The 57,671-nt window shown below is 59.3% G+C and carries 51 protein-coding genes and 2 tRNA genes (2 of these 53 running past the window's edge); 23 read left to right on the top strand and 30 right to left on the bottom strand.

Features of this window, described 5'->3' with window-relative positions:
* From EKH80_RS05220 to EKH80_RS23755, 5 genes are all read left to right on the top strand, one after another.
* Window positions 1-456, top strand: the end of a protein-coding gene (locus tag EKH80_RS05220; RefSeq protein WP_230473435.1) for a fimbria/pilus outer membrane usher protein. Its footprint begins 2,481 nt before the window's first position; 456 of the gene's 2,937 nt are visible here — the last part of the coding sequence; its start codon lies off the left edge, out of view; its stop codon occupies window positions 454-456.
* Window positions 457-473: 17 nt separating this feature from the next.
* Window positions 474-1,544, top strand: a complete 1,071-nt coding sequence (locus tag EKH80_RS05215) for a fimbrial protein (protein WP_126683674.1) — start codon at window positions 474-476, stop codon at window positions 1,542-1,544.
* 41 nt (window positions 1,545-1,585) lie between these two features.
* Window positions 1,586-2,122 (top strand): fimbrial protein, encoded by a 537-nt coding sequence (locus EKH80_RS05210; protein WP_158628756.1) that lies wholly within the window; start codon window positions 1,586-1,588, stop codon window positions 2,120-2,122.
* Between the two features lie 13 nt (window positions 2,123-2,135).
* A complete protein-coding gene (locus tag EKH80_RS05205; RefSeq protein ID WP_158628755.1) occupies window positions 2,136-2,705 on the top strand; it encodes a fimbrial protein in 570 nt (189 codons plus the stop codon).
* Window positions 2,706-3,456: 751 nt separating this feature from the next.
* Window positions 3,457-3,921 carry a fimbrial protein gene (locus tag EKH80_RS23755; protein ID WP_158628754.1) on the top strand — a complete coding sequence of 155 codons (465 nt, stop codon included), beginning with the start codon at window positions 3,457-3,459 and terminating at the stop codon, window positions 3,919-3,921.
* 282 nt (window positions 3,922-4,203) lie between these two features.
* Here the strand turns inward: EKH80_RS23755 and EKH80_RS05195 are convergent, their stop codons facing one another.
* The 6 genes from EKH80_RS05195 to pilV form a co-directional block, all read right to left on the bottom strand.
* Window positions 4,204-5,022 carry an arylamine N-acetyltransferase family protein gene (locus tag EKH80_RS05195; protein WP_126683670.1) on the bottom strand — a complete coding sequence of 273 codons (819 nt, stop codon included), beginning with the start codon at window positions 5,020-5,022 and terminating at the stop codon, window positions 4,204-4,206.
* A 116-nt stretch (window positions 5,023-5,138) separates the two neighbouring features.
* Window positions 5,139-5,558 (bottom strand): type IV pilin protein, encoded by a 420-nt coding sequence (locus EKH80_RS05190; RefSeq protein WP_126683862.1) that lies wholly within the window; start codon window positions 5,556-5,558, stop codon window positions 5,139-5,141.
* 13 nt (window positions 5,559-5,571) lie between these two features.
* Window positions 5,572-7,716 carry a pilus assembly protein gene (locus tag EKH80_RS05185; RefSeq protein WP_158628753.1) on the bottom strand — a complete coding sequence of 715 codons (2,145 nt, stop codon included), beginning with the start codon at window positions 7,714-7,716 and terminating at the stop codon, window positions 5,572-5,574.
* Window positions 7,717-7,762: 46 nt separating this feature from the next.
* On the bottom strand, window positions 7,763-8,383 hold the full coding sequence (locus EKH80_RS05180; RefSeq protein ID WP_126683668.1) for a pilus assembly PilX family protein: 621 nt from the start codon (window positions 8,381-8,383) through the stop codon (window positions 7,763-7,765).
* 14 nt (window positions 8,384-8,397) lie between these two features.
* Window positions 8,398-9,750, bottom strand: coding sequence for a PilW family protein (locus EKH80_RS05175; RefSeq protein ID WP_158628752.1), 1,353 nt, complete (start codon window positions 9,748-9,750; stop codon window positions 8,398-8,400).
* A complete protein-coding gene (pilV, locus tag EKH80_RS05170; RefSeq protein ID WP_126683666.1) occupies window positions 9,747-10,259 on the bottom strand; it encodes a type IV pilus modification protein PilV in 513 nt (170 codons plus the stop codon). Before pilV ends, EKH80_RS05175 begins: the two co-directional genes overlap by 4 nt.
* Before the next feature lie 148 nt (window positions 10,260-10,407).
* Here pilV and EKH80_RS05165 point away from each other — a divergent pair.
* Together EKH80_RS05165 and EKH80_RS24380 are read left to right on the top strand one after the other, a co-directional pair.
* Window positions 10,408-10,483, top strand: a tRNA-Thr gene (locus tag EKH80_RS05165).
* 629 nt (window positions 10,484-11,112) lie between these two features.
* A complete protein-coding gene (locus EKH80_RS24380) occupies window positions 11,113-12,585 on the top strand; it encodes a hypothetical protein (RefSeq protein ID WP_196240342.1) in 1,473 nt (490 codons plus the stop codon).
* A 138-nt stretch (window positions 12,586-12,723) separates the two neighbouring features.
* Here EKH80_RS24380 and EKH80_RS05155 read toward each other — a convergent pair whose 3' ends face one another.
* The 3 genes from EKH80_RS05155 to EKH80_RS05145 all read right to left on the bottom strand — a co-directional run bounded on the left by EKH80_RS05155 (window position 12,724) and on the right by EKH80_RS05145 (window position 13,891).
* Window positions 12,724-12,975 carry a hypothetical protein gene (locus EKH80_RS05155; protein WP_126683665.1) on the bottom strand — a complete coding sequence of 84 codons (252 nt, stop codon included), beginning with the start codon at window positions 12,973-12,975 and terminating at the stop codon, window positions 12,724-12,726.
* Window positions 12,976-13,046: 71 nt separating this feature from the next.
* On the bottom strand, window positions 13,047-13,280 hold the full coding sequence (locus EKH80_RS05150) for a hypothetical protein (RefSeq protein WP_126683664.1): 234 nt from the start codon (window positions 13,278-13,280) through the stop codon (window positions 13,047-13,049).
* 311 nt (window positions 13,281-13,591) lie between these two features.
* Window positions 13,592-13,891, bottom strand: coding sequence for a helix-turn-helix domain-containing protein (locus EKH80_RS05145; protein WP_126683663.1), 300 nt, complete (start codon window positions 13,889-13,891; stop codon window positions 13,592-13,594).
* 738 nt (window positions 13,892-14,629) lie between these two features.
* On the opposite strand from EKH80_RS05145, the gene EKH80_RS23750 reads away from it, so the two are divergent.
* Both EKH80_RS23750 and EKH80_RS05135 read left to right on the top strand, forming a co-directional pair.
* On the top strand, window positions 14,630-15,199 hold the full coding sequence (locus tag EKH80_RS23750) for an Hpt domain-containing protein (protein ID WP_158628751.1): 570 nt from the start codon (window positions 14,630-14,632) through the stop codon (window positions 15,197-15,199).
* A 65-nt stretch (window positions 15,200-15,264) separates the two neighbouring features.
* Window positions 15,265-15,945 carry a response regulator transcription factor gene (locus tag EKH80_RS05135; protein ID WP_126683661.1) on the top strand — a complete coding sequence of 227 codons (681 nt, stop codon included), beginning with the start codon at window positions 15,265-15,267 and terminating at the stop codon, window positions 15,943-15,945.
* A gap of 571 nt (window positions 15,946-16,516) precedes the next feature.
* Here EKH80_RS05135 and EKH80_RS05130 read toward each other — a convergent pair.
* The 7 genes from EKH80_RS05130 to EKH80_RS05095 all read right to left on the bottom strand — a co-directional run bounded on the left by EKH80_RS05130 (window position 16,517) and on the right by EKH80_RS05095 (window position 27,417).
* Complete coding sequence (locus EKH80_RS05130; protein WP_126683660.1) at window positions 16,517-17,185, bottom strand: hypothetical protein; 669 nt, start codon at window positions 17,183-17,185, stop codon at window positions 16,517-16,519.
* 123 nt (window positions 17,186-17,308) lie between these two features.
* The gene (locus EKH80_RS05125) at window positions 17,309-17,845 is read right to left on the bottom strand and encodes a hypothetical protein (RefSeq protein WP_126683659.1); all 537 of its coding nucleotides are present in this window, start codon (window positions 17,843-17,845) and stop codon (window positions 17,309-17,311) included.
* A gap of 572 nt (window positions 17,846-18,417) precedes the next feature.
* On the bottom strand, window positions 18,418-18,822 hold the full coding sequence (locus EKH80_RS05120) for a hypothetical protein (RefSeq protein WP_126683658.1): 405 nt from the start codon (window positions 18,820-18,822) through the stop codon (window positions 18,418-18,420).
* 9 nt (window positions 18,823-18,831) lie between these two features.
* Entirely contained in the window at window positions 18,832-23,799 is a 4,968-nt protein-coding gene (locus EKH80_RS05115) for an RHS repeat-associated core domain-containing protein (protein WP_158628749.1), read from the bottom strand.
* Between the two features lie 1,163 nt (window positions 23,800-24,962).
* Window positions 24,963-25,934: a DMT family transporter gene (locus tag EKH80_RS05105; protein ID WP_126683655.1), complete on the bottom strand. Its 972-nt coding sequence runs from the start codon at window positions 25,932-25,934 to the stop codon at window positions 24,963-24,965.
* A 47-nt stretch (window positions 25,935-25,981) separates the two neighbouring features.
* Window positions 25,982-26,806: an AraC family transcriptional regulator gene (locus EKH80_RS05100; RefSeq protein WP_126683654.1), complete on the bottom strand. Its 825-nt coding sequence runs from the start codon at window positions 26,804-26,806 to the stop codon at window positions 25,982-25,984.
* Between the two features lie 185 nt (window positions 26,807-26,991).
* The gene (locus EKH80_RS05095; RefSeq protein WP_126683653.1) at window positions 26,992-27,417 is read right to left on the bottom strand and encodes a PXPV repeat protein; all 426 of its coding nucleotides are present in this window, start codon (window positions 27,415-27,417) and stop codon (window positions 26,992-26,994) included.
* A gap of 309 nt (window positions 27,418-27,726) precedes the next feature.
* On the opposite strand from EKH80_RS05095, the gene EKH80_RS05090 reads away from it, so the two are divergent.
* Window positions 27,727-28,299 (top strand): glycine zipper 2TM domain-containing protein, encoded by a 573-nt coding sequence (locus tag EKH80_RS05090; RefSeq protein ID WP_126683652.1) that lies wholly within the window; start codon window positions 27,727-27,729, stop codon window positions 28,297-28,299.
* 119 nt (window positions 28,300-28,418) lie between these two features.
* Window positions 28,419-28,883 carry an AAC(3)-I family aminoglycoside N-acetyltransferase gene (locus tag EKH80_RS05085; protein ID WP_126683651.1) on the top strand — a complete coding sequence of 155 codons (465 nt, stop codon included), beginning with the start codon at window positions 28,419-28,421 and terminating at the stop codon, window positions 28,881-28,883.
* Window positions 28,884-29,036: 153 nt separating this feature from the next.
* Here EKH80_RS05085 and EKH80_RS05080 read toward each other — a convergent pair whose 3' ends face one another.
* The 5 genes from EKH80_RS05080 to EKH80_RS05060 form a co-directional block, all read right to left on the bottom strand.
* A complete protein-coding gene (locus tag EKH80_RS05080) occupies window positions 29,037-29,375 on the bottom strand; it encodes a hypothetical protein (protein WP_126683650.1) in 339 nt (112 codons plus the stop codon).
* 271 nt (window positions 29,376-29,646) lie between these two features.
* The gene (locus tag EKH80_RS05075) at window positions 29,647-30,252 is read right to left on the bottom strand and encodes a glutathione S-transferase family protein (protein WP_126683649.1); all 606 of its coding nucleotides are present in this window, start codon (window positions 30,250-30,252) and stop codon (window positions 29,647-29,649) included.
* Window positions 30,253-30,268: 16 nt separating this feature from the next.
* Complete coding sequence (locus EKH80_RS05070) at window positions 30,269-30,682, bottom strand: hypothetical protein (RefSeq protein WP_126683648.1); 414 nt, start codon at window positions 30,680-30,682, stop codon at window positions 30,269-30,271.
* Window positions 30,679-31,191, bottom strand: a complete 513-nt coding sequence (locus EKH80_RS05065; RefSeq protein WP_126683647.1) for an SRPBCC family protein — start codon at window positions 31,189-31,191, stop codon at window positions 30,679-30,681. The genes EKH80_RS05070 and EKH80_RS05065 overlap by 4 nt, the downstream gene beginning before the upstream one ends.
* Window positions 31,191-31,520 (bottom strand): ArsR/SmtB family transcription factor, encoded by a 330-nt coding sequence (locus EKH80_RS05060; protein WP_230473434.1) that lies wholly within the window; start codon window positions 31,518-31,520, stop codon window positions 31,191-31,193. The genes EKH80_RS05065 and EKH80_RS05060 overlap by 1 nt, the downstream gene beginning before the upstream one ends.
* A gap of 154 nt (window positions 31,521-31,674) precedes the next feature.
* Here EKH80_RS05060 and EKH80_RS05055 point away from each other — a divergent pair.
* The 6 genes from EKH80_RS05055 (at window position 31,675) to murB (ending at window position 37,595) form a co-directional block, all read left to right on the top strand.
* Window positions 31,675-31,751 (top strand) — tRNA-Arg (locus EKH80_RS05055).
* 375 nt (window positions 31,752-32,126) lie between these two features.
* Window positions 32,127-33,662, top strand: coding sequence for an L-piperidine-6-carboxylate dehydrogenase (gene amaB / locus EKH80_RS05050; RefSeq protein WP_126683645.1), 1,536 nt, complete (start codon window positions 32,127-32,129; stop codon window positions 33,660-33,662).
* 293 nt (window positions 33,663-33,955) lie between these two features.
* Complete coding sequence (locus EKH80_RS05045) at window positions 33,956-34,729, top strand: SDR family NAD(P)-dependent oxidoreductase (RefSeq protein WP_126683644.1); 774 nt, start codon at window positions 33,956-33,958, stop codon at window positions 34,727-34,729.
* Window positions 34,730-34,751: 22 nt separating this feature from the next.
* Complete coding sequence (locus EKH80_RS05040) at window positions 34,752-35,519, top strand: class I SAM-dependent methyltransferase (protein ID WP_126683643.1); 768 nt, start codon at window positions 34,752-34,754, stop codon at window positions 35,517-35,519.
* Window positions 35,519-36,556 (top strand): quinone-dependent dihydroorotate dehydrogenase, encoded by a 1,038-nt coding sequence (locus EKH80_RS05035; protein ID WP_126683642.1) that lies wholly within the window; start codon window positions 35,519-35,521, stop codon window positions 36,554-36,556. The genes EKH80_RS05040 and EKH80_RS05035 overlap by 1 nt, the downstream gene beginning before the upstream one ends.
* A gap of 10 nt (window positions 36,557-36,566) precedes the next feature.
* On the top strand, window positions 36,567-37,595 hold the full coding sequence (gene murB, locus EKH80_RS05030; protein ID WP_126683861.1) for a UDP-N-acetylmuramate dehydrogenase: 1,029 nt from the start codon (window positions 36,567-36,569) through the stop codon (window positions 37,593-37,595).
* A gap of 174 nt (window positions 37,596-37,769) precedes the next feature.
* Here murB and EKH80_RS05025 read toward each other — a convergent pair whose 3' ends face one another.
* From EKH80_RS05025 to EKH80_RS04995, 7 genes are all read right to left on the bottom strand, one after another.
* Complete coding sequence (locus EKH80_RS05025; protein ID WP_126683641.1) at window positions 37,770-38,528, bottom strand: hypothetical protein; 759 nt, start codon at window positions 38,526-38,528, stop codon at window positions 37,770-37,772.
* Between the two features lie 399 nt (window positions 38,529-38,927).
* A complete protein-coding gene (locus tag EKH80_RS05020) occupies window positions 38,928-41,087 on the bottom strand; it encodes a peptidase domain-containing ABC transporter (RefSeq protein WP_126683640.1) in 2,160 nt (719 codons plus the stop codon).
* On the bottom strand, window positions 41,080-42,114 hold the full coding sequence (locus EKH80_RS05015; protein WP_230473433.1) for a beta-barrel domain-containing protein: 1,035 nt from the start codon (window positions 42,112-42,114) through the stop codon (window positions 41,080-41,082). The genes EKH80_RS05020 and EKH80_RS05015 overlap by 8 nt, the downstream gene beginning before the upstream one ends.
* Window positions 42,115-42,678: 564 nt before the next feature.
* Window positions 42,679-43,605 carry a zinc metalloprotease gene (locus tag EKH80_RS05010; RefSeq protein ID WP_126683639.1) on the bottom strand — a complete coding sequence of 309 codons (927 nt, stop codon included), beginning with the start codon at window positions 43,603-43,605 and terminating at the stop codon, window positions 42,679-42,681.
* 301 nt (window positions 43,606-43,906) lie between these two features.
* Window positions 43,907-45,487 (bottom strand): murein biosynthesis integral membrane protein MurJ, encoded by a 1,581-nt coding sequence (gene murJ, locus EKH80_RS05005; RefSeq protein ID WP_196240341.1) that lies wholly within the window; start codon window positions 45,485-45,487, stop codon window positions 43,907-43,909.
* Window positions 45,488-45,621: 134 nt separating this feature from the next.
* Window positions 45,622-45,930 (bottom strand): hypothetical protein, encoded by a 309-nt coding sequence (locus tag EKH80_RS05000; RefSeq protein WP_126683638.1) that lies wholly within the window; start codon window positions 45,928-45,930, stop codon window positions 45,622-45,624.
* A 3-nt stretch (window positions 45,931-45,933) separates the two neighbouring features.
* Window positions 45,934-46,257 carry a YbjQ family protein gene (locus EKH80_RS04995; RefSeq protein WP_126683637.1) on the bottom strand — a complete coding sequence of 108 codons (324 nt, stop codon included), beginning with the start codon at window positions 46,255-46,257 and terminating at the stop codon, window positions 45,934-45,936.
* 141 nt (window positions 46,258-46,398) lie between these two features.
* Between EKH80_RS04995 and EKH80_RS04990 the strand changes: the two genes are divergently transcribed.
* The 3 genes from EKH80_RS04990 to EKH80_RS04980 all read left to right on the top strand — a co-directional run bounded on the left by EKH80_RS04990 (window position 46,399) and on the right by EKH80_RS04980 (window position 52,149).
* Entirely contained in the window at window positions 46,399-49,113 is a 2,715-nt protein-coding gene (locus tag EKH80_RS04990) for a M16 family metallopeptidase (protein ID WP_126683636.1), read from the top strand.
* A gap of 296 nt (window positions 49,114-49,409) precedes the next feature.
* Complete coding sequence (locus EKH80_RS04985) at window positions 49,410-50,360, top strand: glycosyltransferase family 2 protein (RefSeq protein WP_126683635.1); 951 nt, start codon at window positions 49,410-49,412, stop codon at window positions 50,358-50,360.
* A 7-nt stretch (window positions 50,361-50,367) separates the two neighbouring features.
* Complete coding sequence (locus tag EKH80_RS04980; protein WP_126683634.1) at window positions 50,368-52,149, top strand: ABC transporter ATP-binding protein; 1,782 nt, start codon at window positions 50,368-50,370, stop codon at window positions 52,147-52,149.
* A 40-nt stretch (window positions 52,150-52,189) separates the two neighbouring features.
* Here EKH80_RS04980 and EKH80_RS04975 read toward each other — a convergent pair whose 3' ends face one another.
* Window positions 52,190-53,401, bottom strand: a complete 1,212-nt coding sequence (locus tag EKH80_RS04975) for an MFS transporter (protein WP_126683633.1) — start codon at window positions 53,399-53,401, stop codon at window positions 52,190-52,192.
* 119 nt (window positions 53,402-53,520) lie between these two features.
* Between EKH80_RS04975 and EKH80_RS04970 the strand changes: the two genes are divergently transcribed.
* Both EKH80_RS04970 and ppk1 read left to right on the top strand, forming a co-directional pair.
* Window positions 53,521-54,306, top strand: coding sequence for an AraC family transcriptional regulator (locus tag EKH80_RS04970; RefSeq protein ID WP_126683632.1), 786 nt, complete (start codon window positions 53,521-53,523; stop codon window positions 54,304-54,306).
* Between the two features lie 145 nt (window positions 54,307-54,451).
* Window positions 54,452-56,584 (top strand): polyphosphate kinase 1, encoded by a 2,133-nt coding sequence (ppk1, locus tag EKH80_RS04965; protein ID WP_126683631.1) that lies wholly within the window; start codon window positions 54,452-54,454, stop codon window positions 56,582-56,584.
* Between the two features lie 111 nt (window positions 56,585-56,695).
* On the opposite strand, the gene EKH80_RS04960 is transcribed toward ppk1, so the two are convergent.
* Window positions 56,696-57,253, bottom strand: a complete 558-nt coding sequence (locus EKH80_RS04960; protein ID WP_126683630.1) for an NADPH-dependent FMN reductase — start codon at window positions 57,251-57,253, stop codon at window positions 56,696-56,698.
* 354 nt (window positions 57,254-57,607) lie between these two features.
* Here EKH80_RS04960 and EKH80_RS04955 point away from each other — a divergent pair, with 354 nt between their 5' ends.
* Window positions 57,608-57,671 carry the 5' portion of a sensor domain-containing diguanylate cyclase gene (locus EKH80_RS04955; RefSeq protein WP_230473432.1) on the top strand. Its footprint extends 1,637 nt past the window's final position, so only the first 64 of its 1,701 coding nucleotides appear in the window; it begins with the start codon at window positions 57,608-57,610; its stop codon lies beyond the right edge, outside the window.

The raw sequence follows: 57,671 nt of genomic DNA, 5'->3' as shown, positions 1-57,671 counted from the left end.
ATGTTGCGCAATCTCACTGCCGACCAGGGTACGTATACCATTCGCTGGGGCGATCAGCCCGATCAGCGCTGTGGCTTGGCCGTCGATCTGCCGTCACCCAAGCCTGGCGACAAGGGCTGGGTGCGGACGGCAGGAACTTGCCGTATCGAAGGGCCACTGGTGCAAACGAAATCTGCGCCGGATATGCCCTCCACCGAAGGCGAAGATTCGCAAAACGCGCCGCCAGAAGCCCAGCAGACATCGCCTGTTCGCCAAACGCCTGCGCCCATGGGCGCGAACAGTCCTTCTGCGAGTATCCAGCGAGTCAATGCCAGATTCGATGCGATCGGTGCCTTGCCGATGGTTACCCGGGACGATGTAACACACCGCCCTCTTCGCCGTACCAACTTGCCAACAGCCGATGCCATGGCGATGCCTTTGGCTCATCGCCCTCAGCAGGGCGTGCGGCTGTGGTGAACGACTTCAAATCGACCATGAAATGCTTCCACGCAAACCAGCCAACCCGTTTCGGCATCGCTTTTCAGTTGATGGCGCTAGTGTTGTTCTACGTTGGCTCAAAAGGCGCCTGGGCCGCAGCCTCGTGCGTCGGCGAAGCGAGAGTGTACGAAATCTACTTCCCTACCAGCATCTCGGTGCCGCGTGATGCGCCCGTTGGAACCCTGCTGACACCGTGGAAGACTACCGCGGGCTCAGTCCAGTGGACATGCACGGTGACCAATGCTTACTTAGGAGCGGCAGCGACAACGTCAGCCTATAACCAGGCTTCGGGAGTCACCACGACTTATAACGGCGCAACGGTCTCAGTCTATAAAACCAATGTCGCGGGCGTGGGTATTGCCCTTGCGCACAGAGATCTCATGGGGGTGAGCTGGAAAGGTTGGCTTGACCTGAAGAATTACTGGTATGGCGGGTGGTGGGGCAATTGGACCACCGGCATCAACTGGGGCGTGCAAGTAGTATCCGCCCTGGTCAAAACAGATGCCATTGCGGCAACAGGCAGGATACCGGCGGTTACGGTTGCACAGACGGCCGTAGTTACGACAAGGGAAGGCGGAGGGCCAGCAGACCCAGCATCGCCCGTGCCGAACACGTTGAGCTATCACAACATAGCAGCCCCCATCAGCATCGTCCCCCTCTCCTGCACCGTCCCCGATGTCGCCGTGGACCTGGGCGAAGTCGCCACCGCGGGTTTCAAGGGTGTCGGCTCAAGCGCCGGCAACCGAAATTTCAACTTCAACCTCAACAACTGCCCCGCCGGCATGCGTTCGGTGAGCCTGCAGGTGCACCCCACCAACGGCATCCTCGCCGGCACCGTTGACGTCGCCAAGCTCAACGCCAACAGCAGCGCCAAGGGCGTGGGCGTGAAACTGCAGTGGGCCAATGGCAATCCACTGACACTGGATGCCAAGAGCCAAGTCGCCGACTACCAAGGTCAGGCGATCAGTATTCCCCTCAAGTGGAATGCGGCTTACTACCAAGCGGACAAGATCATCCAACCCGGCACCGCCAATGCCAGCTTCGAAGTCACCCTGTTCTACGAATGATTCTCCGCCGCTCCCCGCGGCTTGGTCGAGGAATGGCCTGCATGCGTTCGTTTACTTTTACTGGTCTGGTCCTGGTCATGGCGATCTGCATCACGCCCGTGGCTGCCATCGCGACCGATGCCCGTATCGAAGTCACCGGCAAGATTGCAGCCTCGCCCTGCAAGGTCAGTGTAGGCCAGATCCAACTGGGCAATGTCCCGATGTCCAGCTTCCAAGGACCTGGCCAAGTGGCGGATGGGGGCGGTCAAAGCACTCAGTTGCGCTTGACGAATTGCCCGTACGGTCTGTCCCGGATCATCTACCAGATCGTGCCCAGCAATGGCGCATTCGATGCGCCGCACGGCATTGCGAAACTGGATGCGCGCAGCACCGCCACCGGTGTCGCGGTGCAGTTGACGCGCCATCCCAGCGGCGTGGTGCCGCTCAACCAGGATACCGCGTGGAACGAATACAAGCCCGATGATCCCAACAGCGGCGACAACTACATCACGCTGCGGGGTTACTACTACCAAACGGCTGACACGATCCGCGAGGGCTCGGCCAACGCTTCCTTCACCATCACTTTCAGCTTTCAATAGAGGAGTGCTGCGCATGTCGACTGCATTCATGTCGCGTCGCCATCGTTGCATCGTGCTGCGCATGCTCTGTCGTCTTGGATGGCCGCTAGGCCTGGCATGGGCCGGGATCGCTTGCGCCCAAAATCAGGCCACCCTGGATGTCACCGGCAACATCAAGGGCGCGCCATGCAGGATCAAGAACAGCGCCATACCGGTCGACCTGGGCGAGGTGAAAAGCTCCGATTTCAAGGGCCAGGGCCAGCGCCTGGCGCCGGTGAGCTATCGCATCGAGCTGCTGGGTTGTCCCCGCTACGCCACGATCACGTATCAGATCGATCCGCAGACCACCATCGTCGATGCATCCCAAAGCGTCATTGCCATGCAAGGCGGGCAAGGAAGCGCCGCCAAGGTGGGCTTGCAGTTGCTGACGGATCAGGAAAAGGCGCTGCCGTTGCGACAGGCGATACCTGTGCCAGGCTATGACCCCAGCCACGGCGGCGATCTGTCGATTCCGCTGAAAGTGGCCTTTTATCAGACCGAAGCAGGCCACGTTGGCGGCGGTACGGCCAAGGCATCGGCCACCTTCACCCTGAGCTATCCATGACTGCGTGGCAATGATGAGTAGCAAACCAACTCTCCTGCGCCTGCGTGATCGCCATCCATGTTCTGATGTGCGTAGTGCGCCCGCTATCGGGTTGCTCCCATCAAAACGTGGCGCTGTGGTGAATGATTTCAAAGCGCCGGTGGAATGCTTCAAAAGAAATAGAACGGCAGCTTGCGTTATCGCTGTTCGGCTGATGGCGCTGATGCTGTTCTCCGTTGGCGCAAAAGGCGCCTGGGCCACAGCCTCATGCACCGGCGGTGGGAGAACGTACGCAATTTACTTCCCTACCAGCATCTCGGTGCCGCGTGATGCGCCCGTTGGAACCCTGCTGACATCGTGGGTGACCACCGCGGGCTCAATCGAGGGGTCATGCACAGTGACTAATGCTTGGTCTGGGCCGGCAGCGACAACGTCAACCTATAACCAAGCCTCGGGAGTCACCACGACTTATTACGGTGCAACGGTCCCAGTCTATAAAACCAATGTCGAGGGTGTGGGTGTTGCCCTTGCGCACAGAGAACTCTATTGGCTGACATGGACAGGTTGGTATGACCTAAGGAATTACTGGTATGGCGGGTGGTGGTTCCCTAGTCCTAGCGTCAACAATGCCAACTGGGGCGTGCAAGTAGTATCCGCCCTGGTCAAAACAGGCACCATTGCGGCAATAGGTAAGATACCGGCGGTTACGGTTGCACAGACGGCCGTAGTTACGACAAGGGAAGGCGGAGGGCCGGCAGACCCAGCATCGCCTGTGTCGAACACATTGAGCTATCACAACATAGCAGCCCCCATCAACATCGTCCCCCTCTCCTGCACCGTCCCCGATGTCGCCGTGGACCTGGGTGAAGTCGCCACCGCAGGTTTCAAGGGCGTCGGCTCCAGCGCCGGCGGCAGAAATTTCAATCTCGACCTCAACAACTGCCCCGCCGGCATGCGTTCGGTGAGCCTGCAGGTGCATCCCACCAACGGCATCCTTGCCGGCACCGTTGACGTCGCCAAGCTCAATGCCAACAGCACCGCCAAGGGCGTGGGCGTGAAACTGCAGTGGGCCAATGGCGGCACTCTGAAACTGGATGCCAAGACCCTGGCCACCGACTACCAAGGTCAGGCGATCAGTGTTCCGCTCAATTGGAATGCGGGTTACTACCAAGCGGACAAGATCGTCCAGCCCGGCACCGCCAACGCCAGCTTCGAAGTCACCTTGTTCTATGAATGACGCGATATCAGTGCAGGAGCATGCCGCTTTGGATGAGCCATATCGCGATACTGAAAACCCTTGCTCATGTTGCCTGCCTTCCCGATCGAAGAAATACGACGACTCCATGCTAGCGAGAGGAAAGCGGACGCGGCGGTACTCGGGCCTGGCGCAGGGGCTCTCGTCCCAGCCTGCCTAGTACGTAAGCTGGGATAACCATCGTAGGCTGGGTTGCAAAACCCAGCATTGCCATGCAGCAGCACGCGCGATGCTGGGATTTTCATCCCAGCCTACGCGCTGCCGTCAATCCATCGGCAAGGCGTCCAGGCGTTGCATCAATTGAGCATGTTCGGGCAGACGAATCCCGAAGACTTCCTGCAGCACTTCGCAAATTTCCGCTGCGCTGCCCAGCGTGCGCTTCACCGATTCGCCATCAAGGCTATGCAACGTGAATTGGCGGCCGGACAAATTCATCCGCTGCTTCGGCGCAAGACGTGCTGCCCGGAGGGTATGGCGGAAATGCGAGGCCGGGTACGTGGAACTGTAGTGATTGGCCACTTCGTAGTCGACTGGAAAGCGCGGCTGCAGGTCAAAGCGGTAGAGCGTGAGCCACTCGCCGCGTACCAAGGATTGTGACCGCCAATCTCCGCCGGCGTGGGTCAGCCGGAAGGGTTCATGCGGCGTGGACTGTTCGATGTCCGCACGCAGAAGCAGCACGCCACTGGGTGTCTGGCCGCCAAAACCGACGTCCGCCAGCCAGCTTTCACCCTCCAGCTCCACACGCAGCAACATATGCGTTTGCGCCGGCAACGAATCAGGATCACGCCCCCATAGGACGCGCGCTATCAAGCCTTCCACCTGGAAGCCTATCGCGGTAAGCGCAGCTCGCAGCAGGGAGTTTTGTTCGAAGCAGTAACCACCGCGACCATTACGCACCAGCTTGCGTTCGATCCAGGCGAGGTCCAGCGAAACCGGCAGGCGCAGAAAGGGATCCAGGTTCTCGAAGGGAATCGAAGCGGTGTGCTCGGCAATGATCGCACGCAAGGTGGAAAGATCTGCCCGCACCGGGCCAGCATGGCCGATGCGCTGCAAGTAAGCGTCAAGGTCGAAACGATGAGACATGCCGGCACAGGATCCGAGGAAAGAAAGCGCGGGGAATGCTAACAGTATGGGCAGGACGTGCAAACCAAGATGGGTAGTCGCTTGCCTCCCTGCCCCGCAGGCCTGGAACACAAACCCTACCAGCAGCTTCCGTTGGCATTGGCTTTGACATCCGCGCTGTCCGGCAGCTTACGCCCCGCATTGTCGATCGACAGGTTGCCACACGCATCGCCCAGCTGGCGGCCGATCGGCATCGCCATGGCGACAAAACCTTGCTCCGCCTTGTCCAGCACACGCAATGCCAGCGCGTAATAACCATGCTCCGATATCGCCGAATCGGCCATTCCAAGCTTGCCCAGGTCATCCGCGTAGCGATTGTATGTGGCGTACCAACGTTCCTGCGCCTGCGCGATCATCATCAATGCCTGGTGTGCGTCTGCACGATGCGACCGGAATACGTAGCGGGAGTAGGATTGCGTCGCCAGCGCGGCCAATATCGCGGCAATCGCCATTACCGTGATCAGTTCGATCAGGCTGAATCCACGCAAGCGGTCCATGGCTTCACTCCTTTCAGCTATCGGGCGTTAGCAATGACCAGGAGCGGCGACGCCACAGCGGACCATCGAGGGACAGCGGCAAGTCCAGCCCGCCCTTGCCTCCCTTCAACTTGATGCCGGGCAGGATCAGCTTGCCGCCCCCCGGAAGCATCGCCATCGGTAGCATGCCGCTTGCCGGCGGGCTCTCGATCAAGGCGCCCGCATACGAACCACTGCCGAATTTCAGGAGCGAGCGTGCTCCGCCGGTGGCGGCGTCGATGGCCATGATCGCCCCGGTGGGCACATCACCGCCAGGTATCAAAGTACTCACCAGCACGGCATTGGTGTTGAACAGCGCCGTGGGCGTGACGATCACGCGTTCGCCCGCGACCGCGTCCAGCTCGATGCGCCAGCCGCCAGCCTGCATCGGGACCGGATTCGAAGTAAGGGTGCGCAGGGTTGCGCTGCCAACGGCATCGGTGACCGTTTTCTCGCTCAATGCCTGTGGCTGGAGACTGTCACGCAGGACGGTAAGCGGCCGGCCCTTGCCATCGACCCGATCGCGTATGCCGTAGATCGACTGGATGGTGGCGTTACTTATATCGCCATGCCCCAGATACTTGCCGGTACCGAATACGACGATAAAACGGTTCGTCGCCGGGTCCGGAAAAAGGCGCGGCATCACGGTGATGGCTTGCGCTCCCTGCACACTCGGACGATAGGCCAGGCTTGCGTTCCAATTCGTGGGATTCGGTGAGGACAAATCGAAGCGCCACAGGTTGCCGGACAAGTCTCCGGCAAAGGCGACGTCATCGATCTGGTCATTGGCGTAGTCGCCCAGCACGGGCGTGGCCAGTCCATAGCTGAAGACACCCTCCATGGGCGGTGTCTTCAATTCCGCTATCACCGAGCCAGATTGGGCATCCAGCACAAACAGCGGGCTGAAGCCTGGCGGTGTCCCGGATGCTTCGACGCACCGAGCAGGCCTGTCCGCTTTGCTGCAATCCGCCAAGTAGCCGCCAGGAATCAGCACAGCCCAACGGCCATTCGCCAACCGCGCAATGGCAGGCTCGCCATAGGTGTAGCCCAGGTCCGCCGGGTCATAGGTGGCGCCCGTCTCCGCCACACCTGGCGGCGCATCCGCATCGAACTCCCATAACACCGTGCGTGCGGGATAAGCCTCGCTGGCTGTATCGGGCTTGGTGATATCCAGCGCATACACGCCCCGACCACCCAAGCGCAGGCCACCCACCAGCAAGCTGTGCCATTCGTGCATGCCGTGCCGGCTGAAAAATACGTCGCGCGTGACCGGCGTTCCGTCTACCGTTGGCTGGAACTTGAAATTGCGCGCGTCCGTAAGGTTGCCAAGGTTGCCGTACGCCGCACGCGGCACGTAGGCCCAGCTTTCCTTGCCCGCATCTTGCCCTTTCGCGTAGGTGCTGCATTGGCCATTCGCATCCGGTGCCTTGCAGATTGGCGCAGGCGTACGAAACGCGTGCAACATACCGTCGTTGGCAGCGACGTATAGCATCGGCAAGCGATTGGCGTTGCTGGCCACGAAGGTGCTGTAGCGTTGTGACTGGAATTCGTTTTCCGGCGCGGGAACGGAAATATCACCAATCTTCGTTGGCCAGCTGTTGACGTACCTGCCGGAGGGATGGCCCACATACACGGCCTGCGAATGAATGATGGCCCCTAGCACGTTGCCGCGGAGACGCAAGCTACCCTCCGGCTCCAGCGTGCGAACTCCCCGTAGGTAAGCCACACGCGCCTGCCATGTATCGGCAGAGACCTCAGGCTGCGGCCACATCAATCCTTCCTTCTCGTAGGCATCGAAGAGCGACGTGGGTTCGAATGCCATGCCGCAAACCTCGCCCGATGCCTTCCGGCTTGCAGTCAATATCGTGCGGCCGGCGGGCGGCGTAAACCGCGGATCCGTGAGCATCGCGGCGGCATCCCATGCCACGTCGGTTGCCGCACCTTGCGCATTCAAGCGGACCGCTTTCAGCTGACCTGACCAATCGCCAGAGTCGTAACCACCCAGGAAGGCAAGCGTTTCTGCAGTCAGCACGCTGCCGTTCAAGGCAAGCGTGGCCGGCGATGACGCTCGCGAGCGGTCCAATGGCACCGGACTGAGCTCCACGGTGCCAGGCAGGCTGGGCTCGGACGCTTGCGCCATAGGCATCCCCATTGCCAAGGCACACGCCAGCCATGCACTTGGTATTTCAAGGCGGGACCGGCGCATTGAACGTACTCTGCACCACGCTCAACGCATTGGCGCTGCCGCCAGTCGCGCGCACGGTGATGCGATAGAGGTGGATGTCGATCTGCCCGTCATGGCCTGGACCGGTGTTGCCGGACTCGTGCAAGCCGCCGACACCTGGCGGGCGTTCGCCGCCAAGGTCTTCGATGATGTAGACCGGATTTTTTGCCAGTGCCGCGGTAGGTTGCCCGGCGTTGCTGGTGTAACCGCGGTGGCCCGGCCCTAGATACTCGACGCCAACACCGGACAGCCAACCCGGCGAAAACTGGAATCGTGCGACGACACCGCCCGGTGCATAGAGCGAGGTATCGGGATTGTAAATTACGCAACCATCGTCGGCCGGGATGCTGGCTTGCGCGCAATGCAGACGAGTGCCCGCCTGCCCGGCCATCGACCAAAGTTTGTATTCCACGCCGCGCAACGCCGTTTCCGCGCTCATTCTTGCTTGCTGTGCGTTGCGCAGGCTGCCGGCCATGCGCTCCTGCAGCAGAGAGTGCCGCGAGGCGTCGATGGCAAGCATGCTCAGCAGCAGAAGAAAAATGAGTGCCATCAGCAAGGCAAAACCAGCTTGATGTGCTCGCATTCTCGCAACCTCCTTCAAGGATTGGCATTGCGCACGGCAACCACTGCCGTGAACTCCCGCCGCAGCACTTGCAACGGAAACCCTTGCTGCGCCGGCGTTACTTTTCGGCCATTCGCCACTGGCGATGCGGGCGCCGCTATTCCATCCGATGCGTAGCTGTAGGCCAATTCACCCGGCGTAAGCGAGTACAGCGGGTTTTGCCCCGACATCAGCAGATCGATTTCGATCAGGCCAACCGATCGCCACAGGCAACCGCGATCGTTGCCGCCGGCCATCGGCAATGGCAACGCAGGGCAATCACTACGCGTACTGTTGTCCACTTGCTCGGCGGTGTAGTAGCGGACCGTGCCATCCGCCCCCTGCACGCCATATTTGAAATCCAGCCGCTCCACGCCGCGCGCAATTTCCTCGCCGGTGCCGCCCCGCGCCTTGTCACCGCCATTGACTCGCCGCACTAACGCGCCCGTGGCGTGCCCCATGCCATCTCCGTTATCCACCACCTTCAAAAAATACGTCACGGTTTGCAGGTCGCGACTGAGGCTGAACAACCTTGGCACAGCCATGTTCTGGAACACATGCGGTTGCGTGAAGTTGTTGCCGGTGGAAACGAGCTGGCTGCTGCCCATCCCCCTCACCGCAAAGATCTGCGCGCTGAAACAATCGGCCAGCATCACCAGCGGGGCATCTTTCTTTACATCGCTCGCTTTCGGTTCGCCGGGCAACGGATGCAATCGCACCGTCACCGAGCCATCCGCATTACCCAGCAACGTGCTGCCTTGCGCTCCATCTTCCTCGAGGTTTATCGCCCAGCCGCCTGCAGGCTTCAGGTAGCGCACTGTAAGTACCGAGGCACCTATCACGCGACTGTCAACGCCCTTGCCCATGGCGGGAATATTGAAACCCTCCCGATTGCGCTTGTCGCTCGGATCCACCGGTGAGCAGCGGCTTGCCGTGCAGTCGTATCCACGCATCGCCAGGAAGGAAGGCAGGGAATAAGGCTCGCGCGGTTCAGCTGGATAGGCACCGCCCCATGGCGTGGTGACGTCGCTCAGGGCCTGCATGAGCAAATCGGCATCGCGGGCATAGACAGTCGGCGCGCGCAGCCCGTCCAGATAAGGACCCGCAGCGCTTTGGTACGCCATTCCACCCGTGCCGGTGCAGTACTGGGCTCCCGCCATGGCCAGATCGTTGCTGATCTGCGTGATCGCGAAACGACCTTCTTCCTGGAGTAGCGCTAGCTGCTCCTGCGCCAGGTGAGTGTTCGAGGTCGATGCAAACACTGCCACGATACCCGCACTCACCAGCAGGCCGAGCACCATAGCGATCATCAGCTCGACCAGGGAAAGCCCGTAGCATCCCCGCTTCACGGCTGGAACTCCCAGGCGAAGCTCTGCGGCAAAGCTTTCGCCTTCAGCGAATCTCGCTCCACCCAGGTGATGGTCATCGAGCAGTCGCCGCCATAGGGCGGTCGCAGCAGGATTTGGTCGTGGGTCGGGGCATGCGAAACGCCGCCGTAGTCGCATTGGATGCCCGCCTCCGCGCCCGGCGGCAGAAAGACCTTGAGCTGGCCGTTCCAACGCTGCCGGTCGTACAGGGCCAGTTGCCTGGGCGTGCAGCCTGCGGCGCAATCCTGCCGGCTGCCGTCCGGATACACCCCGTTGTAGTCGCCGCTCCAAACTCCAATGGGATTGGCCCGCATGCGCTCGGCCATGTTCTGCGCCAGAAACGTCACCTGAGTGCGCAAGTACGCCGCGTGGTCAGCCCGTGCGGCCATCGCCATCAAGGCCGCTGCTCCGATCAGCCCAAGGCTGAAGACCAGCACGGCAACCAGCACTTCGATCAGCGTGACGCCTCGCGGATATGAAGGCAGCAGCATCGAAGTCCCTTCCCGGTTGAACCTGGCAGCACTCTCGCCCCGCGGCACGCCCCACGTCAGTCGGGCATCACCCCGAACGGCAGTCCGATTCCGACCTGTTCGCCGGAGCTTGCAGACCGCGAGGCACCTGCTTAGACTATGCGGCTCCGCCGGAATAGCTCAGTTGGTAGAGCGGCGCATTCGTAATGCGTAGGTCGTAGGTTCGATTCCTATTTCCGGCACCAGTTTTTTCAATAAAAAACAGCGCGTTATACGCCGCGGCGTAGCGCGCTGTTTTGCTTTGGATGGCACGATTTCGCAGTCCATGTGTGGCGAATTTGCGGCAAAAGGTCCCGCCGTCAGCCAGTGGGCCTGCATCAATCTGCAATCTATTGCCATCTTCATGCCCCCACGCCCACGATGGTCTAGCTGGGCGGGTGCCTCAGCGTTGAAGCAGCGATCCACGGCCTTTCTGAGACCACGACCTGCCCCGTGGGCGAATCCCTGCCGCCACTCCACCCTGAGACCGCGCTCCGCACTGGCGCGCAGCCGCGCCAATCTGAGCCCTAAGCAGGTGACCCAGTAGGGTCATGGATATGCAGGGAACAGAGTCAGCGTCGGAGCGCGACAAAGTCTTGCTCGACGAATGGGAAACCTCGTTCTCGCGTTTGGTCCACAACCAGCGCAAGAGATGTACATCGCTTGCCTGTGGTTGCGCTGGGAAGGTCCGGGCGAAGAGCTGCTTTCCTTTGCCGCGATCACAGATCAACCGCCCCCCCCTGAAGTTGCCTAAGCGGGCCATGATCAGTGCATCATCCCGATCAAACCGGAATATATTGACGCTTGGCTCAACCCCGACCCCGCTAACCTCGCGATGCTCCATCACATTCTCAACGACAAAGAACGCCCCTACTACGCACACAAGATGGCCGCATATATGGACCAAACTCGACGTAGCGACCCGTTGCTTTCCTTCGCAGATGACGCTTCCGAATGGATTACCAACCCGTGCGACATCGACATCAGGTTTGCCGCACGCAAATCATCGAATGGTGAATATGAAATTTTAGCTGCGCAGGTGGTGGTCGGTCCGTTTCCATTCCCCCCGTCATCTGACTTCAACTTCCAGATTGAGATTGGCAATTTTTGGTTTGGGCAACTGCGCCAACACAATGTCGCCTTCGCCGTCGCAAACGCCATTCTTCAAGAGGCGTACAACGGCGTGCTTGCTGTATTCGGCAAGCTGCTAAAGTTTAGGCAAGGCCAAAGGAACTACTACCGGTCAAACAAGGGCAGCGAATGGCAAGTCTTACATGCCGGCCTGTTGATACAGTCGCCTGTTTCCCACGACCGTCCCGACGCATCCGAATGGCAACAGCTAGACAACGACCTACGGATGACATCCCCACCGTTCGACGGTCTTGAGGATTTGCTTTACTACTTGGAAATGAAAGATGATTTTTCGGACGACGGCTCGACTTCGCGTCTCCGCATCAACATCTTTGCTCCCGTTGGAATCTCCATCGATAACACAAAGGTCGAGGAAGGAAAGATACAAGTAGCCATTGTGGCGCATCCCACACTAGCGCCTGATTCGATCCACGTTGGGCTTAGAGCTTCACCTTACCGTGGAGTGAGCACGCGTCTGCAGGTAGCCGATCTCCTCAAATGGGAGCCTGCAGAAAACGGCACAAAACTTGGAACGGCGGTGATCGAAATGCCAGGAGTAGATGCCGCACAAATTATGCTTTCCCTTGGAAATCAGTACGTGCGGCGTTACTGGGTGACCGACCCAATCAGGTCGCAAAACCAGCGCTATATGGCCACAAGGCTGTTTGACAGCAAGCTAAAGAGAGTTCGGCACTACCTGCTTGACGACTCAAATCCTGACAAGTTCGAACTTGCCGTCGCTTCACTGCTTTACATGATGGGTTTCAATCCTGCCGTCCAGTTGGAAACTGACTCGTCGGACATTTTGGTCATGGCCCCTAGTGGCCGATTTGCTCTAGTCGAGTGCACGTTGAGGGTGTCGGACGTACCCGCCAAGGTGGGGAAGCTGGTTCACCGCAGAGAGATGCTCATCAAAGAGCTGTCTACGGACAACCCCAGCGTGCAGGTGCTCTCCGTCCTAGTCTGTCAAGCCGAGCGCGCGCAAATTGCGGCTCAGGAAAAAGAGCTTGCCCAGAAGGGAGTCGTTCTCATGGCGAAGGAAGATCTGCAACTTGAGATCGACACGAACCTGCACGTGCCGGTAGACCCTGAGGTCAGATATCTGAATCTGCTATCTCGCATTTCCCAGTTGGCCACTCCACCACCTCCGGCCACCGGCGAGCTGTTTGGCCTCTAGATGCATCAATTCGCATTGGGGGATTGGACTCCAAATCATTGTGCTACTCAAAACCGGGGGACGTCGCCGCCCCCATGCGACCTGCCCCTCCGAACTATCGCCAAGCGGATGCGAGAGAGCGCCAAACGGCAGGTTTCGTCACCATGATACATGCAGATCATCACCCTTTAGAGATGCGGTGTAGCCAAGGTAGATTAATGCGTCCAAGACCGCGTTTTTTAATTCTTTGGTCATTCCTTGTCGAATTAATGCATCCCCTCCGCTATTGGCTTCTGCCAAGATGTCAGCAGCGAGATGATTGTAGATATATGCGGCGGCTTGGTCGCCAAAGTGCATTGCGATCACTAGGCGTTGATCTGTTGCGGCACGGGCATCTGGAGCAGACAGCATTGGAATACCTCATGGATAACGCTGGAGTTAAGCGGCAAAGCCGCCCGCCTTGGATGAACTATTATGTTCGACTAGCTAACTGAGCCTGGATTGCCATTGGACATACTGAAGTACGTAGGACTAGGTGCCCATTTGCCATCAGGCAACACGGTGAAAAAGCTTTTGATATCTTCGTAGTTGCGCATAAGCGCATCTTCGCTGTAGCCACGAGCCGGCAACTGGGCATTGAGATGAATGACTAACTCTTTGGCATTGAACTCGAATGGCTGCTTACCGGGCCACCACATAATCATAACCAAATCCATGGCGATACCAGTAGCCTCCCCACAGGCGGCATTCTCAATGCATAGCCCTCGAATCGAGGTAGATAAAGTCCTCATTCATAACGAAGGATCCCATAGATTTTACTTGGAATTAAGCTATTCCAGAGGCGTACGCCTTGAACGAGATACTAGGCTATAGCTCCACCATTTGCATCAACGAACTAGCAATCGCTGCGTTTGAAGCTAACGTCCTTCGACTCTAAAATCTGCGCGCTCGCTATTCGTATAACTGTTCGCGCTCCGCCGCATTAGCCAGTAGCATTGCCGCATTTCTATCCTTTTGAGCTTTGGTTCTAGCCTTTCTTTGTGCGCCCTGACTTTGCGCCTTCCGCCTTCCCTTCTCTCACCGCCAGCCGTCGCTCCAACTCCGCACTGAACACCTTCAAATCCGAACCGCAAGCGTGCAACCACCTGCGAAGTTGCAAGGTATCGAGCCTAATCCCTCCCCGCTCAACGGCTGAGATGTATTGCTGAGATAGACCTGACTTGGCCGCCAGTTGAACCTGGGTCAGGCCTCCTGCTTTTCTGGTCTCAACCAAAAGTTGGAGAAAATCAGGGTATTCAGGCTCATAAATGCTCTTTCCCTTGGGCATAGATATCAGCTCGCTCGATGGTCTGAAGCGACGCTAAACAAGAAGATGAGATACCCTATGTACTTGTACAAATACATGAGGTATTTTACATGTGTACTCAAGGCATGGAGTTGCTATGAACCTAACAAGGACAAATACGAAGCGCGCCGCTTTCCAGCCATCGGACGAATTTCACAAGGCGGAGGAACAGCACGTCAGACAGCTTGGCCCTCAATCGCACGCGCTGCCTCTGTCTAAACACACTGCCATCGCCTCCGATGCCATCCTAATTGGCCTCGCTGCGCAAGTCCTCACGCTGGATTACTTCCTCATCAGCATGGGCAACCACTTGGCTGCTCTCATCACGACCTCCATGGCAGCCGCCACAGCACGGCTATGTCTTCGCAGCCTACATAGCGGCTGCCACGCCGAGATCCGCCCATGGGTTCGCCCCCAGCAACAGCACCGGTCCCGTCCTCTTGCAGCCCCAACCGTTCAACCCAGCCGCTAGCTGGACGCGCTGCACGCCACGTACGGCGCAACCACCTTGGAGCACTCGTGATGAACGCATCGCCCAAACTCATCGCTTACGCGTCCTGCAAAGGGGCGCGGTTTAAGCGTTTGGCAGTGAGAGAACCTCCCGCGTCGTACCACGCGCGTCCTCGGAAGCCAGCGCACATCCTGGTGGTAGCGAATGATCCTGAAACGCGTAGCGCTTTCACTGGCGAACTCAAGTCACTTGGCCTGGACGCGCTGCCCGTGCCTGACAGCCTAACGGCCTTGAATGCCATCGATTTCAAGGCACCCGACGTAATCCTGATGGCCCTGGAGGGGCCGGACGCAGCCGTCTACCTAGCCGTGCTGCGTGTCGCTGTAGCCAATCTTGCAAGGCGCGCCCACATTCCCCTCGTTGCCGTCGTAGGGCAAGGTGGCGAAAGCTGGCGACGCATCTTGGATAGCCGCCTGGATGGTGTTCTGCGCAGGCCCCTTCGCCCCGAGGAACTGTACGCCACCCTCGCACGGTGGCTCGACTTGCCGCCTCCTGTCGGCCAAGCGCCGGATGAACCCCTTCCACCCTCATGGCGCCGTGCCTGTATCGACATGGACGTCCAGGAGTATGAGCGAGCCCTGGCAAAGCAGGACATCGCCAACATGGTGCACTTTGCGCATCGCGCGAAGGGCGCAGCGTTGGCGCTGCATGCCGATCGGGCGGCCCAGCTGGCAGATCAGCTGGAACTGGCGGCAAGAGGCTATGCACCGCTTCCTATGGATGAACTACAGCGCACGCTCGCCGCGTTGAAAGTCGCTATCGCCCGACACTTTGACTAGGCAGAAGATGCGAGCAGCGGGAGAGGAAAAGCGAACATCAGGCTAATCTGGAAAGGGAGTAAGCCATGTCCGATACCATGACGCCGCGCTTGCGCGTGATGTTGCTCGAAGACCACGTACTGGTACGCCATGCCATGGAGCTGCTGCTCAAGCATGAGTACGGATTGGACGTGACCGGCAGCTTTTGCACTCCGCGGGAACTCTTCGAGGCTTTAAAGCAAAACCGACCCGACGTAGTCGTGACGGACTACGCCCTGGGCGCGGCCGATACCGATGGCGCCAAGCTGCTGCGCTCCCTGCACCTGCACTATCCATCTGTGCGGGTCTTGGTGGTGTCGTCCCACTGCAACACCGCTACGATAGCTCTGGCGAAGAAGGTCGGCGCCCACGGCTTTATTGGCAAGACGCAGCATGAGTCCGAACTGCATTTCGCCATCCGAGCGGTGGCGGCGGGCCGAACCTATTTCAGCCAGTACCTGGTTGATACCATCGATCCTATTCACCCCGCCAAACCCAGTGACAAGCCCGTCGCAGACCTCGGCGACGAGTTACTGGACGCCTTCAAGCTTTCTGCACGGGAACACGAGGTGCTGCGCTGCATGCTCGATGGCATGTCCATCACGGCCATCGCCAAAAAATTTTCCCGGTCGGTTACCACGATCAGCGCGCAGAAGCATTCCGCGTTTCGCAAGCTAGGTCTACGTAACAACCACGAGTTGTTCAAGGTGCGGTATCAGCGCGGCTGATCCGCATTAGGTGCGGTCACCGGCAGGGCTTATCCGAACAAGCAGGTCTTGCGGCTCAACGAAACGGACGAACACGCCGCGCTTTCTTCAGAAGGCGACGCGCACACGCATGACGGTGATTTCAATTGCGGCGTATGGACCGCCAAGGAGCACGAGCGTGAAGGTTTTGACTGTGACGCCCCACTGCCGTTTTTTTCGGAAAGGCCCATGGCTCAATCATAGTGAAACTCACCGCCCCAATTTTCATCGACGGAGGGGGCGCTCCAAGAGCCACCCCAAAAAATAGAATTCCAAAACCCCGAAAATGACGTCCAACGTAAACATCGACCAATTTGTTGCCGTGTCTGACATACCAAGGATCTGCTGCATAAACATGCAAAAGAACCCTATCACCCACGAAAACGGTATGGTTACGTAGGCAATGAGAGTTATTGCCTCCCCCGCACCTCCCAACTCGGAGATCAAACACCACACCGATAGAAAAATAAATATCAATGAAAACACTATCCCCGTTATTGATAATCTCATGGCGATGACACGCCACCCGCTTGATCAGCCGTAATCACAGGGGTTAGTCGCAACGCCATTGGTCGATTGCTGCAATCATTGCTGCATCTAAAGATTTTAAATCTGCCGGAACCAGAGTTTCCGAGCGATAGGTGTATTGAAGCGCATAGTCGCCGGCAAGTATTGACCGATCACAATCGAAAACATAAGCACCAAATGACCTGAAAGACATGGTAGGAAGATAGTGGCAAGATGCCAACAAAACATCATCGTCCTCTAGATGCGGCTTAGTCTGACTAGCAAGCCTCCTCGCCTTTCCCCAGATAAACCAGTCTGGCTTCCAAAGCTTCTCGTTATGCACAATGACGACCGCGCCATCTTGGGCTGGCTTCAACTCAGCGCCAGGGGCCGACGCTATTTTTTTAAGCAAGGCGCTCACACCGACATCCCCCCATCTTTGGGACCTGTAAGCAGATTTCGCCTCTACAAGCCCGCCGACAATGGAAGATGGGGTGCCGCAATCCTTCACATGATGATCGGACATCGTTGCACAACCAGCGAAGGCAAACGCACTTGGAGTCCCGGGCAAATCTTCTGGCACCCAAGGAACATCCGCCACTTTATTGATATCGGGAAGGCAAAATTTTGTCTTAGCGCCGCCGATCACATGAAGTTCGGATGCAGCGCACGTGCAAATGGCGAATACCCCACACACAAAGGCTAACATTCGCATCTTTTTTAGCTCCCCTATGGGCGACACGCAGGTGATGAGCACCAATCGTACCGGTCACCAATCAAGCCAGATAGCGTCTCGCCATTGCGTCGCTCCATTCCCTTAGCCCCATGAGGAGCCATCTCACCGTCCGGTAGGTACATTTGGCATCACTGCGGCATTGGAACGCAGATGACCTCCCAGCATGTTTCCTCCAGCAAGGGTGAAGCACAATTGCTTGCCAGCCTCGGTCGCAGGAATCAGTACGTAAACGTGATAGGTCATCAGGCCGCCTTTAGCAACTGCAGCGGCGTAACCAGGAATGTCTTTAACATAAGGAGTGATAGTGGCACCATCCCAAAATACGCCACCGTACGTGTCAACACTGTTCACCACACCACGTTTATTGCATGCGCCAACCGCATACGTGACGTTGAATTCCTTCCTCCTGGCGAGAGCCAGAAGGTCGGTGGCCGTTGTAAAGTCGATTCGCGTAAGAATCCTGGATGGCCGTGGAGCATTGCTCATCCACTCTATTTGTGGCTGATCCTTCAAGTCGACGTGGGTTAAAGTTACTACGCGAATGTCTTTGACTGGGCCACTGAACGGCCACGCACATGCAGAAAGAGATACCACGCACAAAGCAATAATAGATGCAGAAAAGCGTGTGCTACGGAACATCTCAATTTCCGCCTCGGCCGGGAATGAAGTAATTCGGGTTTACAACAGGAGCGCCGTTCAGCACGGCAGCGGGACTGTTCACTCCGGGGCCTGAAGCATTCATCATTTCGTGGATGTCCCAATACATCCTTTGACTCACTATAACACCTCCATTAATTTCGCTCACGAAAACACGTCAAGGCGAGAAGAGATGAAGTTGACTGTCCCATATTGCAATCTTTTCGCAAGGATGAGTCAGGCCACCTTATTCCGACCAAAGAGCAGTTTAATAAACACAAACCAAATCAAGGTAACGGCCAGGAGCGAATTTGCAAACATCAAAATAAAGTACCAACTCCCCAACCCAACGCCATGGGAATAAAGGGAGCTCGAAAATAAATTTATTGGGAATGCCAGAATGACGCCTGCTAGCGTGTTAATCCGACTCACACAATGCAACTGTACTCCACAGTCCAGTCGTCTAAAAATGACCGCCAACAACAGGCCAAAATGGACCAATGCACCAATCATAATGAACGCAAGAATTTTTATCTTTGACATAATTAACAACACACAAGACTCGATCATTCACCCTATTGGGTAAATTTATTCTCGACTTTCAAATGTTCAATTGCGGGTTGATAACCCTGGCCTGCTGCCTTCTTGAGCCAAAACTGCGCACGCCGTCTATCATCTGATGAAGATCTACTAATTAGAAATCCATACGCAGTGTACTCACAATTCGAATCACCATTTTCGGCTCCAATGATTGCCCATTTCAACGCCTCATCCAGATTTAGCGTTACATTTGAGTAGAATCTGGAAAGGCGCAGAGCAGCCTGACCTGACCCATCGAGCGCTTGCTCGATGAGCTCTTGCCTTTGCTGTGAATTCAGCACGTAATCCTTCTCTAAAAAGTCTTGAGAAGGAGCAGCGAATAATGATTCACTGCTCAGTGCAAAAAAGAGTAGCGCAAGGAAGCGACCGGTTCTTGTCATCTCAGTACCCTATTGATGGTAGAACGGCACCATTTTACCTGGATTGCTAGGATCCATTGTAATGCCGCCAGCCGAAATGCTTGTTCCTGTCCAGTCAACCGGACGACCATTGGCGTCACGAGCACCAGCAACAACGCTCTGACCTTCATCATTGAGCCAAAGGAAATTGTTCGGTGCTGAAACAACGCTTCCATCGGGTAAGTCATTGGCTAGAAATTGTGCATAAGAGGACGGATACCAAGGTTTTGACGGGGTTACGCCTGTATTGCAGGATAGAAGAACGACTGGCTCACCAGGCTTATAATTTTTATCGTGCTTAATCATGTTCGCCAAATCCTGAGGCAGGATCGGATTGCCTTGCGCATCTACGATCATAAGTGGATTACCGTGTGCCGCCACTGTGTAGATACCTGGATTAGCCGGATAGTTGTTTGCCCCTTGCCATTGACTGGAACCAGAAGGAAATAAGTTTAGGTTTGTCTGAAGACCAACGTAGTCAAAGTGGCTTAATGGATCGTTATCAACATAGGCATACAAACTCCACTGCCCACCGTCATGTCCCATCGGGTCCACTTGCCGATACCTCCCCGCCGCCGGATCGTAATCCCGATTGACGTTCTGGTGCAGCCCGGTCTCCTCATCGTAGTACTGCCCCGGGAAACGTAGGTTGTACGTATAGCCATGATTGTGAGCCTGTCGCTCACCGAACGCATTGTCCGCCGGCGACCAGCTCCAGATGGTGGTGCCTCTGGCATTCTGGATCACGCGTGGCGTGTTCAGGCCGTCAGCCAGCACGTAATCGACACGACTGCGGCTGCGCTGGTTATCGACCACGGCAATAGGCAGGTCATCCAACCAGATATAGTCACGCTGGGCAGTGCGGCCGAAGGTGTCCTGCTCGGCGATCAGCTGGCTTTGTTCGTTGTAGACGTAGCGTTTGTCTTCCCACTGCGGCATCGTGGCTACTTTGGCAACGCGTTCACCAAAGGCGTTGTCGGTGTAGGCCGCAACCGGGAAGCGATTGCGCTGCACCACGGTCATTCGGCCGCGACCGTTGTAGTCATAGCCCCAGGTTTCGCCGGCTACGCTGGCGCCCGTGGTGTTGCCGTCCTTGTCGTAGCTGCGTGCATTATTGCCGATGCGAGTCAGCCTATGCGTGCCGCTCTGGTAGCTGTACGGGCCGATGTCCTGTCCACTACCGGTTTTGCTCAAGCGATCGCCGGCCTTGCTGTAGGTGTAGCTTTCCAGCAGCTTGCCGGTTGCGTCCTTGACGGTGGCAAGGCGACCCAGAGCGTCGTAGCTGAAGGTGTTGCCGGTGCCGCCTTCGGTCAGGCCAATGACGTTGCCGTTGGCATCGCGGCTGTAATGCAGGCTCAGCGCGGCACTGGTGAGATCGGTCAGACGATAATTGGCGTCGTAGGCGCGCGCGACGGTCTCACCATTGCCCAGGGTGTAGCCGGCAAGGGGACCGAAAGGCAGATAGGTGATCGCGCTGGCCACGGTGGAGGCAGCGCCTCTGAGCGGCGTGACCGTGACGGCGCTGATTTGGCCATTGCGGTTGCGCGTATAGCTGACCCGCGTGCCGCTGGGCTGCACGATGCTGCTCAGGCGACCGGCGGGGGTGTAGCTGTAACGCGTGATGTCGGTCTGCTGGCCCACGGTTTGGCGCTTTTCGGTGATTCGGCCCTGCGCGTCATAACAATACGTGGTGCTGACGGTCGCCTCCAGCACACGACTGAGGTGGCCCATCGGATAGGAGTGGGCGCTACAGCCAGTTAGGAGATTGATGTCGTCGTAGACGTAACGGACGGCTTCGCGAGCCCTGCCGGTGGCCAGGCTGGTCATGCGGTCGAGTGCGTCATAGGTGTAGCTGCGCGTGATGCCGCGTGCATCGGTGCTATGGATAAGGTTGCCGGCAGCGTCGTAGACATTCTTGGTGCTGCCGCTGTCGGGGCTGGTGTGCTGGGTGAGATTGCCCAGGCCATCGTAGGTATCGACGGTGTTCAAGCCATCGGGGTCGCCGATGCCATCGATGCGATCCAGGGCATCGAAGTCGAAGACGCCTTGGGTGTTGGCCGTGGCGCTATCCTTGCCATTGTAATTATCGATGGTCTGCACCAGCCGGTTCAGCCCGTCGTAGCCGAGCTTATGCTGGATGCCCAAGGCGTCCGCGCTGAGCACCAGATTGCCGTTGCTGTCGTAGCTGCCCTGCAAATTGGCATTGAACACCGTCTGCTTGAGGCCATCGACCGTGCTGGTCATCTGCCCCAGAATGTTGAAGGTGCGGCTCAGGGTCTTGTGCAAGGTGCCGGCGCTGTCATAGACCTTCTCGGCGATCTTGTTGCCGGCAGCGTCGAGGGTGTACTGGGTCGAATTACCGAGGGCATCGCTGAGCTTCACCAGACGATGGGCCGCGTCGTAGCCGTAGGTAGTGATGACGCCATCCGGGTCGGTGACGGTTTGCACGGCGCCATAGGGCGTGTAGGTGAAGCGCGTCGTCGCACCGTTCACGCTCTGCGAAGCCAGCCAGCCGCGCGGGGTGTAGGTCCTGTCCGTCGGGATGCCATTGGTATCGATCGTGCGCGTAACGTGGCCATCGGCGTCGTAAGAAGCCAGGGTGGTGACGTGGCCCACGGCATCCGTGATGGTATGCACGTCGCCGGCTTGATGGCAGGCCGCACCGGGGGTGCGGCAGTCCTTCGCGCTACTCGTCATGTAGTAGCTATACCTGGTGGTCTGGGCGATGTCGGTGCGGGTGCCGGTCGCTGTCAACATCAGCCCCGCTTGGGGGCAATGCGTGGTGTCGACCGCCGTGCAATAGGTATAGGTGGTGCGACGAACACCCGCGGGCACGCTGCCGGTAGCGCTACAGGCGTAGCCCGAAGCAGCGCCATGGTCGGGATCGATATCGCAACGAGCCAACACTTGGCCCATGCCGTTGTAGACCCATTGCGTGGCACTTGCCGTGTGGCCGGTGGCATTCAGCACGGTTCTTGTCAAAGGAACGCGCAGCGTATTGTTCCAGTTGAATTGGGTGGTCCGTTGATTGGACGTCCCGGATGCCTCGATTTGCTGATTGAGCAGACCGGAAGGGTCGTAACTCGTCTGGGTCAGGTTGCCGTTGAAGTCCGTGCTTGAGGCGGGATAACCCTGGGCATCGAAGGTGGCCGACGCATAGGGTTGATCGCATTGCACGCCGCACGGCGCACTGACGGTGGTGCGGTGGAAAGAACCAAATTGCTGATTGAAGGCCAGCGTCGACTGCGAACCAGTCGGATAGGTGACCGAGGTCGTGCCGTCGTTGTTGTACGCCACCTGGGTCTCGGCCACGTTGGAGGCCAACATCGACAGCGTGGCCCGGCCTTGAGCGTCATAAGCCACGCTGGTGAAGCGTGTACCGGTTTCGTCGATGTCACCCGTCAGGGCAACGGGAAGGTTGGCGCCGCCCGTGAGCGTGCTTTCGTTATAGACGTACTGGCGGGACGTCTTGTCAGGGTACGCCACGGAGGTCAAATTGGCATTGCCGTCGTAGCCATAGCTCACGACGCCGCCAGCGGGCTGCGCAATGGCGGCCACGGTGGCGTTGCTGTTATAGGAGAAACGCAGCACCCTTCCACGCGGATCAGTCACCGTGAGCAACAGCCCTGCAGCGGGTGCCACACTAGAAGGCGTGGTGGCATCGCTATAAGTCAGCGTCGTAACCAGGCCGTCCGTATCGGTGATCGAAAGCAGGTTGCCGTTTTGATCGTAAGTTTCCTGGTTGCGCGTACTGGCATCGAAATACGTCCAGCCAGTGACCGTGCCGGAAGCATCGGTCTGGGCGGTCAGGCGATCGGCCACATCGGGGGCGGAGGTCCATTGCCCGGCGTTCAACGTGAATTTGAGCTCCCGGCCATCGTCACGGATGGCGGTTGCGGTGGCCTGCCCACCGCTGACGACGTATTGAAGGCTTCGGTCGAACGTATGGCGCCAATTGGTGCCGATGTGCGACTGGGTGACAAAGGTCTGGCTGTTGTAATAGCGGTGCAGGCTCAGCGCACCCAGCGAAATGTCCTGGTCGTCCTTGTATTCATTGCCGGTCGCGGCATTGATCGGATCGCCGATGCAATTACAGGATTTCCCTAGTTCCTTGCCGTCCTGGCTTACTGCATTGGGAACGACTGCCAAAGTGTAACCACCCACATCTGTATTGTGGTCCCAGGCATTGATGGTCGTAACGATCGCCCCTGTCTGTAAGTTGATGCGGTAGACCGTATCGTCAGACCAGTCACCCGCCCAGAAGGTGACTTTGTCGGGATCGGGAAAGACAGACGAGAGACTCGAATCTTGCCTTATCTCATACTGTTGAATGATACCGCCCGAGCTATTCAATAGATAAGCAATACTCAAGCTACCCACCAGCACGTTGCCATTGGGTAGCTGCCGAATTTCATTTAGCTGCTCATTCGTGCCGGTACTTGCATCCGTTGGATCGGGAAGGACCGCCACGAAATCGGGTAATGGCGCCCCTGTGCAAACGTTGATTTGATGAATGCTTTGACCGATCGAGGTGTAACGCATCGTGCATTGATCGTTGGCCAATGCCATGTCGTCGATGTCGTCACCTGAGAAGGGATCCTCGGGTATCGAATAAGTAGCAAGCAGGCTACCCTTGCTATCGAACTTGAGAATGGATCCGGGACTATGGGTCGCCATGCCATTCTCACCGACATAGACGTTGCCTTTGTTGTCGACGACTACCGACGTAGGCAAAGTATAGCCACCGCCAAATGTGCCAACGGCACCGCTGTTGCTGATCGTGTGGATCAATTCGTCGTTGGTGCCGTCGGTGGGAATATAGAGCTTATTGGAGGCATCGAACGCCATGCTTCCCCAATAGGCATTGCTGACCCCAAAATCGAACGTATCGACCAGGCCGCCGTTGTGGTCGAAATGCTTGACGATATGTCCCCAGCTGTACCCGTACCCATGCGTCATGAGTACAAACACGTCGCCCTGATGAAGGGGAGCCCCGTCCGCTAAGGCAAGTTGGGCACCTGAGGCAGCCGCCAAGACCACGAGCAAGCGTGACACACTCGCTCCGAACGCCGCCCGAAGGCGCCGAATCATTTCCATCTGATTGTCCCCTGTTTCAAAACAACGCCAAACCGCGTGTTCCGAAGAGGGGCCCATAAATGAATGCGCCGATGGCGCTTCTATGGGGTCCCTCCCCTAATGGCGTAAGATGCGCTTGAATTTTTTCCGCGTCAACACATCCCATCCCCAACGGGATGAGAGAGCACTGTGATTGGTGGCGTTAGTTTCCTGAAAGGAAGTCGGTACTGTTTCCACCCGTGTTCCCAAAGGCCACACGGCGAGGTCTTATGGAGGACCTCGTCCACACAAGATTGGCCCGTGAAGGCACGGTATTCCGTAAAGCGCCCTTCTTCCTTGTTGATGGAGCGTCGTCTTGATAGGAATGTTTGTCAGGAGCATGACAGACGGGTACGAGGGGCCGATGTCTGAAGGCCATCCGACTGCCCTGCGCGACGGTACCGAATATCCTCTTTAATCAGGGCTGGGCGATCACGGAACATCTGCTTTGGATGCCAGCCATCCTCCCAACCATCAGCCGGTATTCCCAAATGAAAATCACCCTACGGAAGGTATTGAATCGGTTTGGCAAGGCCGTGATGTTCATCCTGATTGTTGCTGGCGCGTTGCTTCTGCTCGCAGAACGTTTCCAGGAAAATTCGTTCCTGAATTTCATACGTTCCTTGATGTAGAGCCAGCTTGGAAGCCTGCCGCTATGCTGGCGAAACAGCTGCATAGCGTTTTGCGGTCCAGGAGGAATCGATGCAAACCCAACACTGTCCGATCTGTAGACTAGAGGTGGCCGTACAACCGCGATATCCGCGATACGTTTGCGCTGAATGCGCAGCGAAAGCCATGTCCCAAGACGGCAGACGACTGGCGTTTTTCAATACCGACGTTGGAGGAGGGTACGCTGCCATCTACGCTGACACAAAGCAGCCTTATTCAGGCCATGAGTGCTTCATTGATGGCATCCGTTGCCACGCGGATGAGGCAAGGTTTGGCGGCATAGTCATTGAATTGGCCGCCCACTGATCGTTTTAGTAGCCCCACTTCAATTCCCGCCACTAGAAGCGCTCCGCCTCCACGCAATCCACCGGCACCGGCTTCACCCGCGCGGCCCACGCCACACCCGCTACCAGCAACACCACCCCGAACATTGTCTGCACGCCGGGCAACTTGCCCCGCAATACAAACGCGTAACTCAGCGCTGCCAGGGTTTCGAACACAATCAGCTGCCCGGCAATCGCCGTGGGCAAACGCTGGCTCGCTTCGTTCCAGCAGGTGGTCCCGAGCCAGGAAGCGAACAGGCCGATCGCGGCCATCAGCGCCATGAAAACGATCGGACGCGGGCCGAGCGGCATAGGAAAGTCACTGCCGCTGGCACGCATGCCTAGCCAAAGCAATGCGTAGCCTGTTAACGCCAGCGGCAAAGTGGCAACACCTTGAGCAGTAGCCCATGTACGTGGATTGCGCCCCGGATGATGGCGCAACCAATCCGCGTTGCGCAGCGGATACCAGGTCCAGCAAGCCATTGAGACCAGCGCCAGCAAGGCACCGGTGGCATAGCGCAGGAAATCGGCGTGATCCTGCGTATGCAGGGCACTCAACTCGGCTTGATTCACACAAGCGATGCCTGCAGCAATCAGCAGCAACGACGGCGCCAGGCGCGCCCAAGGTAAGCGGCCGTCACGGCGTGCGTTGCGCAGGTTCGCTGCAATCGCGATCACTACCGGCAGTGTGCCGATGATCATGGTGGGCAACGGCGCGCCCGCGCGCTGGATCGCAGCAGCCAGGCAGACGTAATAAAGCAGGTTGCCTACGGCGGCGAGCTTCAAGGCTTCCATCCAATCGGCGCGACTGAGCTGGCGCAGAGCCGCGCGGTCCAGCCACGCCAGCGGCAGCGCGATCAGGCCGAAGGCAAGATAGCGGCCCACCGATTGCAACGCAGCCGGGTATTCGGGCACCAGCAACGGACCGACGAATACCAGGCCCCACATCAGGCCGGCTACGAGTGCGTAGAGAGTTCCTGTCCACATGGGGCAAAGCATCCGCGCAATGCCCGCAGCCGTCTTGTACCAGATTGCTATCGTTTGAGCGCACGCTGATAGCGCGCCGGGGTAGTGCCATAGCGGCGCGCGAAGCTGCGCGTCAGATGGGCCTGGTCGGTCAAGCCGACGGCGGCTGCCACCGGTGCCGGCGCCTCGCCGGCGGCGAGCAGGCGCTTGGCCATGGACAAGCGCAAGGCCATTAGCATCTGCTGAGGGGTGGCGTGATGGCAGGTCTGGAACTGGCGTAGGAAATGAAACGGGCTGAGCCCTGCCAGCGCAGCAAGCTCATCCAGCGTGACACGCTCGGCCAAGTGCACATGCAGATATTCGATCACCTGAGCAAAGCGTGAAGGCGACTCGGCACGTGCTGCATGCGGTACGTGTGCATGACGGCGGAATTCGCCTAGCAGCTGAAGCAGCAAGCTGTCGAACGCGAGCGGTTCACGGGCCTGCCAAAGCGCATCGAGCAAGGCCGTGATTAGCCGCGCGCCCTGCGCATCCGCATGCACCGCATCGCCGAACCACCAGCCAGGCTCGCCCGTAACCTCAGCCACCGTGGCCGGATCAATATAGATCATGCGATAGCGCCAGCCGCCGTCGGTCTCGGCGCAACCGGTATGCAGCTCTTCCGGGTTCATCAGCACCAGCGAATCGGGCGGCGCCAGATGGTCGGCGCCGCGATAGCGGAACCGCTCCACACCAGACTCGATCGCCCCAAGGCCGAAACCCTCGTGCACATGCGGTTCGAAGGCATGCCGCACGATATGCGCGCGGTACAGCTCAATGCCCGGGCGATGCGCCGGGCAGCGGAATTGGGCACTGTCCGCAGGGTTATCGAAGGAATGAGGAACGCCTTGCATGCGCCGATGATGGCACAGGAAACGAGCCCCTTCCCTGCCAGCCGGCCGGAAGGGTCACGGGTCTGCCGCGCCGTACCCGTCCAACCGGCATCACCTGTACGTGCATAGCCACCATCAAAAAAAGAAGCCCGGATGGCTCCGGGCTTCTTGCTTTTCGACAGGATCAGCGTGCCTGTCGATGATGGTTAATCATCGTCGCCATAGTAGCGCGTGGTGTACACCACGGTGCGGGTTTGGACGACCGGCGCACTCTCATAAACCACGGGCGCGGGCCGGTACACGACGGGTGCCGGGGCGTAGTAAACGGGCTGCGGAGGCGGCGCAACAGCGCTTCCCACCAAGCCCGCCACAGCGCCCGCTACGACGGCGCCGGCAATCCAGCGGCCACCGCTCCAGTAACCACCGCGGTGGTGCCAATCATCATGATCGTGCCAGTCATGGTCGTGCCAGCCACGATCATGCCATCCGCCCCGGTCCCAATCGCCGTGACGACCCCAGCCTTCATGACCCCAACCATCGTGATCATGTGCCGATGCGGCCAGGGGCGCAGCCAGCACGGCCGCAACGGCCAAACCCATCAACATACGACTGACTGCTACACGCTTGCTCATGACGCACCTCCGTTGGTGTCGGCTCCAATGCTCAGCTCGCCGGGCTTAATAAGCACTGAAGGTTTTCTTTCCTCTTCTGCGACATGGTTCCAACAGTAGACTTGCGTCACACGGCATCATGGGCGGTGGCTGGTTTGTGCCCACCCCGTTGCACACTGTTCGCACAACGACGGGCTACAATTGCACGGCATTTAGCGATTACTAATGCATTGTGTGGGCGCCGTTCAGGCTTGTCGCCATTCAATGAGCACCATGGAATGCAGGGGTGAACTTGATGTTAGATTTAGTGACCGATTGGGGGATTCAACCATGAGCAAGTTCGTAATCAAATCTCTTTGCGCGGCTGTCACGGCAGCCAGCATCGGCCTGGCCGGCTGCGGCCACCAGGCCAGTGCGGATCCGGCACTGGAAGCGCAGCAGCAACAGCAAGCCGCAGGCCCGCAGTATGCACAGGTGGTCAGCGTGACGCCGGTGCATTCCTCGGCGAACACCCCCCATCAGGTCTGCCAGGACGTGGTGGTGAACCACACCACGCCGCCTAGCGATCAGCACAACATCGCGGGCACGGCGATCGGCGCGGTGGCCGGTGGCCTGCTGGGTCACATGGTCGGCCACGGCAAGGGCAACACCCTGGCCACGGTGGCTGGCGCGGCGGCGGGCGGCTATGCGGGCAACCGCATTGAAAACGCCCATCACCAGAGCCAGGTGACGTCCAGCACCGAGCACGAGTGCAAGACGGTCAACGAATCCAGCGACCGCGTTGTCGGTTACGACGTGCAGTACGTGTACAACGGCGTGACCCGCACCACCCGCATGGACCATGATCCGGGCAACCGCGTGCAGGTGCAGGAAGGCGTAACGTCGGTGTCCGACGCTCGCTAAACCCGACAGCACCTCTGAATCAAAAGGCGGCGATCCTGCGATCGCCGCCTTTTTTCTTGCCCGCGTCCATGAGTTAGCATCGGCTCGGTCGAGTCGCGCTCGCTGACCGGGGCTATCGCATGTCGCGTGCAAGAGATTTTTCCATCCATGCGCTGGGTGGCAAGGATGTCGAGCTGTTTCGCAAGCTGCTCACGCTGATGGGCAGTGCGTTTGACGAAGTCGATACCTATACGAGTGCGCAGCCACGCACCGCTTATCTTCGCAAGCTACTGGACAGTGGCCAGTTCATCGCGTTGGCCGCGCTGGAAGGTGAATCCGTCATCGGCGGACTCGCGGCTTACGAACTGGTGAAGTTCGAACGGGAGCGAAGCGAGATTTATATCTATGACCTGGCCGTTGCATCAGAGCATCGTCGTAAAGGGGTCGCGACAGCCTTGATCGAACAGCTCAAGGCGATCGCATTGGCGCGTGGCGCCTACGTGATCTACGTGCAGGCCGATCCTCCGGACGAACCTGCCGTTGCGCTGTACACGAAACTCGGCACCCGCGAGGACGTTTTTCATTTCGACATCTCGCTCACGTAGACTGGGACGACAATCGTAGGCTGGGTTGCAAAACCCAGCATTGCCATGCATGCAACCCACGCAATGCTGGGATTGTCATCCCAGCCTACGCGGCCAGGACTTTCGTAAAAAAAACCTCCCGCGGGTACGGGAGGTTTGGGTACGGCATCGCGCTCAGTGCTTCTGCTTGTAAATGCGCTTGCTGTTGTGATTCTCGGCGCGATTGAGGTTGCGCTGTTCCTGCTTGGTCAGGTGGCCGTTGTGCTTGGCCTCGTCCACCGATTCGCGGCGGGCGATGTTGGCGTCGTGCGCTTCGTCACGCGCGGCCTGGGCCTGGGTCATGGTGCCGTTCTTCAAGCCGTTCTGGATGCGATCCTGTTGGTTTTCGAGGCGATTGTTCACTTCGTTCACGCGCGGGTGACCGGGCACATCGGTTTGCGCGAGCACGCTGCCGGATGCCATCGCTGCACCGATGACCAGACCGACGATGATGAGCTTCGACTTTGCATTCATGGCATTTCCTTGAAATGGATTAGCGGACGTTCTTGGGAATCGACCGCCTTGCCGTTACCGGCACGGCGGCTTGCATACGTCGAGTGGGGTCATCTGCTTGAATGTCGCCGATGGTGTCTCCCGTAGCGTCCTGCTCCATCGTGTGCCCCTCACCCTCCGCAAGCGCCAAGAACGAGCGGCCATGCCCTGCGTTGACAAGCGCGCCAACGAACATCGGATCGGTTCAGCTCGCCATTATGTTGCGCTGCAAAGACGGTTTCGCGTAAGCCAGTCAGCCGCACGCCTCGATCGCTCGTTTAAAGGCCGGTCGCTCCTGCAGCCGATCACAATAGGTCTGCAGGGCCGAGGGAAGATCCTGGCCGACTCCGCGACGCCAAATTCGAAGAGCCGTCGCCACGGAAATGTCGGCAAGGGTGAGGTTGCCGCCCACAAGGAATTCGCGGTCGCCGAGTTCATCACCGATGCGCTCGATGGTGCGCTTGACCCTGGACTCGGTTTCGACCGCCGACCAATTGCGCTTTTGATCGTCCGGCGCGCCGAAGCGGGCCGCAAGCAGGGGGGTCATGAGTGATGATAGTGAAGCTTCCCCAAGCAGGCTGAATTGAAGAATCCGGGCGTAGCGCTCGTCGTCCACCGACGGCAAGGCGTCGGTTGGCCCATATTTCTGTGCGACATAGAGCATCATCGCGACCGATTCCGACATCGACACATTGCCGTCTTCTAGAAATGGCACGGTGCCGAAGGGGTTGAGCGCGCAATAGCTTTTGTCCGGCGGATAGCCGACCGGCACGAAGGTCTGGGCCAGCCCCATCTCTTCGCACAACCACGCCACTCGCAGTCCCCGCGCCCCGTGGGGAAAATCGTATATTTTGATCACGGCACTTCCTCCCGGGCTACGATGCGCGTGCGGAAGACCTGCGCGAAACAGCCAGCAGACCGCCCAGCCAGACGCAGGGAATGACCTCGACGGGGATCACGATGGCATACCAGACGGGGCCGAGTTTCCCTCCGCCAATGGCATAGTAGGCGACCACGCCTGCTAGTCCCGCGACGACACCGATCCCTGCCAATATCCAGGCGTGTTGCATGGGCCGGCTCAACGCCAGGCGGGCAGTGACGTAGCCACCAGCGACAGTAAAAACTGCGCGATAGGCTGCGGCCAGCGCGAACAGTGAATCGGACATCAGGCGTGGCTCGCTCGGCAATATGCCGGCGGCGCGTAGCACTGCATCCGTACCGATAGAGGTGAGTGCCGTGACGATGACACCGGCAGCCACGGCGCGGGTGCTGGCGAGCCAGGGCTTCACGGGAGCACCCCCTTGCCCTGGGCGGCGAGCAAACCATCCAGCTTGCGCATCTGGCTCTCGTGCCCGGCGCGGGCGCGTTCGGTCCAAATGTCGTCATGCATGGCATCAAAGCTGACGGTGAGCTTCACCCCGTCGGATGTCGCCTTCAACTCGACGACGGTGGCGACCTCATAAGGCGCGACGCCGGGCACGAAATCGGCCAAAGTCTTATAGGCCAGTCGGCTTGGCGGTAACACCTCGGTGTAGGTGACCTTGCATTCACTGCTCAGCGGCATGCCCGCCTGCTGCATGAACGCCACCTGCTCCGGGGCTACGGCAGTCATTCGATAGATCAAATCGCCGCCGGGGCGCAGGTCGAGCGAGGTGACAGTCACCTCGAACCCTTCCGGCCCCCACCAGGACTCAATGCCGGCCTGGGTGGTCCAAAGGGCCCAGGCCTCGTCGATCGAGGCGCAATAGCTGCGCTGGATCGAAAACTGAGCCCTTGCGGCAGTCGTTGCATGATTCATCACGATTTCTCCCGAGAGGCGGCCTTTGCAGCCGCATGCTTTCGTTCGAGGGCGGCGCCAAACCGATCCAGCCGCGCCTCCCAATGGCGACGGTATCCCGCCACCCATGCTTCAAGTTGATCGAAGGCTTCCTTCCGCAGCGAGTACAGGCGCTTCTGCCCGTCAGGACGCATTTGCACGATCCCCGCCTCGGTCAGGATGCGCAGATGCCGCGATACGCCGGACTGGTGGATGTCCATGCGCTCGACTATGTCGCCGACCGCGCATTCACCCGACTTCATGGCCTCGACGATGCGAAGGCGAGCCGGGTCCGCAAGGGCACTGAACAAAGTTATATGCGTGCTCATGCATATACATTATTCCGCATATTTGTGGTCGTCAAGTGCCGCTCCCTGGCCGATGCCGCTTGCTCGCCACCATGGCGCATCGCCTATACTTTGCGCCTGCGCAGGCGGGTTTCCGCCGGGCGATAAGGCCCTTTCAGCCCTCGTAGCTCAGTTGGATAGAGCGTCCCCCTCCTAAGGGGAAGGTCGCACGTTCGAATCGTGTCGGGGGCACCAGCTTTCAAAGATTTACGCCACACCAGTTATCGCCAAATTTGCGTCGCAGGAGGTGTGGCGTGTCACCGAGCTTGGTCTTCGCGCGGAACCAATCGCCAAGCGTGTCCTTTTTTGCTCGTCTTCCCAGCGAAAGCTGGGGATGTCTGTAAGGCGGCTTGAAGCATCCGGGCGAAATGAAAAGTCCCGCGATGAGCGCGTAGGCTGGGATGACAATCCCAGCTTTCCTCACGACATCCCGATGCTGGGATTGCCATCCCAGCCTACGCGCCGTGGCGAGCAAGCGGCGCCGTTCCCGGCTCGGCCGGCACGCGCCCGCCTGATAGAATAGGCGTTTCCCCATTCCAGGCGTCCAGGCGCCACGTCCCAGGAGTCCGCATGTCCCACGAAATCCTCAAGGCGCTCGGCCTTACCGGCGAGCAGTCGGGTACGTACCTCGGCAACGGCGAGTGGTCCAAGACCACCACCGCCGGCACCTTGCAGCCGCTGAACCCGGCCACCAACGAGGTGATCGGCACCGTTCATGCCTCCAGCGCCGCCGATTACGAGATCATCGTCAAGCGCGCGCAGGAAGCCTTCAAGGTATGGCGCACCACCCCCGCCCCGCGCCGTGGCGAAGCAGTGCGCCTGTGCGGTGAAGCCCTGCGCAAGCACAAGGATGCTCTGGGTTCGCTGGTGGCGCTGGAAATGGGCAAGATCAAGCCCGAAGGCGACGGCGAAGTCCAGGAGATGATCGACATCGCCGATTTCGCGGTCGGCCAGAGCCGCATGCTCTACGGCAACACCATGCACTCGGAGCGTCCGGGCCATCGCATGTACGAGCAGTACCATCCGCTGGGCCTGGTCGGCATCATCAGCGCGTTCAACTTCCCGGTGGCCGTGTGGGCCTGGAATGCGATGCTGGCGACGATCTGCGGCGACATCTGCATCTGGAAGCCGTCGCCGAAAACACCGCTGTCGGCCATCGCCACCATGAAGATCTGCAACGAAGCGCTGCAAGAGGGCGGCTTCCCGGATCTGTTCTTCCTGTTCAATGACGCCGGCACGGACCTGTCACAGGCCTTCGTGGACGACCACCGCATTCCGCTGATCAGCTTCACCGGTTCCACCAAAGTGGGCCGCATGGTGGGCGAACGCGTGGCCAAGCGCATGGGCCGTTCGCTGCTGGAGCTGGGCGGCAACAACGCGATCATCGTGGACGCCAGCGCGGACCTCAAGCTGGCGATTCCCGCGATCGTGTTCGGCGCCGTCGGCACCGCCGGCCAGCGCTGCACCACCACGCGCCGCCTGTTCGTGCACGAATCCATCCTCAACGAAGTGACCGACAAGCTGGTGGCCGCGTACAAGCAGGTCGAAGGCAAGATCGGCGACCCCACGCTCGCCACCACGCTGATGGGCCCGCTCAACAGCAAGGATGCCGTGAGCGCCTATCTCGCGGCAGTCGAAAAGGCCAAGGCCAGCGGCGGCACGGTGCGTACCGGCGGCGGCGCTTTGACCGAGCGCAAGGGCAACTTCGTGCTGCCCACCCTCATCACCGGCCTGAACAACAGCGATGAAGTGGTGCAGACCGAAACCTTCGCCCCGATTCTCTACGTCATGCCGTTCAAGTCGGTGGACGAAGCTATCGAGCTGCAGAACAGCGTGCCGCAGGGATTGTCTTCCTCGATCTTTACGCAGAACCTGAAAGCGGCTGAGCAGTATCTGACGTCGGCCGGCTCCGATTGCGGCATCGCCAACGTCAATATCGGTACCTCGGGTGCGGAAATCGGCGGCGCGTTCGGTGGCGAGAAGGAAACCGGCGGTGGCCGCGAGTCGGGTTCGGATGCGTGGAAGGTGTATATGCGCCGGCAGACCAACACCATCAACTATTCGGACGCATTGCCGCTGGCGCAGGGCATCAAGTTCGATCTGTGAGTTGATCGTCCCCTCCCCCTCCGGGGAAAGGGTTGAGGTGGGGTGATAGGCAATCTCACCTCACCGTCATTCCGGCGCAGGCCGGTACGCGGGGAGAGCACATGGACGTGCTTGGCTTTGAGGAGCGAGGAATCCAGTCTAAAGGCGCGTCCGAAGGACACAAGCCGGTTTTGAGTGCTTCGCACGACATATTGAAACTGGATTCCGGCCTGCGCCGGAATGACGACAATGCAAGCTTGTATGCCACCGGTAGAATATAGCTTCCAGGGAGAAGTCCTCCTGACCATCCAACCATGAGCTCGCTGACACCTTCCCCCTTCGACTTCCGCGGCTACCGCGTCATCGTCACTGGCGGCAGCAAGGGTATCGGCCGCAGCATGGCACTGGCTTTCGCCGCATCCGGTGCTGCCGTATCGATCTGCGCACGCGGGCAAGCCGCGCTGGATGAAACGGCCAAAGCCATCGCCGCCTACGGCGTGCCCGTGCATGCACAGTCATGCGACCTGGGCGACGCATCCGCCATCCATGCCTATGTCAATGCCGCTGCGCAGGCAATGGGCGGCATCGACGTGCTGATCAACAACGCGAGCGGCTATGGCTTCCAGGACAAGGAAGAGGACTGGGTGGCCGGCTTCCATATCGACATGATGGCGCCGGTGCGTACCTCGCATGCAGCGTTGCCCTATCTTTCCAAGTCCGCGCACGCCAGCATCCTGCACCTCAGCTCAATCGCCGCACTGTATCCTCGCCCCAATACTCCGCCCTATGGAGCGGTAAAGGCGGCGCTTAGCCACTACACCACCTCACAGGCCCTGGGATTGGCTGCGCAACGCATTCGCGTCAACGCCATCGCGCCGGGCTCGATCGAATTCGAGGGCGGCCTGTGGGATCGATGCAAGCATGAAGATCCCACGCGCTATTCCTCCGTGCTGTCGAAAATCCCCTTCGGCCGCTACGGCACACCAGAAGAAGTTGCGCATGCGGCGCTATTTCTCGCCTCACCATGGGCCGGCTGGGTGACAGGACAAATCCTGTGCGTTGATGGTGGCCAGCGGCTATCCCCATAATTCAGGCAAGGAGAAGATGATCATGCAAGATCTCAACAGCACCCAACGTTTCAGCGATCGCGTTGCCGACTACGTCCGCTACCGCCCTACCTACCCTCAAGCCTTGATCGACTGGCTGCGCAAGGCACACGGTGTAACCGCCGACTGGCGGGTTGCCGATATCGGCGCCGGTACCGGCATTTCCAGCAAGCTGTTTCTCGACGCGGGCCATACCGTCATCGCGGTAGAACCCAATGCCGCCATGCGCAATGCGGCGACCCAATGGCTGGGAAGCCACGCGAATTTTCTGGCAGTGGACGGACGTGCCGATGCCACCAGCCTGGATGACGCCAGCGTCGATCTCGTTTCCGTGGCTCAGGCCTTCCACTGGTTCGACCCGGAACGTAGCCGGCACGAATTCCACCGCATCGTTCGCCCCGGCGGCCTGGTGGCGATCTACTGGAACTCGCGCCGCCTTACCGGCACGCCGTTCCTGGAAGGCTACGAAAGCCTGCTGCAGACCTATGGCACCGATTACACCAGCGTAGCGGAGCGCTATGCCGACGAACAGCGCATGCATGCATGGTTTGGCGCCGGCTGGCGCGGCGCGGCCAGTTTCGACCATTGCCAGTTGCTGGATTTCGACGCGCTGCGTGGCCGGCTGATGTCTTCCTCCTACGCTCCGCAAGCCGGCCACCCCAAGCACGAGCCCATGATCGAAGCATTGCGCAAGCTGTTCGATGCCTGCGCCATAGACGGTCGGATAAGCGTGGACTACGACACGCAAGTTTATGTTGGTGAGGTTCCCTGATGTATCGATGGCTACGCCCGCTGCTGTTTCAACTTGATGCCGAAACGGCGCATGGCCTTACGCTGTATGGTCTGGACGTGGCCTGGCGCAGCGAGCTGATGCGTTTCGTGGCGGCACCGCCGGTGGACCTGCCGGTGGAAGCCTTCGGCATCCGCTTTCCCAATCCGGTCGGCCTTGCCGCGGGACTGGACAAGAATGCCGACCATCTGGATGCACTGGGCGCGCTTGGCTTCGGTTTCATCGAGGTAGGCACGGTGACGCCGCGCCCGCAGATCGGCAACGATCGCCCCCGCCTGTTCCGCCTGCCGCAGCACGAAGCCATCATCAACCGCATGGGCTTCAATAACGGTGGCGTCGATGCGCTTGTTCGCAACGTACAGGCCTCCCGTTATCGCGGCGTGCTGGGCATCAATATCGGCAAGAACAAAGACACCCCCAACGAGCAGGCGGTCGACGATTACCTGTTCTGCCTGGAGCGCGTCTACGCGCACGCCAGCTACATCACCGTCAACATTTCCTCGCCCAACACCAAGGGCCTGCGTGATCTGCAGGAAGAAGCCACCCTGCGCCGCTTCATCGAAACGCTGCGCGAGGCGCAGGAGCGGCTCGGTTCGCAGCAAGGCAAGCGCAAACCGATGCTGCTGAAGATCGCGCCCGACCTTTCCGAGGCGGAACTGGACAGCATTGCCGAAGTGTTGCTCGCGGCCTGCGTGGATGGCGTCATCTGCACCAACACCACCATCGACCATTCCGCCGTCGCCGGGGATCTGCACGGCAATGAGACCGGCGGGCTTTCCGGCAGACCTCTGCGCGCGCGCGCCACGGAAGTGGTACGCGGCATGCGCCAGCGTCTCGGCGATCGCATCGGCATCATCGGCGTAGGCGGCATCCTTGAAGGTGGCGACGCAGCGGCAAAACTCGATGCCGGCGCCGAACTGGTGCAAATCTACTCCGGTTTGATCTACCGCGGCCCTGAACTAGTCGCCGAATGCGTCAATGAGATTCGCCGCCAGCAGGAATATAGAGATGGTCGCTGAACGCGTCGACATGGGCGGCTATACGCTGATCGAAAACGCATCCTTGCTCAAGCGCAATACACTGCGCGTCGACGCGCGCGCCAAGCTGCTGGCGGAAGTACGCGATGCCAGCAAATTGCCGGAGCTGCTGGACTTTCCCGCCATTCGCACCAGTCGCCTGCTGGTATTAGGTGAAGGCAGCAACATTCTGTTCACCGGCAACCTGGACGGCACCGTCCTGGCCATGGAAACCCGTGGCGTGCTCGTGGAGCAGGAAGGCGACCTTACCCGCATTGCCGTTGCTGCCGGCGAGCGCTGGGACGACTTCGTGCGCTGGACGCTCGGCCAAGGCTTTGCCGGCCTGGAAAACCTGATCCTCATTCCCGGCACGGTCGGCGCGGCGCCGATCCAGAACATCGGCGCCTACGGCACGGAAGTGGCCGAGTTCATCGAAAGCGTGGAAGCCTGGGATCGCATCGAGCGACGCGTGGTCACGCTGGATCGCAGCGCCTGCGCCTTCGGCTACCGCGACTCGCTGTTCAAGCACGAACCAGATCGTTTCATTGTCACCGCCGTACGCTTCGCCCTGCCCCGCCAGCATGTATTGCGCATGGATTACACAGGCATCCGTGAAGAATTGGAACGCATGGGTGTCAGCCATCCCGCGCCGTTTCACGTCGCTGAAGCCGTCGTGCATTTGCGCACGCGCAAGCTGCCCGACCCCGCCGTAATCGGCAACGCCGGCAGCTTCTTCAAGAACCCCATCGTGGATGCCGCAGTGGGTGAAGCCTTGAAACACGAACGTCCCGAACTCGTCGCTTGGGCGGGCAAGGATGGACGCTGGAAACTCTCCGCCGCTTGGCTAATTGAAACTGCTGGCTTCAAGGGCATGCGAGAAGGCGACGTCGGTATCTCCAATCGCCACGCACTGGTGCTGGTTAATCACGGCAAGGCCAGCGGCGAGGAGCTTTGGGCCTTTGCGCAGCGCGTGATTGAAGGCGTGCATGCGCGCTTTGGCGTGAAACTGGAGCCGGAGCCGGTGGTTATTGGCACAAGCTAATCCAGGCCTGTGGCCAAAATCCTTCCGACTATTTCACTATCGCTTGCGTCTATTGACCAAGGGCACGTAACGACTGAGCGAGGCAGTGTTTCGGGCTGATTGCATATGGCTGAAAGCATGCGAGCTTCGCCTTGTGCGTTCCGCTTTGACGATCCCGCATCCCCACTAGGCGAGTCACCTCTTCACATCTCCACCGTCACTCATGCTCGATATGGAATACCTAACAGAAATCTGATTCTTCTTAAAAATCTCATCCACCAAGTGACTTGTATATTGTTTGCAATAATTGATATTTCTCAATCCGTATGATTCAAGATCGGCCAATGGAGGTATCCATACCCCGGCTGTAGTCGTATACGAGTACTCTCCGCTATCTCTGTCGATTGAATAGCTAACGGAGATATCTATGCGTTTTATAACAACCACTGAATCATCAATTATTTTTCTATCTACGCCTATTTTATTATAAAAAATGTCTTCATTTTCGTGAAACAAAGCAACCCACTTGGCGTACTCGTCAATTAGCGGCTGTGGGGCACCCTCTTGCTTCAACGAAGCAACCGAATCCCCAGCACTCGGCAAAGTGCCGTGAAATCCGAGTACTGAATGACAATCAACATCCAGCCTAGATCCCGCCAATGCCAAATAGTTGGCACAGGCAGACAGGCAAGCACCATCGACCTTTATCTCAACGCCTTTTCTGTCAGCTATATTTTCGGCAATTCTTAACGCTACAGATGGGTATCCACCCCCACTATGAAGTATGACCTTGCTAAACTCTCCGTTGGCAACCTTCAAATATTCATTGTAGGAATTTTTTTCTATATCCCCCCTAAGCTCAATGCTTGACTTGGACAACCTAGTCCAACCAGCCATTGCCGGAAAAGAAAGAAGTGAAATCGCAAGAAGTGAAGCTATCTTTTGAATGTTCATTTTTTGTCCCAATTTGAAATCAAGCCCTGGAAAAACCAGGGCCAGACCTCACTACTGTCTTTACTTTGAGCTCCCATGGCATTCCAACGTAGATGTCGTCGTAGTAGTTCCGTCTTTAGTGGTAGTCTTTGTTTTGGTGTACGAGCATCCAGCGCTGATGCCGCCATTAACGATATTGATTTCATCCACGGTCAATTCTTCCATTATCTTCTCCTGATTGTTAGGTACTAACCTGTACCGAAAGGGCAGGAAACACCTGCAATGAGTATTTGAGCGGCACTAACGTGCTTACAAACGGAAATGGATCCACTATCTCTTGCGATCTCATCAAGCCGGCAAGAGATCACAACAAGAATCGCGTCGACCTGTCGCGCTACTTTATTGAATTGCTGACAACTGCTATCCCCTCATCGATCTGCCGACGAAATTGACCATTCCCTGCGACATAACCGCGACTTCGTTAGCGGCAGCGATCGTCTCGGGGCGATGTGCAATCATCAGGCGGGTCACGTTTAGCTCACGCACGAAGGAGTTAACCTGACGCTCACGCTCGATATCCAAATGACTGGTTGCTTCGTCCAATACAAGCAATCGCGGAGCTCGGTACAGCGCGCGCGCCAGAATCACGCGCTGCTTCTGCCCTCCCGACAATGTCGACCCCATATCGCCAACGAGGCTCTGATAGCCCATCGGCATGGCCATGATGTCGTCGTGAATGGCGGCCGTGCGGGCAGCGCAGCCAACCTTTGCTGGCGTTGCTTCAGGGTCGAAAAAACTGATGTTGTCCTCAATGGAACCTGCAAAGAGCTGATCATCCTGCATCACCGCGCCGACCCACTGGCGGTAGGTGTCCAGACCAAGCTTGCGGATATCGACACCGCCGAACCGTACTTCTCCGTGTGTAGGCTGTAGGAGCCCCAGCAGCACCTTTCCCAACGTGGATTTGCCACAGCCGCTATGACCAATAAGCGCAAGAGATTGCCCAGCTTCAATGCGAAGACTGCAGTCCTTTAGAATCCACGGCTCGCCGTCTGCGTAACGGAAGCTGACGTTACACAACTCGATGCAGGCCTCCGGCAGCGCACCGGTCCAAATTGTTTCAGCCACCTCCTCCGGCGCAGTCAGCGCAATATCCGCCACACGCTCGGCGTGCAGCTTCAGCATGCGAAAGTCCACCCATTTGTCGATCAACCCGGCCGAACGAGTCGTAAACAGGTCGGCATAAGCGATAAATGCGATCAGCATGCCTGCCGAAAAATCATTGCTTAGCGCCTGCCTGGCAGCGATCCAGATCAACGCCACGCGCCCCAACCCAAACATCAACTGGTTGCACAGCGTAAAGGCAATACCCAAACGCTGAATGGCGATATCACAGTTGGTGGCGGATACCGTGACATTGGCATAGCGCGACAAGCGCTCTTCCTGCTTGTTTGCCAGTTTGACCGGCATGGCTCCACGGATCGATTCCAACAACTCGCTTTGCTGACGAGCGGCATGGACAATCTGTTCCTCGTTTGCGCTGCGCAGGGGGTTGAAGAACGCGTAGCGAGCTATGCCATACAGAGCAAACACGCCCACAACTAGCAAGGTCAGCCACCCGCTATAAAGCGCCATCACGACCAGCGTTATCACCGACATGAGACCATCCAGAAGCGATCCCATGAACTGCACAGTCAGCGTCTTCTGGATGGTCTGGATCGAACCGAAGCGTGACATCACATCGCCAACATGGCGCTTCTCATACCAGCCCAGCGACAGCCGCATCAAGTGCGAAAACAGGTTGCTAGCCCATTGCACGCTCAAGGTGGCGCTTAGCCACGTCACGGCCCATGAGCGCGCAGCGGTGACCTGCGCCGAAAAGATGGCGATGCCAATGAAACCCAGGCCCAGGAGATTCAGCAAATCTCGATCAGCCGACACCAGCACTTGATCCAGCACCCACTGCAGATAGAACGGACCGGCCAATGCGAAAGCTTCGAGCGCCAGCGCCAGCAGCAGAACTTGCATCATCGCCGGCAAGAGGCCACGCACACGCCCCGTCAAAGCTCGCAACGAAACGGATTGCCGCTCGCTAATCGGCGAAAAATTGCCACGAGGCGTCAGCTCCAGCGCAACCCCGGTGAAGTGTCCGGATGCCTCATTGCAGCCCAGCGTGCGAATGCCCCGTGCCGGATCATGGATGACGACTCCCTTTCGTGTAACCCGTTTGAGCACCACGAAGTGATTGAAATCCCAATGCAGCACACACGGGGTATGCAGTTTCCTTACCTCATCCAAATCGAGCTTCAGCGGACGACAAGTGAAACCCAACTGCCCAGCCATCCTCATTACGCACCCCAAGGTAGCTCCTTTGAGAGAGGTGGAGAAGCGGCGACGCAAGCCGGCAAGGTCTATATCATGGCCGTGATAGCTGGCAATCATCGCAAGGCACGCCAGGCCACATTCGGCAGCTTCGGTTTGCAGCATCATCGGCAATCGACGGGACCATCCAAATTGCAAATGATCTTGAATGCCCTGCCAGCGTGAAGGCGTGCCTGGCCGCTGAGTTCCGTCAGCCATGTTCACCTCCCCACAGATGATGCGCGATGCCATACAGCGGCTCGAACACCCATTCGAGCAGCGTGCGTTTCTCCATAAGAATGTCGGCATCCACCGCCATACCGGGCTTTACGGCCTCCGGCTTCCCGTAGGCCATGACCCGCTGGCTATCGAGGGCCACCTGGATGCGATACAGCGGCTCCTGCGGTTGCCGACCGGTCAACGCTTCCACTTCAGGGGTGGTCAACGCGCTGCGTGAGATCTCGGCTACCTTGCCGAAATGCTGGCCGAACTTTTGATAGGGGAAGGCTGCATACCGAAGTACCACGCGGTTGCCCGGCTCGATGAAGCCTACCGCCCTTGATGGCACTAGCAGTTGCGCTTGCAGAACCGAACCGGAGGGCAGCAGAGACAGCACGGGCTGCCCTGCGGCGACCATTTGACCTTCCTTGAACAATATCGCCGACACAACGCCATCACGCGGTGCGCGAATCACCACGGCGCGCAAGGCTTCGTTCTGAGCGACGGACTGGCTTACCTCGGCCAATTGTCGTTCGGTGCCATTACGCTTGGTTGCCGCGTCCAGTGGTATTTGCGAGAGCTGTTGTTGCGTTGCATCCAGTAGTTGACGGGTATCCAGTTCTTGGCGCAGCAGGGCTTTGTATTGCGCTTGTGCATCGTAGGCCGCGGTCTGCTGCTGTTGAATCTGGAATGCCGAAACGTAGCCCTTGGCCCCCAAGGGCTTGATTCGCTCCAGCAAGGCTTCAGCGCTATCCGCCTGCTTTTCCTGAATGGCGAGCTGGCCTGCGATCTGATCCAGCTGCGCTCGCAGCAACGCCGCTTTGTCACGTAGGGCAGTCGCTTGCTGCGAGGACAGTAATGCTTGTGTTTCCAGGTCGGCCTGCAAGCGGATCCGTTGTGCTTCCAGTTGCTGGCTGACCAAGGCATGCGTGTCACCCAATGCGACACTGTTCTGCTCGCCGGAGATTTCGATCAGCGGCTCACCCTGCTTGACCTTCTGGCCATCTCGCACCCAGACACGCGTCACGAGCCCGGCGCCTGAGGCGGACAGGGTCAGCAAACCAGCTGTGGGCACCAATTGGCCACTAACGGCTTCGCGGCGGGTGTAGTGACCTAACATCAGAAACAAGAGCAGCGCGGTCGCGAAAGTTATCGCGAGGAGAGCCCAGGCCCAACGTGAAACTGGAGCCGCGATGAGTATGGAGCCGAGCCATTCTCCACGCTTGGCTTCCAGTGCTTCCGATCGGAACAACGATACCCTCGACACAACCTACGCCTCCCCTCCGATTAAACGGCCGCAGCCATTCCAGCCGTTAGGTTGAAGGAGCGTTGGAACGCACGCGAGAGTCCTTATCCGCTTCGAAGCGTAAGGTGATGCCGACACCGCGAGACTGATCAAATCGAAGCTAACCTACACGACGTCTTCCAAAATGATCGCACCGAGCGTGCCAGCGCGTAACAAGAACACCATTTTTGTAGGGCGTTCCATTGCCCCGCCGCTCATCGCCGAGGCACCCAATAATCCGGGCATCATGAGGCACCTGCAGGCACCGAAATTACGGGCCAACGCTTGCACACTCAGTTGTTGTGGCTAATTCAACAATAGCGACCCAACGGCGGAAACGATTCCCGGCTGCCCCCATGAGCAACGCACGGAACCGGCTCCATCCACTTGAGCAGCTTTGGTGGAGCCGCGCGATGGGAAAGCGGTATGGGGAGGCTCGCATACCCCCGCGAGCGCGGTCATCGCATAGCGAAATGCAGCGACTTCTACTGGGGAAATGACGACATCGGCCTCAGTCACAGGACGGCCCAGCTCGTCTTCGCGATCGGTAATATATTCGGTGATGCTGCGGGTCATGATGTGCGGTATCTCGTAATCCGCAGCATGGTCGAGGTGAACTTGAAAATAGACATTGGGCAAGATGCCGTGCTGCGTCTCGCCGGCACCCTCATGGCCAGGATGGTCAAAACCCAAGGTGTGCCCTACCTCATGGATAAAGAAATTTCTAAACCAAATTCTGATTAAAGCATCGACCGAATACTCGGACACGTCCATACAATCTTCAAGCGATTGCGGAATTCTATTTGCAATCAAAGCCACTCGAGCGAATGGATGATTCGCATCCCGAGGGAACGCATAACCATCAGCATTGGGCGGTACCCAACCAGGGACGTCTTGCTCATTGAAGATGGCGGAGATGACTAGATTTGCTTGCGTCACCGTGGTGACGGGCGAAAAATTCAGGGGAAAGTCCAGCCCCACCGTAGCGTTCATCCATTGGTTCATGGCTCCTTCCATATAACGCCGGGTATCGACCGTGTAAGTGTGCCCGCGAAATTCAAAAGTCACATTGGTCGCATTTGGGTCTATATAGTATTGGACCAATGAGTGATACATCAGCGGCACGCTGTAAAATTGATTATTTGACATACGAAAAATTTGAACTGTGTTGCCCGTATGGGCCATGCATGGCATGCAATGAAAAATCAGGAACAACCATACTAAGCGCTTCATGAGCATCTCCTTGCATGATATTGTGACGGATCGCGTGTGCGTACCTGCCTTGGGAAGCGATTAATCGAATCGGAGCGGACGTCTCAACAGTCATGTTGTTGAGTTACGTTTTTGCGACTGAACAGACGCTGCCGCCCACCCGGTCAGGCTAGACAGGCGTATTGCTGCGCACTAGAGGGCTTATCCATGCCGCAGCGTAAGGTGACGCCGTCGGCCGGGATGAAAATCCCGGTAACTGGGGACTGCACACAGAGCTGGGATTGTCATCCCAGCCTACGCCATGCGCTACTAAACCTTATGATCAGCCGAGGCCAAACCGGCGCATCAGCTTCTGTACGACTTCCCTGCATGTTGGGATATGAAGTTGAAATGTCACCGCAAAATAGGCGATCCCGTACGTCGACAATACCAGCGTGGCCGTGAGGATTGGCCCCCAGGCGGGCATGTAGTGTTCGACCACGCAGGCCGCCAACGCCGCGACGCCTGCCGCGATCCACAGCTTGGCCATCAGCAATAACGCGATGCCTGTGGGACCGAGGTTCTGGTTCATCTTCCTGCGCAGCAGATGAAACTCGATCCATCCCGCAACGCCGGCCGAAGCAGTCAGACCGACTGCGCCCCACTGCATGGGAATGCCCAAAGCCTTGGGAATCAGCAAGGCACTCGCCAGTCCTAGCACCACGGTAAAGGCTAGCCGCACCATCGCAAAGCGCAGCGGCGTGCGCGTATCGCGCAGTGCGTAGTAAGTGGACGAATACAGGCGGCCGAAGGTGGAGGCAAGCAGGCCCACACCCGAGCCGGCGAGGATCGCCCAGACGTAATACGAATCCTTGGTTGTGAATGCGCCGGTTTGGTACAGCGCCGCCACGATCACATTCCCTAACGCAAAGAACGCCATCGCGGACGGTACGATGAAGAAGGCGATGCGTTCCAGGCCGTTGTTGAGGCGCGCGGAGAGCTTTGCCGCCACCTCGGCATCGACATGATCACCCGCCATGCGCGAAAGCGTCGGCAATTCCGACGCGGAAACCGCCATGCCGAACAAGCTTACCGGCAGCAGGTTGATCGACGCTGCGGTCGTCATGCCCGCCACGGCACCGCTGCCCAGCAGCGTCGAAATGGCCTGGTCGACGAAGGCGCTGATCTGCACCACGCCACGTCCGATCGCCACGCCCAGGAAACTTCCGCCCACCTGCTTCACGTGCAGGCTCTGCATATCCAGACGCAGGCGCAGGGTCGGCACCAATTTCAGCACCGGTCCCAGTTGCACCAGGAACTGCAGCAGGCAGCCCAGCACCGTGCCCCACGCCAGGTACACGATCAGGCGGTTCGCCTCCAGGTGACGGAAGATCAGCATGCTGAGGATCATGCAGAGATTCCAGATCACCGGCGCCGCATAGGAGAGAAAGAACTTGTGGTGGCTGTTGAGTATTCCCAGACACCACGCCGACCACACCAGGATGCCGGTACCGGGAAAAAGAATACGCACGATCAGGATGGTGAGTTCGCGCTTTTCACCCGTATAGCCGGGCGCGATCAGCCACAGCAAATACGGCGTGGCCAGTATCCCTAAGGCAACGATGAGGGAGATGATCAGCGCAAGAATCGCGAAGATCGCGCCGGCCAGACGATCGGCTTCCTCCTGCTTGTGCTGCGCCAGCAGGCGCGCGTACACCGGAATGAAGGAGGCCGAAAGCACCCCCTCCCCGAACAGGTTCTGCAGGAAGTTCGGCACCCGCAGCGCAGCGCTGAAAATGTCCGCGGCATCGGACAGGCCGAAATAATGCGAGAACACGCGCTGCCGCACCAGGCCGAACAGGCGGCTGCAAAGAATGCCTGCGCCGACCAGCAGAGCATGGCCGCGGCCTGCGTTTTTTGTCATGGGTTGATGGCTTGGCTGGACAAACGACAAGGTTAGCATTGTCGGCAGGGACGTAGGCTGGGTTGCGAAACCCAGCATTGCCATGCTTACCAGCGCGCGATGCTGGGATTTTCATCCCAGCCTACACAGAGTACCTAGCGCGGCTGCTCCTGCTCGTCGACCACCACGTAGTGCCGCTCCCCGCGCTGGGGGTCGAAATACACCGCGGTGAGCTGCCCGCTGGCTGGATCGATGAAACGCTCTCCGGTGTCCTCCCAGCGTGGATCCGGGCCACCGCGCAGGAGCGGCTTGTAGCGCCAGCGTTCGATCGCCAGCCCCACCACCAGCAGCAAGCCGCCAAAGATGAGCTGCGGCAGCAAGGCCACCATGACCCCGGTCAGGACGGCAATGCCAGCCCCTACCAGCAGCAGGCTACCGATCACGTACAGCACGACGGGCAACATGGCTCAGGTCGGCGGATCCAGCACCACGGCCGTGCCGTAGGCCACGATCTCGCTCATGGTCTGGCCGATTTCGGCCGAATCGAAGCGCATCATCACCACCGCGTTCGCGCCCATCAGCTTGGCGTTGGCGACCAGGCGATCCAGCGCGTGGCGGCGGGCTTCTTCCAGCATCTGGGTGTATTCGTGGATCTCGCCGCCGACCAGCGAGCGCAGGCCGGCCATCACGTTGCCGCCGATACCCCGGCTGCGCACCACCACGCCGAATACCTGCCCCTTCACCTGGACCACCTGATGGCCCGGAACATTCTCGGTTGTCACCACCAACATGGTTTCGCTCCCTTCGTGGAATTTTCACGCACGATACTCCGCCTTTGCCCTACGCGCGCGTCTCATCCGGCACTTAGGCAGATGCGCGGCACTATGGCAACATCCAGCGGTCTAAAGTTGTCCCTCTTAAGGAATCCGAACATGCTGTCGAGCCCTTTCAAGACGTTGGCGTGGAGCCTGTTGCTGGGTATGGGGCTGGCGGGTGCCAGCATCCCGGCGGCCCGTGCCGACGCCACCGCGGCCTCCAAGGCCGTCGCCAACGACGGCAATGTGCTGCGAAGCACCCTCGATAACGGCATGCGCGTGGTGATCGTGCGTGAAACGCTTTCCCCCATGGTCACCACGCAGATCACCTATCTTGCCGGCGGCTACCAGACGCCGCAGGGCTACCCCGGCACCGCGCATGCGCTGGAGCACATGATGTTTCGCGACAGCTGGGGACTGACCGGCGCGCAGCTCAACGAAATGACCGGCAAGATGGGGGCGGACAACAACGCCTTCACCACCAACGATGCCACCCAGTACTACTTCGTGGCGCCGTCGAATTACCTGGACTTGCTGCTGCACATCGAATCGACCCGCATGAACGGTGCGCTGCTCACCAAGCAGGATTGGGAGCGCGAGCGCGGCGCGATCGAACAGGAAGTGTCGCGCGACATCTCGCAGCCGGAGTTCCTCGCCTTCCAAAAGGCCGAGCGCATTCTCTACGCCGGTACCGGCTATGCCGACGATCCGCTCGGCACGCGTCCGTCGTTCGACCAGACCACCGCGCAAAACCTGCAGAAGTTCTACAAGGATTGGTACACGCCCAACAACGCCCTGCTGGTGATCGTGGGCGACGTGGACCCACAGCAAACACTGGCGAAGGTGCAACAGCTGTTCGGCAAGATTGCCAAGGGCGCCACTCCCGCGCGCCAGCCGTTGAAACTGCAGCCGGTGAAGCCCGAAACGATCGCCGCCACCACGCCGCACGGCACCGGCTCGGTGCAGTTCATGTATCGCATGCCAGGCATGATGGACAAAGACAACGCCGCCGCGCAGGTGCTGCTGGATGTGCTCACCAATGCGCGCAGCTCGCTTTCCCAGCTGGCAGCACAAGGCAAGGTGCTCAGCACCAACGCGCAATTGCAGCCTTTCAGTTATGGCGGGGTTGGTGTGATCGAAGTCGGTTTTCCCAAAGGTGGGGATGCCGGCCGCGCGCAAGCGGACCTGGATGGCGTGATCGATGACCTCCTGAAGAACGGCGTGCCCGCCGATCTGGTCGAGGCATCCAAGCGCTCGGAAATCGCGCAGGCGCAATTCAACAAGAACAGCGCGGTGACGCTGGCCAGCGCCTGGTCTCAGGCCATTGCGTGGATGGGCCTGAATTCGCCGGAAGAGGCGGAAGAGCAGATCCGCCAGGTCACGGTGGACGATGTCAACCGCATCGCGCACCAGTACCTGAAACCTGCAGAGCGCGTAACGGTGGTGCTCACACCCAACCCGAACGGCCAGCGTCCGCCGGACAGCAACGGCTTTGGCGGCTCCGAATCCTTCAACAGCAACGAAAAGCTGGACGCGCCGCTTCCGGCATGGGCCGCGCAAAAGCTGAGCAAGCTGGAAATGCCGCGCTGGACGCTGGCGCCCGTGGAAATGAAGCTGGACAACGGCATCCGACTGATCGTGCAGCCGTCGAGCATCAGCAAGACCGTCACGGTGGTGGGCCACATCGACAACAATCCGAAACTGCAGGAGCCTGCCGGCAAGGAAGGCGTGGCGCGCCTGCTCGGTTCGCTGTTCGACTACGGTTCCACCACGCTGGATCGCGATGCCTTCCACAAGGCGCTGGACGATGTTTCCGCCACCGAAACCGGCGGCACCGATTTCGAAGTGGCGGCGCTCAGCGAGCACTTCGATCGCGCGATGCAACTGCTGGCCGACAACGAACTCCATCCTGCCTTGCCGCAGCAAGGCTTCACCGTGCAGCAGGGAACGCTGGCGCGCGCCCTGGCCGGTGAAATGCAGTCGCCGCAGTACAAGATGATGAAGGCGCTGCGTGCCGGCCTGCTGCCGGCGGGCGATCCGGATCTGCGCCTGCCTACGCCCGATACGATCGGGGCATTGAGCTTGCAGGACGTCAAGGATTATCACGCCAGCACCTATCGACCCGACCTCGCCACCATCGTAGTGGTAGGCGACGTCACACCCGAACTGGCGAAGGCCACGGTGGAGCGCTACTTCGGCCAGTGGAATGCGCAAGGCGCGAAGCCGGACGTCGTGTCCAAGCCGGTCGCCGTCAATCCGGCCGGCTACGTGGTGATCGACAACTCGTACGCCTCGCAGGACCAGGTGCTGATGGGCCAGATGCTCGATCTCACCATGCACAACCCGGATCGCTATGCCTTGCAGCTTGGCAACAACGTGCTGGGCGGCAATGGCTTCGCTTCACGCCTGATGACCGATATCCGGGTGAAGCATGGTTATGCCTACGGCGCGGGCTCGGGCATGCATTTCGACCGTTCGCGCTCGATCTTCTACGTGCAGTACGGCAGCGACCCGGACAAGGTCGCCCCCGTCAATACGCTGATCCGCCAGAACCTGGTCCAGATGCAGACCGCGCCGATCAAACAGAGCGAGCTGGATAACGCACGCCAGTACGAGATCCGTTCGATACCGGTGAGTGTATCCAGCATCAACAGCATCGCGCGCGCGCTGCTGGATTGGGCATGGCACGGCGAACCACTGGATCAGCCGATGGTGGCGGCAAAGCACTACCTCACGCTGACACCCGCGCAGGTGCAGGTGGCGTTCAAGAAGTACCTGAAGCCTGAAAACTTGATGCAAGTCGTGCAGGGGCCGCCGCCGGCGAAGCATTGATCCCAAGTCCATCCCGCTCCCTTGCGGAGCGGGATGGACGATAAAAGCCAGGGCCAGCTCGAAAAACACGACCAATTGCCCTGTAAATACATAGATTTACGCACATCTTTGCGCGACGTATACTCCATTTCGTGCTATGGAGGTTAGGTCATGCATACCACCAAAGCTTTCAAAAAGGGGCATCCGCAGGCCTTCCGCAGGCCGGCCAACGCGCGGAAATTTATGGGTGTCTGCGGAATCACCGGGACACGATATTCGCCCCCCGAGTCCTCCGACTAGCCTGATCGGAGAACCTCATGCGACCTGCCGTCTCCATCATCGTGCCGATATTCAATCGCCTGCACTTTCTGCGTCAGGCGGTCGACTCGGTCTTCGCGCAGACCTTTCCGGATTGGGAGCTGATTCTTGCCGATGACGGCTCCGACGACGAAACCGTCGCGTACATGCACCAGCTGCAACAGCAACAACCGCGCGTCAGGCTGCTGCGACTCCCGCACTGCGGTAACGTCTCGGCCGTCCGCAACGCCGGCCTACGTGAGGCGTCCGGCGAATACATCGCTTTTCTGGATACCGATGACGTGTGGGTTCCGACCAAGTTGCAAACACAAATCACCTCCCTGCGTGCGAGCTGCGACCGGAAGTGGAGCTACACCGGATTCCGCTTGGTGGACGCATCACTGAACCCCCTGCCCAGGGCACCGCAATTCAGTGCGGCCGATGGCTGGATCATCGATGCCCTGATGAATGCTCAGACGACGATCGTGCAGTCGAGCGTAGTGGTCCGTCGAGACTTCTTCGATGAGGTAGGCCCGTATGACGAGTCGATGCGATGGTGCAGCGACTACGAGCTTGCGGCGCGTTTCGCGCTACGTGGTGCGGCCGACTGTATCGATCAGCCGCTCGTCATGATCCGACGCCACACAGAGCACTGCTGTGACGATGTGAGTGCCTGCCACGACGTCGTCCTGGCGCTCAAGAGGATCCGTCGATACGCTACCGGTGCCCACACCCAGGCAATCTTGCGGAAGCGGCTCGCCATCGCTTCCGCGTTCCTCGCGAGGAGTCAGGCAGTGCGTGGATCCAAGCTATCCGCGCTCGCCACCGTGCTCGGGAGCCCGCACTACTCGTGGCGTTACAGTCAGTGGTGGTTGACCGCGGCCGAAGCGACCGCGCGGGCACTAGCTCCAACATCCGTGCAGAACGTCCTGCGCCGGGCGCGTCACGCGCTCAGGCCCCGGCAATCCTGAGCCCGCCATGTCAACCGTACTCGCTCTTTGGCGCCAGCTCGATCATCGTCAGCGGTGGCGACTGGTCGGGTTGCAACTGCTGTCGGTAGTGATGGCCATCTGCACGGTCGGTGGCATCGCCTCCGTCGTTCCTTTCTTCACCGCGCTCGCCAATCCCGACATCATCCGGCACAACGCGATCCTGCAAGGGATTTTCCGGCACCTTCAGTTCAGCAGCGAGACCTCGTTCCTGATCACTTTGGGAGTGGCCTTTGCCGGGATGGTCCTGCTGTCGAATGTCGTGAATCTGTTCGGGCAGCTGGCGATCAATCGGTTTGCTTACCAGGTCGGCGATACGCTCTACGTTCGCCTGTTCCATGGATACCTGCTACGCGACTACGCGTTTCATCTGCGCAACAACAGCTCGGTGCTCGCCACCAAGGTACTGCATGAGACCGCGCGAGTGACCTCGGGGCTGCTGCAGCAAGGACTCCTGCTGGTCACGAATGCGGTAACGGTTCTCTGCGTCGTTGCATCCATTGTGTTGCTCAATGCCCCGGTCGCCGTGGCCATCTTTGCGGGGCTGGGCGTGATCTATGCGGTGATCTACGCCTTCGCCCGTGGGCAGTTGCTGCGCAACGGCGAAGCCGCGGGCCGTTATGGCGCCGAGCGGGTCGCCACCGTCAATGAGAGTTTGGGTGCCATCAAGGAAATCCTGTTGATGCAGGGCCGCGAGCTGTTCGTGCAGCGATTCGCCCGGCAATGCAGCGCATACTCGCATGCGTTATTTAGAATCTTTGCCGTCTCGCAGAGTCCGCGATATATCCTCGAATGCGTGACTGTTGTTTGCCTCGTTGGCGTCGCCCTATATTTCCGCAGCCGCACCGGTGCCGCCGGCCCGTGGGTAGCGCAATTGAGCTTCGTCGGGTTTGCCGCCTATCGACTGCTGCCGTTGCTGCACCAGGCATTTACCTCCGTGGTAAAGATTCGCGCCGATCACCCCGCATTCGTCAGCATCAACGCCGACATGCCCCGCTTCCCGCCGGAGGAGACGCCGGCTCCCAGCGAAACGGACCTGGCAATGTGGCACGGCAGGCCACGCAAGGAAATAAGCTTGCGCGAGGTGTGCTTTCACTATGCAGCGGACTGTCCCGCGGCACTCTTGAATGTCTCGCTCGCCATTCCCGCAGGCTCGGTAGTAGGTTTCATTGGGCGCAACGGTTCCGGCAAGACGACCCTGCTCGATCTGGTCAGTGGATTGCTCTCGCCGCAATCGGGATGCATCGAGGTCGACGGAGTGACCCTTGATAACACGAATTGGAACGCGTGGCGCTCCACCATCGCCTATGTTCCGCAGCAAGCATTCCTGCTCGACGCAACGTTTGCTCAGAACATCGCCCTGGGCGTCCCCACCGAGCAAATCGACATCGAGCGGGTGGAAACGGCGGTGCGGCAGGCCAGCCTGGAGGAGTGCGTGGCCGCCTTTCCCAACGGCCTTCACGAACGGCTCGGCGAGCGCGGCAGCCGTTTGAGCGGCGGGCAGCGACAACGGCTAGCCATTGCGCGAGCGCTGTATCGTGAGGCTTCGGTGTTGATCATGGATGAAGCGACGAGCGCGCTTGACGTTGCCGCCGAGAGCGCGATCGTCGAGATGCTCAACACGTTGCGAGGCGACCGCACCATACTCGTCGTCGCGCATCGAACCCAGTCGTTGCGCTACTGCGATCTGATCTTCGAGCTGGACGGCGGCAGGATCGTCCGAGAGGGAACTTATGGCCAGATTCTGGCATCAGCCAAGGCGCTTGCCTAAGGAAACTCTGAACCTATTCAGAGTTTCCCTAACAGCGTACTCACACGCGCTGACGCTTTTCCAAATCCGGCAAAAACACGGCCAGCACGCCTATCAGCGGCAAATACGCACACAACGAATACACGTAGCCGATGCCGTGCGCATCCGCTACCCGCCCAAGCACCGCGGCGCCAATGCCGGCCATGCCAAAGGCCAAGCCGAAGAACAGGCCGGAGACCATGCCCACGCGCCCCGGAATCAGCTCCTGCGCATAAACCAGGATCGCCGAGAACGCGGACGACAGAATCAGGCCGATCAACACGGACAGCACGCCGGTCCAGAACAGGTTGGCGTGCGGCAGGGCCAGGGTGAACGGCGCCACGCCGAGGATCGACACCCAGATCACCCACTTGCGTCCGATCCGGTCACCCACCGGGCCGCCGATCAAGGAACCCGCCGCCACAGCGAACAGAAACACGAACAGATGCATCTGCGCGGCCTGCACCGACAGGCCGAAGTTATGCATCAGGTAGAACGTGAAGTAGCTGCTGATGCTGGCGAGATAGAAATACTTGGAGAAGATCAGCAGGCCCAGGATCAGCAGGCACGCGATCACCTTGCTGCGGCTCAGCGCTTCGCCAGCCACATGGCGCACCGTTTGGCTGCGGCTGACGTGATGCAATTGGTACCAGCGCCCCACCTGCAATAGCACCACCATCGCCAACAGCGCGGCCAGCGAAAACCAGGCGATGCTGCCGCGCCCATGCGGCACGATGATCCACGCCGCCAGCAGCGGCCCCAGCGACGCCCCGGTATTACCGCCCACCTGGAACAACGACTGCGCCAGGCCGTGCTGCCCGCCTGAGGCCAGGCGCGCTACGCGCGAGGATTCCGGATGGAACACGGAAGAACCCGTTCCCACCAGTGCAGCCGCCAGCAACAGCACGGGGAAATTCGGCGCGATCGCCAGCAACAGCAAACCGCACAGGCTGGAGCCCATGCCGACCGTCAGGGAATAAGGCATCGGCTTGCGATCGGTCACCATGCCGACCAGCGGCTGCAGCAGCGAAGCCGTCACCTGGTAGGTGAGCGTGATCAGGCCCACCTGCGCAAAGCTGAGCTGGAAACCGCTTTTCAGCAGCGGATAGATCGCAAGTATCAACGACTGGATCATGTCGTTGAGCAGGTGCGAAAAGCTGATCGCGCCCAGGATGGTGTAATCCGTGCGTGGCGCTGTCGACGGCAGCGAAACCGATTCGGTGGAGTTCTGCATGGTCCCTCGAGGTTGGGGATAGGTTGGACTGAGCGCCAGGCTGTAGGCGATACGTTAAGGTAGCCAGGGGTCGGCCTGCATACACTATCGGGTCAACTTCTATCGAAATTGGGCCAGTCATGAGAAATACCCGGGTCATCGGCTACGAGGACATACCCCGCGACGTTGTTGCCACCGGCAACGACTACCCGGCCGGCCTGGTCCTGCCCGGCCACCGCCACAAACGCGGGCAATGTCTGTATGCCGTCACCGGCGTGCTCACCGTCATGACCAGCGAGGGTAGCTGGGTGGTGCCGCCCTACCGTGCACTGTGGATTCCCGCCGGCATCATCCATGCCGTGCATATGGGCGGTCTTACCAGCACGCGCAGCGCCTACGTACTGCCCGAAGTCGCCGCACAGGCCGACCTCCCCGAGCACTGCACGGTCATCAGCGTATCGCCGTTGTTGCACGCGCTGCTGTCCGAAGCGGTGGATCTGCCTGCCGAATATACGCTTGGCACTCGCGACGACTACCTGATGCGCCTGCTGGTGCAGGAAATCGCCCGCATGCCGGCCCTGCCCTTAAACACACCCTTGCCGCAGGACTCCAAGCTGGCCGCCTTGTGCCGGTCATTGCTGGAATCGCCCTCGCTGGACGTCGATATCGACAGCATGGCCCGCAGGGCCGACATGAGCCGCCGCAGCTTTACCCGCCTGTTCCGCGAGCAGACCGGCATGAGCTTCAGCGCCTGGCGCCAGCAGGCCTGCCTGATGGCGGCCCTGGTGCGCCTGGGGCGCGGGCAGTCCGTGACGCATGTGGCGATGGAGCTCGGCTACAGCAGTACCAGCGCCTTCACCGCGGCGTTCCGGCGTACGCTCGGGGCTACGCCCAGTCATTACCTGATCGCAGGCAGCACTTCCTGACTGCCTGCTTTTTTGCGCGACGTATGTCATAACCATGTCAACGCGGCCCCGCACCATGGCAAACCCGTGGCATGCTGGAAGGCGCTACGTACCCGTCACGAAATCAATGCATCGCCCGATCAGCAACCCCCCTACCGAGGACACCATGTCCGCAGCCATCCTGCCCACCACGGAAACCGCAGAAGCCGCGCCGGCGGTCGACCTCAACGACAAAGCGCATTACATCCATCGTGAACTGTCGCAGTTGCAATTCAACAATCGCGTGCTGGAGCAGGCGCTGGACGAGCGTACACCGCTGCTGGAACGACTGAAGTTTCTGCTGATCTTTTCCAGCAACATGGATGAATTCTTCGAGATCCGTGTGGCGGGCCTGAAAAGCCAGCTCGCCTTCGGGCATGAGATCGTAGGGCCAGACGGCATGCCGCCCAGGCAGGCGCTGAACGAGATCAGCGAGATCGCGCATCGCCAGATTGCGCGCCAGTACGCGATCCTCAACGAGCGCCTGCTGCCGGACCTGGATCGCCATGGCATTCGCATCGTACGCCGCGAGAACTGGTCGCCGGCGCAGAAACGCTGGGTCCAACGCTACTTCCGTCAGGAAGTGGCGCCGATGATGACGCCGATCGGCCTCGACCCCACCCATCCGTTTCCCCTGCTGGTCAACAAAAGCCTCAACTTCATCGTCGAACTGGAAGGCGTGGACGCGTTCGGGCGTGATTCGGGCCTGGCTATCCTGCCAGCACCGCGCGTGCTTCCACGCATCATGCGCCTGCCGGAGGAAGTTTGCGAAGGCGGTGAAAATTACGTGCTGCTGTCATCGATCATCCACGCGCACGCGGAAGAGCTGTTCCCCGGCATGGAAGTGCTCGGCTGCTATCAATTCCGCCTTACGCGCAACGCCGACCTCACCATCGACCCGGAAGAAATGGACGACCTCGCCCGCGCGCTGCGCGGCGAGCTGTTCTCACGCCGCTTCGGCGACGCCGTGCGCCTGGAAGTGGCGGACAACTGCCCGAAGAAACTCACCGACTACCTGCTCAAGCAGTTCGGCCTGACCGAGGTGGAGCTGTATGAAGTCAACGGCCCGGTGAACCTCACCCGCCTGTTCGGCATCATCAACCGCAGCCAAAGCCCGCAACTGCAGTATCCGCCCTTCGTGCCGGCGATCCCCAAGGCGCTGAAGAAAGCCGAGGACCTGTTCCAGGTGATCAGCAAGCAGGACGTACTGCTGCTGCATCCCTTTGAATCCTTTGCGCCAGTGGTGGATCTGCTGCGCCAGGCCGCGAAGGACCCGGACGTGCTCACCATCGAGCAGACGCTATACCGCACCGGCGCCAACTCGGAAATCGTGGATGCCCTGGTGGAAGCCGCGCGCGCCGGCAAGGAAGTGATCACGGTGGTGGAACTTCGCGCGCGCTTCGATGAAGAATCCAACTTGAGCCTGGCGCAGCGCCTGCAGCAAGCCGGCGCAGTGGTGATCTACGGCGTGGTCGACGTGAAAACGCACGCCAAGATGATGCTGATCCAGCGCCGCGAAGGCCAGAAGCTGCAGCGCTATGCGCACCTGGGCACCGGCAACTACCACAGCGGCAATGCGCGCCTGTACACCGACTACAGCCTGCTCACTTCCGACGTGGCGCTGTGCGAGGACGTGCACAAGCTCTTCAGCCAGCTCACCGGCATGGGCAAGCTGTTGAAGATGAAGAAGCTGCTGCATGCGCCATTCACGCTGAAGAAGTCGCTGCTGGACCTGATCGCGCGCGAAACCGCCCACGCGGAAGCCGGCAAACCTGCGCACATGATCATCAAGATCAATGCGCTCACCGATGCGAAGATGATCCGTGCGCTGTACAAGGCCAGCATAGCCGGCGTAAAGGTGGATCTGCTGGTACGCGGCATGTGCTGCCTGCGGCCGGGCATTGCGGGCGTTTCGCAAAACGTCCGCGTTCGCTCGATCGTCGGTCGCTTCCTTGAGCACAGCCGCGTGTACTGGTTCGCCAATGACGGTGACGAACGCATGTATCTGGCTAGCGCGGACATGATGGAACGCAACCTGGACCGCCGCGTCGAAACCGGTTTTCCGATCGAGGACCGGAAACTGCGCCAGCGTATCCGCAAGGAGCTGGATCTCTACGTCGCCGACACCACCACCACCTGGGAACTGAACACGGACGGCAACTACTCGCGATTGCATCCGCTCGATGGGCAGGCTACACACGATGTCCAGCGGCAATTGCTGGAGAAGTATTGCGGCGCGGGGGCGCCGGCGGCGCCGTAACGCCCAACTCTGGTAGGCTGGAATGACAATCCCAGCATCGCGCGGGTTGCATCCATGGCAATGCTGGGTTTAGCAACCCAGCCTACGACCATGCCGTGGCGAAGACACGGATCACGCATGCGCGTGCCGCTTCACCCACTCCACATACCGGTCGACGAAGCCCTGTAGAAACTTCCTGGTGCTTTCCACGCCGATATTCCCCTCCTCGTCGATCAGTCCATCGCTGAACTTGAGGAACACTTCCGGTTGCCCCATCAGCGGCACGTCCAGATAAGCCAGCACGTTGCGCAGATGCTGCTGCGCCAGCGCCGCACCGGTGGCGCCCACGGAAATGCCGATCACAGCGCCCGGCTTGTTGGCAAAGGCGCTCGTACCGTACGGGCGCGAAGCGATATCGATGGCGTTCTTCAGTACGCCGGGCATCGAGCGATTGTATTCGGGAGTGACGAACAGCAGTGCGTCGGCCGATTTGATCTGCGTCTTCAGCTGCTGGCATACCGGCGGGTAGTCGCTATCGAAATCCTGGTTGTACAGCGGCAGGTTGTCGATGCGTACGTGCTCGAACGACCACTCCGACGGCGCCAGCCGCTCCACGGCCCTGGCCAGTTTGCGGTTGAAGGAATCCTTGCGCAGGCTGCCGACCAGCACTGCCACCTTGATTGCAGACATACCGCTCTCCTTGGGAAGCCGTCATCGGATCGCGAAGACCCTACGCCGGCGGGGTGCAACTTGGCGTGAGCCAGCTGGCATGACGCAAGCATGGGTAATGGCATGCGTCCTGCATGGCTGTCTTTGTTACGCCGTTGAAAGGCGTTACCGTTCCATTCGGGGAGCGTCGGCATTTTTCCGCCCAGGCCAAATCAGGCGGCAGGTGACCAAACCTGTCATGGCCATCGCGGCGGCGGCCGGCACACAAAAAGAATCGGAAGCGCGCATTCACTTCAAGGAACGGGGGTTGAGGTGGCGGGGGAGGCATCGCGAAAACTGGGCCGCAGGCATAGGTGGCTGTTGGCTGCCCTGCCCTTGATTTGGCTGCTTTGGTCTTCGCTGGCGGCCACCGGCACAGGTGTGCCTCTGCGTGGCGCCT

Origin of the sequence: Dyella choica, from assembly GCF_003977665.1 — a bacterium.
Lineage (GTDB): Bacteria > Pseudomonadota > Gammaproteobacteria > Xanthomonadales > Rhodanobacteraceae > Dyella_B > Dyella_B choica.
The sequence above is the reverse complement of the archived record's forward strand: the minus strand, read 5'-3'. Positions and strand labels throughout refer to the sequence as shown.

What these genes read in the sequence shown, in the direction of transcription:
- EKH80_RS05215 (WP_126683674.1), top strand. Translation starts at nt 474, where the DNA reads ATGAAATGCTTCCACGCAAACCAGCCAACCCGTTTCGGCATCGCTTTT.
- EKH80_RS05210 (WP_158628756.1), top strand. Translation starts at nt 1,586, where the DNA reads ATGCGTTCGTTTACTTTTACTGGTCTGGTCCTGGTCATGGCGATCTGC.
- EKH80_RS05205 (WP_158628755.1), top strand. Translation starts at nt 2,136, where the DNA reads ATGTCGACTGCATTCATGTCGCGTCGCCATCGTTGCATCGTGCTGCGC.
- EKH80_RS05195 (WP_126683670.1), bottom strand. Translation starts at nt 5,022, where the DNA reads ATGTCTCATCGTTTCGACCTTGACGCTTACTTGCAGCGCATCGGCCAT.
- EKH80_RS05190 (WP_126683862.1), bottom strand. Translation starts at nt 5,558, where the DNA reads ATGGACCGCTTGCGTGGATTCAGCCTGATCGAACTGATCACGGTAATG.
- EKH80_RS05185 (WP_158628753.1), bottom strand. Translation starts at nt 7,716, where the DNA reads ATGGCGCAAGCGTCCGAGCCCAGCCTGCCTGGCACCGTGGAGCTCAGT.
- EKH80_RS05180 (WP_126683668.1), bottom strand. Translation starts at nt 8,383, where the DNA reads ATGCGAGCACATCAAGCTGGTTTTGCCTTGCTGATGGCACTCATTTTT.
- pilV (WP_126683666.1), bottom strand. Translation starts at nt 10,259, where the DNA reads ATGCTGCTGCCTTCATATCCGCGAGGCGTCACGCTGATCGAAGTGCTG.
- EKH80_RS24380 (WP_196240342.1), top strand. Translation starts at nt 11,113, where the DNA reads ATGCTCCATCACATTCTCAACGACAAAGAACGCCCCTACTACGCACAC.
- EKH80_RS05155 (WP_126683665.1), bottom strand. Translation starts at nt 12,975, where the DNA reads ATGCTGTCTGCTCCAGATGCCCGTGCCGCAACAGATCAACGCCTAGTG.
- EKH80_RS05150 (WP_126683664.1), bottom strand. Translation starts at nt 13,280, where the DNA reads ATGGATTTGGTTATGATTATGTGGTGGCCCGGTAAGCAGCCATTCGAG.
- EKH80_RS05145 (WP_126683663.1), bottom strand. Translation starts at nt 13,891, where the DNA reads ATGCCCAAGGGAAAGAGCATTTATGAGCCTGAATACCCTGATTTTCTC.
- EKH80_RS05135 (WP_126683661.1), top strand. Translation starts at nt 15,265, where the DNA reads ATGTCCGATACCATGACGCCGCGCTTGCGCGTGATGTTGCTCGAAGAC.
- EKH80_RS05130 (WP_126683660.1), bottom strand. Translation starts at nt 17,185, where the DNA reads ATGCGAATGTTAGCCTTTGTGTGTGGGGTATTCGCCATTTGCACGTGC.
- EKH80_RS05125 (WP_126683659.1), bottom strand. Translation starts at nt 17,845, where the DNA reads ATGTTCCGTAGCACACGCTTTTCTGCATCTATTATTGCTTTGTGCGTG.
- EKH80_RS05120 (WP_126683658.1), bottom strand. Translation starts at nt 18,822, where the DNA reads ATGACAAGAACCGGTCGCTTCCTTGCGCTACTCTTTTTTGCACTGAGC.
- EKH80_RS05115 (WP_158628749.1), bottom strand. Translation starts at nt 23,799, where the DNA reads ATGACGCATGGGTACGGGTACAGCTGGGGACATATCGTCAAGCATTTC.
- EKH80_RS05105 (WP_126683655.1), bottom strand. Translation starts at nt 25,934, where the DNA reads ATGTGGACAGGAACTCTCTACGCACTCGTAGCCGGCCTGATGTGGGGC.
- EKH80_RS05100 (WP_126683654.1), bottom strand. Translation starts at nt 26,806, where the DNA reads ATGCAAGGCGTTCCTCATTCCTTCGATAACCCTGCGGACAGTGCCCAA.
- EKH80_RS05095 (WP_126683653.1), bottom strand. Translation starts at nt 27,417, where the DNA reads ATGAGCAAGCGTGTAGCAGTCAGTCGTATGTTGATGGGTTTGGCCGTT.
- EKH80_RS05090 (WP_126683652.1), top strand. Translation starts at nt 27,727, where the DNA reads ATGAGCAAGTTCGTAATCAAATCTCTTTGCGCGGCTGTCACGGCAGCC.
- EKH80_RS05085 (WP_126683651.1), top strand. Translation starts at nt 28,419, where the DNA reads ATGTCGCGTGCAAGAGATTTTTCCATCCATGCGCTGGGTGGCAAGGAT.
- EKH80_RS05080 (WP_126683650.1), bottom strand. Translation starts at nt 29,375, where the DNA reads ATGAATGCAAAGTCGAAGCTCATCATCGTCGGTCTGGTCATCGGTGCA.
- EKH80_RS05065 (WP_126683647.1), bottom strand. Translation starts at nt 31,191, where the DNA reads ATGAATCATGCAACGACTGCCGCAAGGGCTCAGTTTTCGATCCAGCGC.
- amaB (WP_126683645.1), top strand. Translation starts at nt 32,127, where the DNA reads ATGTCCCACGAAATCCTCAAGGCGCTCGGCCTTACCGGCGAGCAGTCG.
- EKH80_RS05045 (WP_126683644.1), top strand. Translation starts at nt 33,956, where the DNA reads ATGAGCTCGCTGACACCTTCCCCCTTCGACTTCCGCGGCTACCGCGTC.
- EKH80_RS05040 (WP_126683643.1), top strand. Translation starts at nt 34,752, where the DNA reads ATGCAAGATCTCAACAGCACCCAACGTTTCAGCGATCGCGTTGCCGAC.
- EKH80_RS05035 (WP_126683642.1), top strand. Translation starts at nt 35,519, where the DNA reads ATGTATCGATGGCTACGCCCGCTGCTGTTTCAACTTGATGCCGAAACG.
- murB (WP_126683861.1), top strand. Translation starts at nt 36,567, where the DNA reads ATGGGCGGCTATACGCTGATCGAAAACGCATCCTTGCTCAAGCGCAAT.
- EKH80_RS05025 (WP_126683641.1), bottom strand. Translation starts at nt 38,528, where the DNA reads ATGAACATTCAAAAGATAGCTTCACTTCTTGCGATTTCACTTCTTTCT.
- EKH80_RS05020 (WP_126683640.1), bottom strand. Translation starts at nt 41,087, where the DNA reads ATGGCTGACGGAACTCAGCGGCCAGGCACGCCTTCACGCTGGCAGGGC.
- EKH80_RS05010 (WP_126683639.1), bottom strand. Translation starts at nt 43,605, where the DNA reads ATGAAGCGCTTAGTATGGTTGTTCCTGATTTTTCATTGCATGCCATGC.
- murJ (WP_196240341.1), bottom strand. Translation starts at nt 45,487, where the DNA reads ATGACAAAAAACGCAGGCCGCGGCCATGCTCTGCTGGTCGGCGCAGGC.
- EKH80_RS05000 (WP_126683638.1), bottom strand. Translation starts at nt 45,930, where the DNA reads ATGTTGCCCGTCGTGCTGTACGTGATCGGTAGCCTGCTGCTGGTAGGG.
- EKH80_RS04995 (WP_126683637.1), bottom strand. Translation starts at nt 46,257, where the DNA reads ATGTTGGTGGTGACAACCGAGAATGTTCCGGGCCATCAGGTGGTCCAG.
- EKH80_RS04990 (WP_126683636.1), top strand. Translation starts at nt 46,399, where the DNA reads ATGCTGTCGAGCCCTTTCAAGACGTTGGCGTGGAGCCTGTTGCTGGGT.
- EKH80_RS04985 (WP_126683635.1), top strand. Translation starts at nt 49,410, where the DNA reads ATGCGACCTGCCGTCTCCATCATCGTGCCGATATTCAATCGCCTGCAC.
- EKH80_RS04980 (WP_126683634.1), top strand. Translation starts at nt 50,368, where the DNA reads ATGTCAACCGTACTCGCTCTTTGGCGCCAGCTCGATCATCGTCAGCGG.
- EKH80_RS04975 (WP_126683633.1), bottom strand. Translation starts at nt 53,401, where the DNA reads ATGCAGAACTCCACCGAATCGGTTTCGCTGCCGTCGACAGCGCCACGC.
- EKH80_RS04970 (WP_126683632.1), top strand. Translation starts at nt 53,521, where the DNA reads ATGAGAAATACCCGGGTCATCGGCTACGAGGACATACCCCGCGACGTT.
- ppk1 (WP_126683631.1), top strand. Translation starts at nt 54,452, where the DNA reads ATGTCCGCAGCCATCCTGCCCACCACGGAAACCGCAGAAGCCGCGCCG.
- EKH80_RS04960 (WP_126683630.1), bottom strand. Translation starts at nt 57,253, where the DNA reads ATGTCTGCAATCAAGGTGGCAGTGCTGGTCGGCAGCCTGCGCAAGGAT.